59 protein-coding genes, 1 tRNA gene and 1 other RNA gene (2 of these 61 cut by a window edge) are annotated in these 57671 nt (G+C 38.4%); 16 read left to right on the top strand and 45 right to left on the bottom strand.

What is annotated here, in order from left to right:
• Window positions 1-572, bottom strand: partial view of a reverse transcriptase-like protein gene (locus P4V41_RS19835; RefSeq protein ID WP_328086850.1) — the 5' portion only. The gene continues 97 nt to the left of window position 1, outside the view; 572 of the gene's 669 nt are visible here — the first part of the coding sequence; it begins with the start codon at window positions 570-572; the stop codon falls past the left edge of the window.
• Between the two features lie 70 nt (window positions 573-642).
• On the opposite strand from P4V41_RS19835, the gene P4V41_RS19830 reads away from it, so the two are divergent.
• Together P4V41_RS19830 and P4V41_RS19825 are read left to right on the top strand one after the other, a co-directional pair.
• On the top strand, window positions 643-1050 hold the full coding sequence (locus tag P4V41_RS19830; RefSeq protein WP_328086849.1) for a reverse transcriptase-like protein: 408 nt from the start codon (window positions 643-645) through the stop codon (window positions 1048-1050).
• Window positions 1043-1972, top strand: a complete 930-nt coding sequence (locus tag P4V41_RS19825) for a DMT family transporter (RefSeq protein ID WP_328086848.1) — start codon at window positions 1043-1045, stop codon at window positions 1970-1972. Before P4V41_RS19830 ends, P4V41_RS19825 begins: the two co-directional genes overlap by 8 nt.
• Here P4V41_RS19825 and P4V41_RS19820 read toward each other — a convergent pair.
• From P4V41_RS19820 to P4V41_RS19810, 3 genes are all read right to left on the bottom strand, one after another.
• The gene (locus tag P4V41_RS19820) at window positions 1969-2856 is read right to left on the bottom strand and encodes a 5'-3' exonuclease (RefSeq protein WP_328086847.1); all 888 of its coding nucleotides are present in this window, start codon (window positions 2854-2856) and stop codon (window positions 1969-1971) included. The genes P4V41_RS19825 and P4V41_RS19820 overlap by 4 nt on opposite strands.
• A gap of 82 nt (window positions 2857-2938) precedes the next feature.
• Window positions 2939-3123, bottom strand: a non-coding RNA gene (gene ssrS / locus P4V41_RS19815) — 6S RNA.
• A 30-nt stretch (window positions 3124-3153) separates the two neighbouring features.
• Window positions 3154-3294 carry a hypothetical protein gene (locus P4V41_RS19810; protein ID WP_186320522.1) on the bottom strand — a complete coding sequence of 47 codons (141 nt, stop codon included), beginning with the start codon at window positions 3292-3294 and terminating at the stop codon, window positions 3154-3156.
• Window positions 3295-3402: 108 nt separating this feature from the next.
• On the opposite strand from P4V41_RS19810, the gene P4V41_RS19805 reads away from it, so the two are divergent.
• The gene (locus P4V41_RS19805; RefSeq protein ID WP_328086846.1) at window positions 3403-3654 is read left to right on the top strand and encodes a DNA alkylation repair protein; all 252 of its coding nucleotides are present in this window, start codon (window positions 3403-3405) and stop codon (window positions 3652-3654) included.
• Between the two features lie 44 nt (window positions 3655-3698).
• Here P4V41_RS19805 and P4V41_RS19800 read toward each other — a convergent pair whose 3' ends face one another.
• From P4V41_RS19800 to P4V41_RS19735, 14 genes are all read right to left on the bottom strand, one after another.
• On the bottom strand, window positions 3699-5129 hold the full coding sequence (locus tag P4V41_RS19800) for a hypothetical protein (protein ID WP_328086845.1): 1431 nt from the start codon (window positions 5127-5129) through the stop codon (window positions 3699-3701).
• A 35-nt stretch (window positions 5130-5164) separates the two neighbouring features.
• Window positions 5165-6619 (bottom strand): hypothetical protein, encoded by a 1455-nt coding sequence (locus P4V41_RS19795; RefSeq protein ID WP_328086844.1) that lies wholly within the window; start codon window positions 6617-6619, stop codon window positions 5165-5167.
• A 140-nt stretch (window positions 6620-6759) separates the two neighbouring features.
• Window positions 6760-8067 (bottom strand): 4-aminobutyrate--2-oxoglutarate transaminase, encoded by a 1308-nt coding sequence (gene gabT / locus P4V41_RS19790; protein WP_328086843.1) that lies wholly within the window; start codon window positions 8065-8067, stop codon window positions 6760-6762.
• On the bottom strand, window positions 8064-9326 hold the full coding sequence (locus P4V41_RS19785; RefSeq protein ID WP_328086842.1) for a peptidase: 1263 nt from the start codon (window positions 9324-9326) through the stop codon (window positions 8064-8066). The genes gabT and P4V41_RS19785 overlap by 4 nt, the downstream gene beginning before the upstream one ends.
• Window positions 9327-9345: 19 nt before the next feature.
• Window positions 9346-10008, bottom strand: coding sequence for a 3-oxoacid CoA-transferase subunit B (locus P4V41_RS19780; RefSeq protein ID WP_328086841.1), 663 nt, complete (start codon window positions 10006-10008; stop codon window positions 9346-9348).
• On the bottom strand, window positions 9951-10682 hold the full coding sequence (locus tag P4V41_RS19775; RefSeq protein WP_328086840.1) for a CoA transferase subunit A: 732 nt from the start codon (window positions 10680-10682) through the stop codon (window positions 9951-9953). The genes P4V41_RS19780 and P4V41_RS19775 overlap by 58 nt, the downstream gene beginning before the upstream one ends.
• Window positions 10683-10696: 14 nt before the next feature.
• The gene (locus P4V41_RS19770; protein ID WP_328086839.1) at window positions 10697-12064 is read right to left on the bottom strand and encodes an aspartate aminotransferase family protein; all 1368 of its coding nucleotides are present in this window, start codon (window positions 12062-12064) and stop codon (window positions 10697-10699) included.
• A gap of 360 nt (window positions 12065-12424) precedes the next feature.
• Window positions 12425-12697, bottom strand: coding sequence for a YokU family protein (locus tag P4V41_RS19765; RefSeq protein WP_328086838.1), 273 nt, complete (start codon window positions 12695-12697; stop codon window positions 12425-12427).
• A gap of 13 nt (window positions 12698-12710) precedes the next feature.
• Window positions 12711-14138 carry a lysine 2,3-aminomutase gene (gene ablA, locus P4V41_RS19760; protein WP_328086837.1) on the bottom strand — a complete coding sequence of 476 codons (1428 nt, stop codon included), beginning with the start codon at window positions 14136-14138 and terminating at the stop codon, window positions 12711-12713.
• A 168-nt stretch (window positions 14139-14306) separates the two neighbouring features.
• Window positions 14307-15713, bottom strand: coding sequence for a sigma-54 interaction domain-containing protein (locus P4V41_RS19755; RefSeq protein ID WP_419181338.1), 1407 nt, complete (start codon window positions 15711-15713; stop codon window positions 14307-14309).
• A 47-nt stretch (window positions 15714-15760) separates the two neighbouring features.
• A complete protein-coding gene (gene ablB / locus P4V41_RS19750; protein ID WP_328086836.1) occupies window positions 15761-16615 on the bottom strand; it encodes a putative beta-lysine N-acetyltransferase in 855 nt (284 codons plus the stop codon).
• A 113-nt stretch (window positions 16616-16728) separates the two neighbouring features.
• Window positions 16729-17325, bottom strand: a complete 597-nt coding sequence (locus P4V41_RS19745) for a trimeric intracellular cation channel family protein (RefSeq protein ID WP_328086835.1) — start codon at window positions 17323-17325, stop codon at window positions 16729-16731.
• 71 nt (window positions 17326-17396) lie between these two features.
• On the bottom strand, window positions 17397-18227 hold the full coding sequence (locus tag P4V41_RS19740) for a PHP domain-containing protein (protein WP_328086834.1): 831 nt from the start codon (window positions 18225-18227) through the stop codon (window positions 17397-17399).
• 44 nt (window positions 18228-18271) lie between these two features.
• Entirely contained in the window at window positions 18272-19111 is an 840-nt protein-coding gene (locus P4V41_RS19735) for a sulfurtransferase (protein WP_328086833.1), read from the bottom strand.
• A 93-nt stretch (window positions 19112-19204) separates the two neighbouring features.
• Here P4V41_RS19735 and zwf point away from each other — a divergent pair, with 93 nt between their 5' ends.
• Together zwf and P4V41_RS19725 are read left to right on the top strand one after the other, a co-directional pair.
• The gene (gene zwf, locus P4V41_RS19730) at window positions 19205-20707 is read left to right on the top strand and encodes a glucose-6-phosphate dehydrogenase (RefSeq protein WP_328086832.1); all 1503 of its coding nucleotides are present in this window, start codon (window positions 19205-19207) and stop codon (window positions 20705-20707) included.
• A 3-nt stretch (window positions 20708-20710) separates the two neighbouring features.
• On the top strand, window positions 20711-21322 hold the full coding sequence (locus P4V41_RS19725) for a cyclase family protein (protein WP_328086831.1): 612 nt from the start codon (window positions 20711-20713) through the stop codon (window positions 21320-21322).
• A gap of 56 nt (window positions 21323-21378) precedes the next feature.
• Here the strand turns inward: P4V41_RS19725 and P4V41_RS19720 are convergent, their stop codons facing one another.
• Window positions 21379-22638, bottom strand: coding sequence for an MFS transporter (locus P4V41_RS19720; protein ID WP_328086830.1), 1260 nt, complete (start codon window positions 22636-22638; stop codon window positions 21379-21381).
• Between the two features lie 161 nt (window positions 22639-22799).
• Between P4V41_RS19720 and P4V41_RS19715 the strand changes: the two genes are divergently transcribed.
• Both P4V41_RS19715 and P4V41_RS19710 read left to right on the top strand, forming a co-directional pair.
• Window positions 22800-23957: an aminotransferase A gene (locus P4V41_RS19715; protein WP_328086829.1), complete on the top strand. Its 1158-nt coding sequence runs from the start codon at window positions 22800-22802 to the stop codon at window positions 23955-23957.
• 129 nt (window positions 23958-24086) lie between these two features.
• Window positions 24087-25541, top strand: a complete 1455-nt coding sequence (locus P4V41_RS19710; protein ID WP_328086828.1) for a UDP-N-acetylmuramoyl-L-alanyl-D-glutamate--2,6-diaminopimelate ligase — start codon at window positions 24087-24089, stop codon at window positions 25539-25541.
• Between the two features lie 57 nt (window positions 25542-25598).
• On the opposite strand, the gene P4V41_RS19705 is transcribed toward P4V41_RS19710, so the two are convergent.
• The 4 genes from P4V41_RS19705 to P4V41_RS19690 all read right to left on the bottom strand — a co-directional run bounded on the left by P4V41_RS19705 (window position 25599) and on the right by P4V41_RS19690 (window position 32019).
• The gene (locus P4V41_RS19705) at window positions 25599-29120 is read right to left on the bottom strand and encodes a dynamin family protein (RefSeq protein ID WP_328086827.1); all 3522 of its coding nucleotides are present in this window, start codon (window positions 29118-29120) and stop codon (window positions 25599-25601) included.
• Window positions 29121-29220: 100 nt separating this feature from the next.
• On the bottom strand, window positions 29221-29769 hold the full coding sequence (locus P4V41_RS19700) for a GNAT family N-acetyltransferase (RefSeq protein ID WP_328086826.1): 549 nt from the start codon (window positions 29767-29769) through the stop codon (window positions 29221-29223).
• Window positions 29770-29831: 62 nt separating this feature from the next.
• Complete coding sequence (locus P4V41_RS19695) at window positions 29832-30332, bottom strand: metallophosphoesterase family protein (protein ID WP_328086825.1); 501 nt, start codon at window positions 30330-30332, stop codon at window positions 29832-29834.
• A gap of 148 nt (window positions 30333-30480) precedes the next feature.
• Window positions 30481-32019 carry a DEAD/DEAH box helicase gene (locus P4V41_RS19690; protein WP_328086824.1) on the bottom strand — a complete coding sequence of 513 codons (1539 nt, stop codon included), beginning with the start codon at window positions 32017-32019 and terminating at the stop codon, window positions 30481-30483.
• A 471-nt stretch (window positions 32020-32490) separates the two neighbouring features.
• Here P4V41_RS19690 and P4V41_RS19685 point away from each other — a divergent pair, with 471 nt between their 5' ends.
• Window positions 32491-33903 (top strand): Na+/H+ antiporter NhaC family protein, encoded by a 1413-nt coding sequence (locus tag P4V41_RS19685; RefSeq protein WP_197191097.1) that lies wholly within the window; start codon window positions 32491-32493, stop codon window positions 33901-33903.
• Between the two features lie 10 nt (window positions 33904-33913).
• On the opposite strand, the gene P4V41_RS19680 is transcribed toward P4V41_RS19685, so the two are convergent.
• Window positions 33914-34540, bottom strand: a complete 627-nt coding sequence (locus tag P4V41_RS19680) for a uracil-DNA glycosylase family protein (protein WP_328086823.1) — start codon at window positions 34538-34540, stop codon at window positions 33914-33916.
• 99 nt (window positions 34541-34639) lie between these two features.
• On the opposite strand from P4V41_RS19680, the gene P4V41_RS19675 reads away from it, so the two are divergent.
• Window positions 34640-34933, top strand: coding sequence for a hypothetical protein (locus P4V41_RS19675; RefSeq protein ID WP_328086822.1), 294 nt, complete (start codon window positions 34640-34642; stop codon window positions 34931-34933).
• Between the two features lies 1 nt (window position 34934).
• Here P4V41_RS19675 and P4V41_RS19670 read toward each other — a convergent pair whose 3' ends face one another.
• The 5 genes from P4V41_RS19670 to P4V41_RS19650 all read right to left on the bottom strand — a co-directional run bounded on the left by P4V41_RS19670 (window position 34935) and on the right by P4V41_RS19650 (window position 36803).
• Complete coding sequence (locus tag P4V41_RS19670) at window positions 34935-35231, bottom strand: hypothetical protein (protein WP_137789564.1); 297 nt, start codon at window positions 35229-35231, stop codon at window positions 34935-34937.
• Window positions 35231-35653, bottom strand: coding sequence for a thioesterase family protein (locus P4V41_RS19665; protein WP_328086821.1), 423 nt, complete (start codon window positions 35651-35653; stop codon window positions 35231-35233). Before P4V41_RS19665 ends, P4V41_RS19670 begins: the two co-directional genes overlap by 1 nt.
• 86 nt (window positions 35654-35739) lie before the next feature.
• Window positions 35740-35976 carry a small acid-soluble spore protein Tlp gene (tlp, locus tag P4V41_RS19660; RefSeq protein ID WP_328086820.1) on the bottom strand — a complete coding sequence of 79 codons (237 nt, stop codon included), beginning with the start codon at window positions 35974-35976 and terminating at the stop codon, window positions 35740-35742.
• 66 nt (window positions 35977-36042) lie between these two features.
• The gene (locus P4V41_RS19655) at window positions 36043-36552 is read right to left on the bottom strand and encodes a hypothetical protein (protein WP_328086819.1); all 510 of its coding nucleotides are present in this window, start codon (window positions 36550-36552) and stop codon (window positions 36043-36045) included.
• A 107-nt stretch (window positions 36553-36659) separates the two neighbouring features.
• Window positions 36660-36803 carry an acid-soluble spore protein N gene (locus P4V41_RS19650; protein WP_066241162.1) on the bottom strand — a complete coding sequence of 48 codons (144 nt, stop codon included), beginning with the start codon at window positions 36801-36803 and terminating at the stop codon, window positions 36660-36662.
• A gap of 149 nt (window positions 36804-36952) precedes the next feature.
• Between P4V41_RS19650 and P4V41_RS19645 the strand changes: the two genes are divergently transcribed.
• The gene (locus P4V41_RS19645; protein ID WP_328086861.1) at window positions 36953-37081 is read left to right on the top strand and encodes an FbpB family small basic protein; all 129 of its coding nucleotides are present in this window, start codon (window positions 36953-36955) and stop codon (window positions 37079-37081) included.
• A gap of 41 nt (window positions 37082-37122) precedes the next feature.
• On the opposite strand, the gene acnA is transcribed toward P4V41_RS19645, so the two are convergent.
• Window positions 37123-39849, bottom strand: coding sequence for an aconitate hydratase AcnA (acnA, locus tag P4V41_RS19640; RefSeq protein ID WP_328086818.1), 2727 nt, complete (start codon window positions 39847-39849; stop codon window positions 37123-37125).
• Window positions 39850-40133: 284 nt separating this feature from the next.
• On the opposite strand from acnA, the gene P4V41_RS19635 reads away from it, so the two are divergent.
• Both P4V41_RS19635 and sspO read left to right on the top strand, forming a co-directional pair.
• Window positions 40134-40322 (top strand): DUF378 domain-containing protein, encoded by a 189-nt coding sequence (locus P4V41_RS19635; protein ID WP_198767125.1) that lies wholly within the window; start codon window positions 40134-40136, stop codon window positions 40320-40322.
• 82 nt (window positions 40323-40404) lie between these two features.
• A complete protein-coding gene (sspO, locus tag P4V41_RS19630; RefSeq protein ID WP_137789569.1) occupies window positions 40405-40575 on the top strand; it encodes a small acid-soluble spore protein O in 171 nt (56 codons plus the stop codon).
• On the opposite strand, the gene P4V41_RS19625 is transcribed toward sspO, so the two are convergent.
• The gene (locus P4V41_RS19625; RefSeq protein ID WP_328086817.1) at window positions 40572-40829 is read right to left on the bottom strand and encodes a hypothetical protein; all 258 of its coding nucleotides are present in this window, start codon (window positions 40827-40829) and stop codon (window positions 40572-40574) included. The genes sspO and P4V41_RS19625 overlap by 4 nt on opposite strands.
• A gap of 293 nt (window positions 40830-41122) precedes the next feature.
• Between P4V41_RS19625 and P4V41_RS19620 the strand changes: the two genes are divergently transcribed.
• Window positions 41123-41263 (top strand): small acid-soluble spore protein P, encoded by a 141-nt coding sequence (locus tag P4V41_RS19620; RefSeq protein ID WP_137789571.1) that lies wholly within the window; start codon window positions 41123-41125, stop codon window positions 41261-41263.
• Window positions 41264-41310: 47 nt separating this feature from the next.
• Here the strand turns inward: P4V41_RS19620 and selA are convergent, their stop codons facing one another.
• Together selA and P4V41_RS19610 are read right to left on the bottom strand one after the other, a co-directional pair.
• Window positions 41311-42690 carry an L-seryl-tRNA(Sec) selenium transferase gene (selA, locus tag P4V41_RS19615; RefSeq protein WP_328086816.1) on the bottom strand — a complete coding sequence of 460 codons (1380 nt, stop codon included), beginning with the start codon at window positions 42688-42690 and terminating at the stop codon, window positions 41311-41313.
• A 52-nt stretch (window positions 42691-42742) separates the two neighbouring features.
• On the bottom strand, window positions 42743-42979 hold the full coding sequence (locus tag P4V41_RS19610; RefSeq protein ID WP_328086815.1) for an Rdx family protein: 237 nt from the start codon (window positions 42977-42979) through the stop codon (window positions 42743-42745).
• Window positions 42980-43073: 94 nt separating this feature from the next.
• Between P4V41_RS19610 and selD the strand changes: the two genes are divergently transcribed.
• Window positions 43074-44129 (top strand): selenide, water dikinase SelD, encoded by a 1056-nt coding sequence (gene selD / locus P4V41_RS19605; RefSeq protein WP_328086814.1) that lies wholly within the window; start codon window positions 43074-43076, stop codon window positions 44127-44129.
• A 35-nt stretch (window positions 44130-44164) separates the two neighbouring features.
• On the opposite strand, the gene phnC is transcribed toward selD, so the two are convergent.
• From phnC to selB, 5 genes are read right to left on the bottom strand one after another with little or no spacing between them, the layout of a single operon-like run.
• Window positions 44165-44905, bottom strand: a complete 741-nt coding sequence (phnC, locus tag P4V41_RS19600; protein ID WP_328086813.1) for a phosphonate ABC transporter ATP-binding protein — start codon at window positions 44903-44905, stop codon at window positions 44165-44167.
• A gap of 8 nt (window positions 44906-44913) precedes the next feature.
• Complete coding sequence (gene phnE, locus P4V41_RS19595) at window positions 44914-45672, bottom strand: phosphonate ABC transporter, permease protein PhnE (RefSeq protein ID WP_328086812.1); 759 nt, start codon at window positions 45670-45672, stop codon at window positions 44914-44916.
• Between the two features lie 9 nt (window positions 45673-45681).
• Entirely contained in the window at window positions 45682-46575 is an 894-nt protein-coding gene (phnD, locus tag P4V41_RS19590) for a phosphate/phosphite/phosphonate ABC transporter substrate-binding protein (RefSeq protein ID WP_328086811.1), read from the bottom strand.
• Between the two features lie 16 nt (window positions 46576-46591).
• Window positions 46592-47587: a glycosyltransferase gene (locus tag P4V41_RS19585; RefSeq protein WP_328086810.1), complete on the bottom strand. Its 996-nt coding sequence runs from the start codon at window positions 47585-47587 to the stop codon at window positions 46592-46594.
• Window positions 47588-47590: 3 nt separating this feature from the next.
• The gene (gene selB, locus P4V41_RS19580) at window positions 47591-49480 is read right to left on the bottom strand and encodes a selenocysteine-specific translation elongation factor (RefSeq protein WP_328086809.1); all 1890 of its coding nucleotides are present in this window, start codon (window positions 49478-49480) and stop codon (window positions 47591-47593) included.
• A 401-nt stretch (window positions 49481-49881) separates the two neighbouring features.
• Between selB and P4V41_RS19575 the strand changes: the two genes are divergently transcribed.
• Window positions 49882-49978, top strand: a tRNA-Sec gene (locus P4V41_RS19575).
• 29 nt (window positions 49979-50007) lie between these two features.
• A complete protein-coding gene (locus P4V41_RS19570; RefSeq protein ID WP_328086808.1) occupies window positions 50008-50433 on the top strand; it encodes a DUF2621 domain-containing protein in 426 nt (141 codons plus the stop codon).
• Between the two features lie 45 nt (window positions 50434-50478).
• On the opposite strand, the gene P4V41_RS19565 is transcribed toward P4V41_RS19570, so the two are convergent.
• From P4V41_RS19565 to mnmH, 7 genes are all read right to left on the bottom strand, one after another.
• Window positions 50479-50943 carry a cytochrome c biogenesis protein CcdC gene (locus P4V41_RS19565; protein WP_328086807.1) on the bottom strand — a complete coding sequence of 155 codons (465 nt, stop codon included), beginning with the start codon at window positions 50941-50943 and terminating at the stop codon, window positions 50479-50481.
• Window positions 50944-50945: 2 nt separating this feature from the next.
• Entirely contained in the window at window positions 50946-51404 is a 459-nt protein-coding gene (locus P4V41_RS19560; RefSeq protein WP_328086860.1) for a Na(+)/H(+) antiporter subunit B, read from the bottom strand.
• 25 nt (window positions 51405-51429) lie between these two features.
• Window positions 51430-52140: a cytochrome c biogenesis CcdA family protein gene (locus P4V41_RS19555; RefSeq protein ID WP_328086806.1), complete on the bottom strand. Its 711-nt coding sequence runs from the start codon at window positions 52138-52140 to the stop codon at window positions 51430-51432.
• 105 nt (window positions 52141-52245) lie between these two features.
• Window positions 52246-53091, bottom strand: coding sequence for a M15 family metallopeptidase (locus P4V41_RS19550; protein ID WP_328086805.1), 846 nt, complete (start codon window positions 53089-53091; stop codon window positions 52246-52248).
• Window positions 53092-53336: 245 nt separating this feature from the next.
• A complete protein-coding gene (locus P4V41_RS19545) occupies window positions 53337-55139 on the bottom strand; it encodes an ABC transporter ATP-binding protein (RefSeq protein WP_419181337.1) in 1803 nt (600 codons plus the stop codon).
• The gene (locus P4V41_RS19540) at window positions 55136-56887 is read right to left on the bottom strand and encodes an ABC transporter transmembrane domain-containing protein (RefSeq protein WP_328086804.1); all 1752 of its coding nucleotides are present in this window, start codon (window positions 56885-56887) and stop codon (window positions 55136-55138) included. Before P4V41_RS19540 ends, P4V41_RS19545 begins: the two co-directional genes overlap by 4 nt.
• A gap of 128 nt (window positions 56888-57015) precedes the next feature.
• Window positions 57016-57671, bottom strand: partial view of a tRNA 2-selenouridine(34) synthase MnmH gene (mnmH, locus tag P4V41_RS19535; protein ID WP_328086803.1) — the 3' portion only. It continues 391 nt past the right edge of the window; the window shows 656 of its 1047 coding nt (coding positions 392-1047); its start codon lies off the right edge, out of view; it ends in the stop codon at window positions 57016-57018.

Genomic DNA, 57671 nt, shown 5'->3' with positions numbered 1-57671 from the left:
ACCCATTCATAAACAGGTTCGATCTGAAGTTTCTTAAATAGTGTTTCGATTTTGTCTGCCCAGTTCTGGAGGTTCATTTCATAACAAGGCCATTCACCTTTTAGCTGCTCGATAACAACCTTTGAATCTCCTTGAATTCTAACCTCTTCATATTGGACGCCAAGTTCTTCAAGTTCTTTTACAGCGATCCATAAAGCGGCATACTCTGATTCATTATTCGATTCAATATTGGTTAGACTTGCGTTCTTTTTAATACGATAGGTTATACCGTTTTGAGAGAAATGAATAATAATACCTTGACCACTTGTTCCCGTCTCTGACTTGAAACCTCCATCAAAATAAATGGAAATATCTTTTGGTTCTTCTTTTTTCACTTGTGTTAATTTAGTCAGTTCTTTCTTCGTCCACGTTACACCTTTTGTATCGATAAAGACTATTTCTGATAATCTTCCAGTCTTCTCCATATCAGTTGCCGTAAAAAGTGCTTCTGTTAACGACATAGGATCAGAAACAAATCGAACCTTAAATGGTGATTTTGGGTGCTTATACATATACTCTATTGAGAAGTTCATAGTAATCTCCTTTTTGTTTTTGATAAAGTCCTTTATAATACGAATATATTCATATAGAGGAGAGACAGAATTGATAGAAGTATACATCGATGGTGCAAGTGCAGGTGATCCTGGACTTTCAGGAGCTGGCGTATATGTGAAAGTTGGAAACGGAACTACGCATTCGTATCGTTTTCCGATCGGCACGATGAGTAACCATGAAGCGGAATTTAGAGCACTTATTCATGGGTTGGAATTATGTATTGAAAATAATTGGAATATCGTATCGTTCCGTACAGATTCACAAGCTGTTGAAAGCGCTGTGGATAAAAGATATGCCAAAGATAAGCGATACACAAAACTTTTAGAAGAAGCTCTTCATCTTTCCGAGCAACTTGATCTATTTTTCATTAAGTGGATTCCTTCAAAACAGAATAAGATTGCAGATGAACTTGCACGACAAGCGATTCAATTAAACAAGAGACCTTCTGATGCTTAAGAAGACTTGGTTTGCTGACTTCAATTTACTTCTTGTAGCCTTGATCTGGGGTTCAACTTTCGTAATCGTCCAAAAAGCAATCGCGTTTTTAGAACCTTATTCATTTAACAGCGTGCGTTTTTCCATTGCCGCTATAACATTATTGCTAATTATCTTCTTGTTTAATCGTTCGTCACTCAGTCATTTTACAGACAGAAGTATATGGATCAGCGGTATCACACTTGGCTTTTGGCTATTTTTAGGGTACGGATTTCAGACCGTCGGATTGTTATATACCACGTCTTCGAAAGCTGGGTTTATAACAGGATTAAGTGTTGTCTTGGTACCTTTGTTCAGCTATTTATTGTTAAAAAACAAACTGAATTGGCAAGTAGGGATTAGCTCTCTATTAGCTGTACTCGGTTTATATTTATTAACGATCCACAAAAGCCTCTCGTTGAACACTGGCGATGGTTATGTACTATTATGTGCTATTTCATTTGCTCTTCATATCGTGTTCACAGGAAAGTTTGCTTCATCATACAACGCTATTTGTCTAACTATTATCCAACTTGTGACCGTTGCTGTATTTAGTTTTATAACTGCAATCATGATAGAAGATTGGCAGCAGATGTTCTCAGCACGGTTGGTTCTGCAGACGGAAGTGTTCAGTGCTCTACTAATCACCTCATTCTTTGCAACTGCTCTAGCTTTTTTGGCTCAAACACACTTTCAATCGTTTACAACGCCTGCTAGAGTCGCTTTGATTTTTGCGATGGAACCTGTTTTTGCGGCACTCACTGCTTACATTATGCTCCACGAACGACTTGGTTCAAAATCATTATTTGGTTGCGGGTTGATTTTACTTGGTATGATTTTATCTGAAATACGGTTCAATAAGAATTTCATAAAACGCAAACAAAAAGAGTGGGATCTTACTTAACCCACTCTTATTTGAATCTCTAATTCTTCTAAAGCGCTTCGGACAATCTGCTTGTTTAAAATATATCGACATTCTTCTAGATCTCTGTCAATCACATCAGGAACATCTGTAAAAATCGTACATAGATCTTTACTTAGAACAGCCATCTCCCGTCCTGCTTCAAGTTTTTTCAAATACCTTTTGTATCTAGGATCTAGATTCTCAAAATTTTCATAGATGGATTCTACTGCACCATATTGCTGTATGAGCGGAAGTGCGGCTTTATCACCAACTCCCGCTACTCCAGGAATATTATCACTCTTATCACCTAATAGTGCTTTCACATCAATCCACTGAGCAGGCGTAATTCCATACTCTTCCTGAAAGTGATCTAACGTATACTTTAACTCGTCTCTTTTTACTGTAATAAGCTGTGAAGTCTTCTCACAAAGAAGCTGCAAAAGATCTCGGTCGTTGCTGTAGATGATACACTCTCCGTCGCGTTCATTTCGCCAGCGATGTGCGAGTGTTCCGATAATATCATCCGCTTCATATCTAGGAATCGTAAGTTGTGTAATTCCGATGTTATCAAAAAGTTGAACGAGCGTCTCAAATTGCTGGATAAGCGGTTCAGGCAACTCGTTTCTTGTACCCTTGTAATCAGCAAATTTTTCTCTTCTGAGTGTTTCATCACGTTTAACATCCCAAGCAACTACAATATGAGATGGCTCATGATCACGAACGAGCATAAGCAGTTTCTGAATGGTTACTCGAATCGCATTCGTAAACTGACCCTTAGAATTTCTAGGCAGATCATGCATTTCTTTTCCATAAGCTGTTGCAAAATAACATCTGCTCAGCAGATTAAATCCATCGATTAAAAGTAATACTTCTTTCTTTTCCATCTTCTTTTTATCCCCCGGTAGTAATATGTTATGAAAAAAGCGCATTTTACATGTGATGTAAAATGCGCTTGTTGTCGTTTAAGTAAAATCCGCTCTGCCGTGACTTTATATGCCTTTGGAACCTGATCTCTCAGGTGGGTATCCGCAGCTGCCGTTACAGCCTTCCAAGTCGAATGCAAGGCTTGACTGTCTGACAGATCATATTGGATTCCCATCATTAGCACATAGGTTAAAGACATGGAAAAGCCACGAACATCGCAGAATTTTATTATACTACCAGTTTCTTAAGATGTAAAATCATTTTGTTTTCTTGCCGTGATGCATCTTTTCAACTTCCATCTCTGCATATGATGCAAATTCAGTTTGGTTTTCTGCACCATTTTCTTTCACGTTGTTATTGCGTTGTGCATTAGCGTTAGCTTTTTTCTGTTTACCCATAATATATCCCTCCTTTTTCTTACTATGGCTAAAGTAATTAAAAATATAACTTACATAATTTTTCCTAGAAGGGGTTAACTTAAGATTAAAAAGGAGGGTTTCTTAAAAATGGCAAATCCTTATTTATGTCCAAACTGCAAGACGAACAGAACGCGTTTTAACGTGATCGAACAAAATCCTGTAGGTGTTAAGCTAGATCCATCCACTGGAGATGTTGTTCAGCAATATGAAGACGGTGAGTTAGATATGTTTCATCTTCCGTACAAGGGATCAGAACGATTGATTCAGTGCGGCGCATGTGGAATTGTAGGAGAAGAAGAGATGTATATTAAACGTGCTCAAAGTAATCCAAGAGCATAGAAAAAAGACTGCCGTTCAATATTTCGGCAGTCTTTTTTCTAGTTCTAATTTACTGATGGAAGTTTTAAAGGAACCACCACTTTTTCCTTAAGAGGGTATACTTGTGTTAATTTTGAGAATGTAATGGTGATGTTATCCTTTGGCAGTCCTTCATGAAAAAATAATAAAAAACCAGACTGTTCACTGTCGTATGTTTGCATCACATCGAAATTTTGTAGAGTTTCTCCTGATGAATTCTTAATCGTGACGAGATTATTCATAAAACGTTCTTCGTTTTGGGTCCTATTCTCATTATAGTTGGGTTGAAAATAAAGATATTCGTCGTGTCCTACATTCTCTACTTTGCTTTCTATAGAAAACCGAATTCCTTTTTCGTTATTGGAAACATCATTTTCAATTCCTCTGTAAACCACTTTAAAATCAGTGTCGTCAGCGATCACTTCATTTTTCTTAATATCTTTTTCAGGATTGCTTGCAAACTGCTCTAGATCTTGTTTAGATACCGAAAATGCGTACGATTTATCCGTTCTATGAATAGAGTGTGTAAACGACAACTTCAAAGGATCTGATTTGTTCATATTAAGAAGTTCATCTAGAGCTGAATACGTTTCCATATAGTAATCTGAATCCTCATTTTCTGTGATATCTGTATGTAACGTGTAATTACTCTGTCCATTTTCAATGGTTCCAAATAGAGAAACAAGATTCTTATCAATCTTTGAATTCAACTTGATTCTAGATCCCATTTGATAGACTTCGAACTTCTCTAAATGAATCTTTTTATCATTGAAAAGCACTAAGGATTTGTCAATCGTCGCTGTAGCAAGAACAGGCGGTGCTTCAAAAACATTATGAGGCTTAACTGTAAAAGTTAAGTTATCGATTTTCGTCTTTCCTTTGTTCGAAGTGAATGTTGGGTTAAGTAGCTTAACTTTTTCACTGCTAAAGACTTCTTTCCACGCTTCATCCGTTTCAATGTTATCGTATTGGATATGTATCATCATGGACCGGTATAATTTATGTTTGTGGACAACACCACCGATGGACCCTTCTCCTTCATAGATATCTATAGGAAAATGAAAAGTTTTTCCCTTCTTAGATGTAATCTCTACCTGATTGAACGACATTCGAGGAATATCCCCCTCTACTTTATCTCGTTCTACAAGGTCTACACTATAAAGAATGTACAGCTGCTGCCCGAAATTATATGTTCTCTCGACTTGAAACTTTCGCTGATTATTTGCTAACGGTATAGAAATCTGACTGTTTTTTAATAACTTAAAGCGATCAGCAAACTTAAGATCGCTGAATTTTGATTTCTCCATATCCATTAATTCTTCCCAGTCTTTCATCAAAACAAAATTTTCATCGTTAACTTTCCACGTCGGCTCAGCGCTTTTTTCAAATTGCGTGTATATTACAAATCCAACTAACAACAAAATTCCAATGATAATCTTATTTCGCTTTGTGCCCAAAGTAACATAACTCCTTTACCACATTCATCGTTTGATCAGTTCATGATCTTGATGTTCTTATACTTAATGTCCACCGGTTTTTTAAGTGGCTTTATATAAGAGAGATTTGATAAAGTGATCGTCAAGTCACTCTGAGGAATTAAGATTGGTTTCATCTCACCTTTTTCCATCTCTTCTTTGTTATAAAACGTTATATAGTAGGTGGCTTTATTTTCTTCTTCTGAACTATGTACTTCAAAGTTATTGATTCTCGTTTTCTTCTCATCTGAGATTGAGATGATATTGTTTTTATACACCCTTTCATAATCGTCAGGTACGGCTTTATCATTATAATAATGTTCAGGATCCAATCCCAGAAGGTTTAGTTGTTGATTAGAGTCCGTTATTATGCTCAACTTAATTCTGGGGCTCCCTTCAAACATAGTCATCCCTTCATAGCGAATTATCGTATCACGCATATTAAAAATTTCTTGGTTCTTTACAACTGGCTGATCTGTATTCGATAAAAACGTTTGGATATCATTTTTTGGAATTGTCCATGAGAAAGAACGAGAATCTTTATGCACAGAATTAGTAAACGTTATATTATTTTCTTTTACCTTATTAACATCGCCATACATATCAAAAAGGGGAATATAATATCCTTTTTGATTCGTACCTAAAATCCCATATGTCAAAGGTTGGTCTTGTAATTTATTGTCTTTGCTAGCAAATCCGATTAAACTATCATCATTAGGGATTTCTATGCTAAGTCTTTGTTCATAAAGTAGGGCATCAATGGATTTGATTTTTACTTTTTTGTTATCTCCATATGTAAACGTTTGATCGATCGGCTCACTTTTCAATACTTTTGTATATGGATCTTCTGAAGGCACCTTCAACGCAATATCCTCAATCGAGTCTACCCCATTGTTTTTAGAAGAGATCGTAAGGTCCTTTAGCCGAACGACATTAGCTTTTGATACAATTGACCAATCGTTCTCTGAAGAATCGAACATACTGGGCATCAACATCATGGAACGGTATAAACGATGCTTATAAACAAATCCTTCGTCCCTTGTACCTGGCTGACCCATCTCTTCACCAGCCTTGAGGACGAGCTCCTTACCTTCTTTTGTTTGAAACAGCATGTTTTTAACAGAGAGCCGCGGAATATGATACTCATCCTTATCTCTCTCTTTTACATCCACACTGTATACTAGATACATGCGACCATGCATGTTCCAAATCTTTTCGATCTTTAACGTTCGATACGATTCTTTTAGCGTCACTGTCTTACTTACGTCTTTAAGAAAACCGTATTTATCTATCATCTCTAATTCATTGAACTTGATGTATTCTCTTTTCATTCCATCTTTGAATGAGTTCACGACCGAAAATTGTTCCTTATTTACTGTCCAAGTTGGTTCAGCACTTTTTTCGTACTGTGTATAAACAACGAATCCTCCAATTAAGACAGAACCAATCATCAATTTTTTTATGATTTGCAAATCGTACAGCCCCTTTAGTATCTATACCATCATATTAGCATAATTTTCCGAATCTTCATTCTGTTAATATCCATTAATTTGAAAAAAGCTTGAAATAATAAAGTAACCTCGTCTAAAAAAGACGAGGTTACAATCCGTATTTATGACGATACCATTTCACTTACTTTCGCGAGCTGTTTCTCAATCACGTTCAAACCTTTAAGAAGCTGTTCATCAGAGATTACGAGTGGAGAGAGAATACGGATAACGTTACTGTAAAGGCCAGCCCCCATAATGGCGACACCATTTTGGTTACAAAGTGCAATGATTTTTTTAGCTCGATCAGGATCTGGTGTTTTCGTATCTTTATCTTTCACGATCTCGAGCGCACACATGGCTCCTATACCTCTGACATCACCGATAAATTCGTATTGATCTCTCCATTTTGAAAAGGTATTGGTGATTATTTCACCAATCTGATTTGCTCTTGTTAACAACCCTTCTTCTTCAATCATTGAGATGACCTCAATTGCCGCAACACAACCTAACGGACTTCCTCCATAGGTACCTCCGATCTCACCTGGCGCTGGTGCATCCATGATTTCTGCTCTGCCTGTTACAGCTGAGATTGGCAGGCCGGCCGCTATCGATTTTGACAGGGTCATGAGATCTGGAACAACTTCAAAATGTTCCATCGCAAACATTTTTCCTGTACGGCCAAAGCCAGTCTGTATCTCATCAGCGATTAACAGGATATTGTATTTATCACAAATCTCGCGAAGACCTTTAACGAACGTTTTAGAAGGGATAACGAATCCTCCCTCACCTTGAACGGGTTCAAAGATGATCGCTGCAATTTCCTCAGGTGGAACCTCTCCTAAGAAGAAGTCTTCAAATTTCTTCAAGATCGCTTTATCGGTTTCCTCAACATTACGATCCTCTCGGTAATAATAAGGATATGGCATCTTATACGTTTCTGGCGCAAATGGTCCAAACTCAAACTTGTATGGTTTTACTTTGCTTGTTAAAGACATAGCGAGCAACGTCCTGCCGTGAAATCCTCTTTCAAATGAGATGATGGCTTTTCTGCCGGTAAATTTTCTAGCGATTTTAACCGCGTTTTCTACAGCTTCTGCACCACTGTTCAAAAAGAACGTTTTTTTATGATGGTCTCCTGGTGTGATTTCGTTTAGTTTTTCTGCTAGCTGAACGTAAGGTTCGTACATCATCACGTGAAAACATGGATGGATGTATTTTTCTATTTGTTTTTTTAATGCATTCACTACTCTAGGCGGACAATGACCAACGTTTAACGTTCCGATCGCACCAGCAAAATCAATATATTCGTTTCCGTCAACATCAACCATCGTACTTCCACTAGCATGATCCACAAAATTTAAGACCGTATTAAAAGGGCCTCTTGGGACGTTTAATTCTTTTCTTTTTAATAACTCTTCTGATTTCTTCATCCATTCTCGCCTCCACACCAGTCATAGATCGTTAAAGCTATTATTTCAGCAGCTTTCATGATCTTTGTAATTTCAATATATTCGTTCGGATAATGTGCGACCCCTGTAACTCCTGGACCGAATACGATTGCCGGAGTATCGCCGACATGAGATAACAAGCCACCATCCGTTCCCCATGGAGACGCTTCGATGATGGGTTGATTTCCAACTACATCTTCAAAATTCTTGGAGAGTATGTTCATGAGTGGATGTTGAGTTTCAATCAATCCTGGCAGCCACTGTGCCCCAAACCATTCTACAGAGATCTTATGCTCTTCTAGCCACGGATCAGAAAGATTGGATAGATAGCTCTGAAGTTCGTTTTTTACTTCTTCCAATGTTTCATTAGGAGCAACGCCAATCCTTCCTTCAACTTCAACTGTATCTGGAACGGATGATGGCCAGTTACCTCCTGAGATCTTCCCTACATTGATCGGGACGGGAATAGGAATATCCTTGTATAGAGGATCTGTCACTCTATCATTTCTGATGATTTCCAATTGTTTAATAGCATCTAGTACGACTACCGCTTTTTCGATAGCACTAACTCCTTCATAACGAGTTCCGCCGTGTGCCGCTTTTCCTTTTATGGTTAGCCGGAACCACATAGAACCTTGCTGAGCAGGAAAGATCTTCATATTCGTAGGTTCAGGAATAATAGCCGCATCTGCTTTGTACCCACGTAGAACCGCAGCGAGTGTTCCTGCTCCTCCGCTCTCTTCTTCTATTACACTATGAAAGAATAAATCGCCTTGTAATTGAACACCAGTTTCCTTAAGTGCTTGAATGGCTAGTAATAGGGAGAGGTTTCCACCTTTCATATCTGTTGATCCTCTGCCGTAAAGTTTCCCATCTATTATTTTTCCACTATAAGGATGGTCGTTCCATTGGTTGGGATCACCTGCTGGGACGACATCAACATGACCGTTTAGAACGAGTGAACGGCCGGTTCCTTTTCCCCGCCATATCCCAACAACATTAGGACTTGTACTGAAATCTGTCCGGCTCGCACAAAAATTAGGATGTTTCGCTAACTCTTCACCATCCGGATACCACATATCAACCTCGAGTCCAATTTCCTCGAGTTTTTTGGCTATCAATTTTTGTACGCCTGTTTCATTTCCAGTCGTGCTCGCTTCTTGAACCGTTTTTTGTAAAAAATGAACGGCGTTTTCTTGCTCGTTCATCAACCAGTTTGAGAGTTTTTCTTTAACTAACATGTTTTACCTCCCTTACTTTTCATTGGAAAACAGAAATATGTTCATCTACAACGATAGAAGCACCTGTTGTTTGAATAACATCCTCTACCGTATAAGGACTCATGATCTCACGAAGGAATAGCTTTCCACCTTCACAATGAAAAACTGCTTTTTCTGTAATTATCATGTCTGCGCCTTCCTTTACAGTAAGAGGAAGAGAACAGTTTCTCACAATCTTAGGATTTCCGTACTTATCGGTGTGGTTCATTAAAATGATAACTTTCTTTGCTTTTTGGGCAAGATCGATCGCTCCACCCATTCCAGGAACCCGCTTTCCTGGTACGATCCAATTAGCTATATCACCACGTTCACTCACTTCTAGTGCTCCGAGTATCGTTACATCAAGCAATCCTTTTCTAATGATTCCAAACGCAGTAGCGCTATCAAAATAAGAGGCGCCTGGCTGAATGGAAACTGGATATCCACCTGCATTGGATAAATTACCATCCTCGCTGCCAGCTTGTGGTGACCCACCCATACCTAAAATACCGTTCTCCGTGTGCAGCATAATATGTAGGTCGTCTTCAATATAATCTGCAACGAGAGTGGGAATACCGATGCCAAGATTAACGATCATTCCATTACTTATTTCGAGGGCTGCCCTTCTTGCGATCCTGTGCCTTGTTTCAACTCCCAGACCCATTTCCAGTCCACTCCTTTACTCTGAATAATATGGTCAATAAAGACACCTGGCGTAACGATCTCTTCCGGGTCAAGAGAGCCTACCGGCACGATCTCTTCTACTTCTGCGATCGTTATCTGTCCTGCAGTAGCCACGAGTGGATTCGTATTTCTAGCACTCTTATCATAGATAAGGTTTCCATACCGATCTGCTTTTTTAGCATATACGATCGCCACATCAGCCGTTAGAGCGGGTTCGATCATATATTCTTTGTTTTTCACGATGACTTTCTCTTTGTTCGCTTCAACAACCGTTCCTAGACCAACATCGACTAATATACCGCCAAGCCCCATACCACCAGCTCGTATTTTTTCAGCGAGAGTGCCCTGCGGAACAAATTCCACTTCTAACATACCTTCTTGCATTTGTTTACCCGCTTCAGGATTTGAGCCTATATGAGAGGCGATTAATCTCTTCACCCTTTTTTCCGTGATCAGCTTACCGGGTCCAATCCAAGGGAAACCCGTATCATTACTAATAAGAAAAATATCGTTAATATTCTTTTCTAGTATCAGATTAACAAGTGTTGGAGGAGCACCTACTCCTCCAAAACCGCCGACCATCAGTGACATGCCATTATGAAAATAGGCAGAAGCACTTTCAAGTGTAATTTGTTTATCTACACCTTTGGCCATTCACAACACCTCTTTCAACTGGTCGCTTCAGTAATATATAAACCTTCTGTAATAAGCTCTTTGGTCAGTTCACCGATGGATAGATCTAGGATATCCATAATATCTGTGATCTGTTCCTTCGTAACGTTCAATGGTGGGGAGATTAAGATAGAGTCTCCTGAAAACCCAGTTACTCCCCCTACTGCCGGGTAAACGAGGAGTCCGTTGTCAAAACAGATGGATAACAACCGGTCTGTAACTTTTGAAGTGATCTCAAAAGGTTCTCTTGTGATCGGATCCTTAACAAATTCCATGCCACATAATAAACCCTTGCCTCTTACATCACCAATTAACGGATACTTCCACTGAAGACGCTGCAGATGATTCATCAGATACTGGCCCATAGCTTCGGCATTTTCCTGGAGTTTATTTCTTTCCATGTAATCGATAACAGCAAGGCAAACCGCAGCTGATTGTGGATTTGCGCTAAACGTGTGTCCGCTCATAATAACTTTGCTTCCCGATTCGATGACGTTCATAATCCGATCTGACACGATGGTTGCCGCCATCGGTGTATAGCCTGCACTCATGCCTTTACCTATCGCAATAATGTCAGGAGTTACATTCCAATGATCCATTGCGAACATTTTTCCTGTACGGCCCATACCTGTCATCACTTCATCTGCTATAAATAAAATATTATATTTATCACAGATCTCTCTTACCTTTCCAAAGTATTCGTCTGGTGGTACTATAGCTCCTCCTGAAGCACCGATGATAGGTTCTGCTATAAATGCAGCGATTTGATCTGGCCCTATCGCTTGAATAGAAGCCTCTAAGTCATCTGCACACTTTACACCGCAACCAGGGTATGTCTCTTTTAATGGGCACTGATAACAATAAGGTGGGTGAGCAGCAGGAAAATCTTCAAGTAATGAGGTGAACCGTTGTCGCCTTAACTTATGACCGGACATTGACAATGCGCCTAATGTGATTCCATGATAACTGGTCCATCGGGAAATGACTTTTGTTTTCGTCATGTTTCCTTGTTCTTGAAAATACTGAATAGCAACCTTAAGTGCTGTCTCGGTTGCTTCTGATCCACTATTTACAAAGAACACCGAATTTAAATCTCCTGGAGCATAATGTGCTATTTTTTCTGCTAGATGCTCAGCTGCATCACTCGTAAACTGCGAACGGTACACGAATGATACATGATTTGCTTGATTCCACATCGCTTCTGCAACTTCATGAACACCGTGACCGATATTACATGTGATCGCACCTGACGACCCATCAATATATTGTTTACCATTTTTATCGTATAAATAGATTCCTTTACCATGACTGATAACAGCATATTCGCTTCCTAGAACCGGTTTGATGAGATGTGATTTTCTCATAAAAAAGGCTCCTTCCTCATGAAGGTTAAAAGGAAATATCTTTATTTATAGCTATTTTCACTGTCTCTCTCAGAAAGTTTAGCAAGCAGCTTTTAAATATTAATTTTATTGAGAACGCTCTTTTCTAAAAGATTGTTGCTTTTAACTCCTTGTCACCTTTGACAGTTGATTGGAGTGGAAGGTGCGAGACTCCTACGGGACAGGCGGGCAGGTGAGACACTTAAATGTGAAACATTCGAATGTGGCTCACCGCCTGCTCCGTGGAAAGCGAGCAGCCTGAAACGGAAAGCAACACTTCCAATAGCAACAAAGTTTGCGAAAACAACCATATAAAAAAGATATTTCCTTACTCTACTGATGTTACAACTTAAAATAATTTTTCTTTAAAAACCTCGGTATGCTCATTAATTCTGTATAGGAAATAGTAGAATCTATCTTCTTTGTATCTATTAACATGAGTTGATCTTCAATCTCATCTACAATATGATCTTCTTGATACTCCATACCGCAAGAAGAACAGGATACAGAAGGGATTACTGTTATTTGAACCGCTCTTGAACCATCCGGCAGTTCCCAATACCCTGTCAATCCTGCCTGCTCTGCTTCTTCACTCTCACACCATAAGCACTTCATGTGATCCTCCTCTCTATGCATTTCTTTGTTCTTCAGGAGTCGCTGAAATTCCTTCGTCTTTTGTTTGCTCAAACTTATATTTTTTCTCTTTCAATTCATCACGTTTATCACGTTTGTCTTTTAATGAACTATGCTCAGGATTCGTATCATAATCTTCTCTTCTTTCAAGGCGTTTTAATCCTTTTGGTACAAGGTTGAACGCTTCATCGCTCATGAGTGCTGAAACACCGATCGCTGGTTTGATATGATCTGTTCCCATCACTTCATTGAAATAAGCATCCGCTCTACCAGCTTGATAGTTTTGAGGCTCGGGATAAGAAGTAATAACTCCCTCAAAGTTACGAAGCACTACCTTTTCTGGTGATTGAGATATAAGATAATTTGGCTGTACAGCTATCTTCCCTCCGCCTCCAGGTGCATCTACCACAAACGTTGGAACAGCATAACCAGACGTATGACCGCGTAAACCTTCAATAATCTCCAAACCTTTTGAAACAGGTGCCCGGAAATGTCCGATACCCTCAGATAGATCACATTGGTAGATATAATATGGTCTTACTCTAATTTTCACTAAATCATGCATCAGCTTTTTCATAATTGGGACACTATCATTGATTCCTGCAAGAATAACAGATTGATTACCTACCGGAACCCCGGCATTCGCTAGCATCTCACACGCTTTTTTAGATTCTTCTGTAATCTCGATCGAAGTGTTGAAATGCGTGTTCAACCAAACTGGGTGATATTTTTTTAAAATATTGCATAGGTTTTCTGTAATTCTTTGCGGGAAAACGACTGGAGCACGTGTTCCAATCCGAATGATCTCAAGATGAGGTATCTCTCTTAAGTTCTTTAATATATATTCTAAGATGTTGTCATTAATTAATAACCCGTCACCGCCTGAGATCAAACAATCCCTAACTTGTGGATTGTTTCGAATATAATTAATGGCTGCATCCAATTGTTTCTTTGGTACACCCATACCGATCTGCCCAGAAAAACGTCTTCTCGTACAATAACGGCAATACATGGAGCACTGATTCGTTACAAGAAAAAGAACACGATCTGGATAGCGATGCGTTAGCCCTGGAACAGGAGAATCTTCATCTTCGTGTAAAGGGTCTTCTAAGTCGTATTTCGTTTTTAAGATTTCCTTACCAATCGGAACGGACTGCATGCGAATCGGACATCTAGGATCATCTTGATCCATGAGCCATGCATAATAAGGTGTAATGTTTAACGGTATCGTCATCGTGGAAATTTTAACGCCTTCTTCTTCTTCAGGTGTCAAGTTAATGATGCTTTTAAGATCCTTTAAATTTCTGATGGTGTTAGTAAGCTGCCACAGCCAATCATTCCATTGCTCTTCTGTGACATCTTTCCATAATTCAAATTCACTCCAATGTTTCTTTGGTTTGAACAATCCATTCACTACAGGCATTCTAATGACCTCCTTTATTTCTACACTGTTTATTCATGCAAGAAACGTGCCAAATTGCAGAAATTTCAGAATATAACGATTTATACTATAGTTTATGCATGCTTCATACAATGTGGGCCTTAAATGGATAGGAATAAAACAAAAATGAACTGCCGAAAATCCGGCAGTTCATTTTTGTTTTATTTTATATTGCAGGGTTTGCCTAGGTACTCCTAAAATTTTTGCAGCTTGAAGAATATTACCAGAAGTATGTTGCAATGCCATCTCAATGATTTGTTTTTCATAAACTCCTAGTGCCTGTCTCAATGAAGGTATGTTTGATAATTCTTTTTTAACTGTAGGTCCATTCTCATCATAATTTGTTATATGTTTTGGAAGTAAGGAAGAATCAATCAAAGAATAATCTTCTGCAAAATTCATACAGTGCTCGATCGCATGCTTGAGTTCTCGGACATTGCCTGGCCAGGAATAATGGTGTATGAACGATTCAGCTTCTGAAGTAAATCCTCGTACCTTTTTTCCAAATGTATGATTAAAATAGTCTACAAAATGTTTAACTAAAAATGCAATATCCCTTTTTCTTTCCCTCAGCGGTGGTAGTTCAAAATAAACTACATTTAATCGATAAAAAAGATCTCTTCGCAACTTTCCTGTTTCCATACACACATCTGGCCGTTCGTTTAAAGCAGAAATGATCCTAACATCAACACTTCTTGAAACATGACTTCCTATGCGTTCTACAACACCTTCTTGAACGACTCTTAATAGTTTCGCTTGCAGTTCAACAGGCATCGAATTAAGTTCATCTAAAAAAAGTGTGCCTCCATCTGCTAATTCGAACACTCCTGGCCGATCGATGGCACCAGTAAAACTGCCTTTTGTTGTTCCGAATAATATCCCTTCAAGTAGTGGTCCCGGAATCGCGGCACAGTTTTGAACGACGAACGGATTTGAAGCACGTCTAGAAGAATTGTGTATCGCTTGAACAAACATCTCTTTACCTGTTCCCGTTTCTCCATATAACATGATAGGCGAGTTGGTTTGAGAAGCTTGGTTACATTGGCATTTAATCTCTTTTAGTTCGGAATCATCCGTGATAATATCAGTGAAGTGATAAGCAGCAAAAGGTTGTTCCTTATTTGTTTTTTTCTTAACTTTCATCTTTTTTTGCAGATCGATCAATTGTTCAGAAAGAACTTTAATTTTTGAAAAATCCTTCGCTACTTCTACAGCCCCGATCAGTTCTTCATTCAACCAAATTGGCAGCGTAGAATTCACCGTGTCGATCTGTTTACCTTTGCGATTCGTGTAGGATTGATGTTCATTATAGATGGGTTTACCTGTTTCAATTACCTTCAAAAGCGTGCTTGTTTCCTTTGTTAGAGAGGGAAACGCATCAAGTACATGATGATGATGAACTTCATCTGTTGTTAATCCATCTAATGATGCCGCCACTGAATTATAAAAAATCGTAATTCCATCTGCATCCACAACATGGATTCCTTCATCAATCGCCTTTAAAATGGCATTTAGCGTTTCTGCTGTTTCTAATGATTTAGATATCAAAAAGATCACCACCTAGAGTGCTTAATTTTTGTCACCTTATGCCTAAATTTCGGCACTCATCTCGATAAATCCTTTACCCAAATGTTCATATCCTCGTATTTGTCAAAAATCTTACAGTTGTTTGCTAGTCTCCCTTTATATTGATAACCTTTTTGATGAAAGACAGCATTCATTCCAAAGGAAAGCGCTCTAGCAATTGAATAGGAACAATAGATATTTCTTTGAAACAACTCTTTTTCAAGCTGATCGATCAGATGCTTCATAAGACCAAACTTACGGTGCTCTGGAATTGTCGCACAATCCGTGATCTCGGCGTTATTATAAGTTGCATTAACGTCGGCAGAGGCTGCACTAACGATTCTTTCTTCATGCTCAATGACACAGAATAGAGTCCCTGATTCAATCATCTTCCGCACATATTCCGCATCGTTCATAGGTGTCGGATACAATTGAAATACGTCACCATAAAGAACTGCAAGCGACTTTGCATCCTTAATGTCAGCCATCCTTAACAAATAATTGCTCTGTAAAGGGAGATTTTTTGACCCTGTTGGTATCTTTATGACATCGCTTAAAATGCGATCTTCGTCCATCCAGTACTCACTGTTTCTTCTTTCATTTTTAAAATATTTGCACATTGCGAATGCTGACCCACCATTAAAGTACCCTTTAAACTCTCCTTCGTTCACATAGCCAAGCTCTTGCCAACAAGAGAGGTCATCTACTTTAGATTTTATTATGATTTTGTGAAAACTATTTTTCTTCGCTTCTTCTTCTAGCCATTCTGCAAAGAGAGTTACGTTACCTCGATAATCATCTGCTCTTAAGCGTTCGCTGTAATAATCAAAACATGTATCTGCTATAAAGTGAGTCTTATTGATTTTTTTATTTTCGTAATATGTAGTCTGCATGGTTTCGCCTCCTATAACTTCCTGTTTCCTAATTTCCATAATATATGCTTAAAATCCTGCACAAAAACCACCCTCTATTTAGGGTGGTTAAGTTCAAAGGCTGTTAAATTAAATCACAAAGCTCTATGTGGAAGTCTCCAATTAAGTTTTAGTGACAACATTCTAAACACAACTAAAGAAACAAAAAGGATCATATATTCCACTGTACTGTTCACTATGTTAAGGCCAACGACTAAACCACCTAATAAAGCCCATACTGCATAGATCTCTTCACGCAATACCACTGGCTTTCGACCAGCTAACACGTCACGGATCATTCCACCGCCAATACCTGTTAAGATTGCAGCAACGATAACTGCACTTATAGGATGATTCATGCTTGAAGCAGCGATCGCACCTTGAATCGCAAATGCTGAAAGGCCGATGGCATCAAAAAAGTGAAGGCTCCTCTTCGAAAATTGAATCATGCCCTCTGGCATAAAGAATACGATCCCCATTGATGCAAGTGCTGATTTTAAAAGGAGTCCTTGCTCCCAAATCGTATCTACAGGGAGACCGATCAACACATTACGCAATATTCCTCCGCCAAATGCCGTGACGAGCCCTAAAATAAAGACACCTAAAATATCATAATCTTCTTCCATTGCAACTAATGCACCTGAAATGGCAAATGCAATCGTTCCAATGATGTTTAATAAATCCCAAGTCAAACCCTTTCTTCCTCTCCAATCAATATGCTCCGTATTGAATCTTATAAGGTTCTAGGCATACTTGGCAAGCATTATTTACTTAAACTTCTCAAAACATCTATCGTGCTGATGGGGACAGAGCAGCTTCCAAGATCTCCATGAAAAACTTCTCCGTTACGGAATCCATGAAAATCACTACCTGCCGTTTTTATTAAGGAGTGTTCATCTGCTAATTCTTCATAAAAAGCCACCTGATTCCTCGAATGGTCAGGGTGATTATACTCAAGTCCAATCAAACCATTCTCACTTAAGATTGAGATGAGTTCATCTACTCCATAAATGCCCGGATGAGCTAGTACAGGTACTCCCTTGGCTTTCTTGATCAATTGAATCGCTTCTATTGGAGAGATTCGTTCTGTTGAAGCGTAAGCAGCTTTTCCTTTACCTAAATATTTTTCAAAAGCTTCAGGTAGTGAATTTACGATTCCTTTTTCCATTAAAATCTCTGCAATGTGCCCTCTTCCTACATTTCCTTTGCCATGTCTTTTCGCTTCTAACTCAGATTCCATTACAGGGATTCCAAGGTGGTTCAAATTTTCAAGGATCATCTTATTTCTTTTATCTCTGACTGAAGTAAGGCTACTTAATGCATTTAAAAAGATTTCATCTTCATAATCTATAAAATAGCCTAAAACATGGATATCTTGACCTTTGTATAAAGTACTTATCTCGATACCTGGAATACAAGAAAAACCTTCATGCTTTTTAGCTTCTAGCATCGCTTCATGAATCCCATTGACTGTATCATGATCTGTGATCGCAATCGCGCCTAGACCTTTTTCAACCGCTCGCCTAATGTTCTGAGCAGGAGTAAAGGTACCGTCAGATGCTGTGGTATGGGTATGTAAATCGCACTGTTTCATATTTTTGTCTCCTAACAACGTCTTAAATTACGGTACATGAAATTTTATTTAGAAGCTTCGTTTATAATTGGGTTTTCATCATAACTAATCCAATCACTCCAGCTGCCAGCATAAAGGGCTTTATTCATGATTCCTGCTTCATCCATCGCTAGTATATTGACACAGGCTGTTACACCAGAACCGCAATATACAACAACAGTTTTCTTTTCATTCATTGCACTATACTTCATTTCAAGTTCTTGTGGGCTTTTCCATCTACCTGGCTGTTTTATATGACTTTCCCAAGGTATGTTTATGGCACTTGGTATATGTCCTGCCTTATGGTCGATAGGCTCAATCTCTCCTTTATATCGTTTGGGCTCTCTTGCATCTATGATAAGAGTATTCTTATTGTTCATTTCACGTAATACGTCATCTTTCTTCATTAACATTTCATCTCTTACTTTTGGAGTAAAATGGGCAGGAGTTTGAATAGGCATTTTTCTTGAGATGACATATCCTTTTTCTTTATAGTGTGTATAGCCGCTTTGCATGACATAAACGTTATCATGTCCCAAGTATTTCAAGATCCACCAAAGTCTTGCAGCCATACTGCCTGATTGATCATCATAGGCGACGACAATTTTTTCTTGGTCAATACCGCAACGGCTAAAAAATTGTGATAGTATGTTTACGGAAGGTAATGGATGACGACCACCATGGGTTGAAACTGTGCTTGAGAGATGTTGCTCAAGATCAGCATAAATGGCACCTTCGATGTGATCGTTCTTATACAGTTCATATCCCTTCGAGGGTTCAGCTAGTGAGAATCTGCAATCAAAGATCACGATATCAGCACTGTTCACTTTTTGGTTCACCCATTCAGGACTTACGAAATTCGACATATTTGACCTCCTGTTTATGAAGTAGTTCGTTATTTTAACTGCATCTAGGGAAAGCTGTAACTATTAGAAAAGATAGAAAGAAGTGACGTACAGATGATACATAGTATTCCTAACGCATCCATCGTTTTGTTTGGAGCGACTGGTGACCTAGCTCACAGAAAACTCTTCCCCGCTCTTTATCAATTGTATCAAAAGGGACATATGAAAGAGAACTTTTCTGTTGTAGGTGTTTCAAGAAAAGAATTCTCTCACGAAGAGTTTCAAAATGAAGTTATATCTGCTATTCATGAACATTCAAAAGGTGCAGATCAACAAATCGTAGAAAAGTTTGCTTCTCATTTCTATTATCTAAAGATGGATGTAACGAGTGAAGCGAGCTATCATGAGCTTGAAGAACTATTGAACGTACTTGATAGAGATTATCAAACAAACGGAAATCGCCTGTATTATCTTGCGATGGCTCCAAGGTTCTTCGGAACGATCCCTACCTTCTTAAAATCAGAAGGAATCACGAACACAGAGGGCTGGCAAAGAATCGTAATCGAAAAACCATTCGGTAACGACTTGCCTTCCGCAACAAAATTAAACGAAGAAATTCAACAAAGTTTTAATGAAAATGATATTTATCGCATCGACCACTATCTTGGAAAAGAGATGGTTCAGAACATACAAGTAATCCGCTTTGGTAATGCCATCTTTGAATCTATCTGGAACAATAAGTATATTGACTCCGTACAGATTACATCGAGTGAAACACTAGGTGTTGAAGATCGAGCAGCATATTATGAAAAATCGGGTGCCCTTCTTGATATGGTACAAAATCATATGCTTCAGATGGTCATGATGGTTGCAATGGAACCTCCTGGTGAATTGAAACCTGAACATATTAGGGATGAGAAAGTTAAAGTTCTTCGATCGCTCCGCTTCTTTAATGAAGAAGAAGTGAAGAAGAATGTCATCCGCGGACAATATTCAGAAGGAACGATGAACGGAAACCAAGTACCTGGGTATTTGAAGGAAGATAATGTTGACCCACAATCTAAAACTGAAACATTTGTAGCAGCTAAGCTATTCATTGATAATTTCCGTTGGACAGGCGTCCCGTTCTATATTCGAACAGGTAAGCGCATGGCTGTAAAATCTACAGAGATCGTCATTCAATTTAAACAAGGTCCGATGGCACTTTATCATGCCAACACAGAAAATTATCAACCTAACTTGTTAAGAATTCATGTTCAACCAGATGAAGGTGTTAGCCTTACACTTAATGCTAAACCAAAAGGTGATACTCCTGATCTCTTACCGATCGATATGACTTACAACAATAATAATACAGCAGAAATGAATTCACCTGAAGCATACGAAAAGCTTCTACACGATTGTCTTCTTGGTAATTCCACTTATTTCACACGCTGGGATGAAGTTGCACTTAGCTGGGATTTTATTGACCGTATCACAAAATCTTGGACAGACGGAACAGGAGCTCCAATTACGAATTATCCATCAGGCAGCATGGGTCCCGTTGAAGCAGAAGAACTTTTGAAAGCTGACGGACATTCCTGGTGGGAACCTACAAAAGTTAGAGAGGAATGTTAGTACATGAAAATATATGATGTATCATTACCGATTTTTGAAGGAATGCCAGTCTATAAAAACAAGCCTGAAAAACAACCAGAGTTCAACACATCACAAAATGGACATGTAACCGAAACACGCATTTCAATGGATGTTCATACAGGAACACATGTTGATGCTCCTCTACACATGGTTCCTGGCGGTGATACGATCGAAACCCTTCCAATTGAAAAACTTGTTCGAAAAGCTAAAGTCATCGATCTTACAAGTTCTTCAGGTTACATTTCGGCTCTAGATCTCGCTGATAAAGATATTCAAAAAGATGATTTTGTCCTATTCAAAACAAAAAATTCATGGGACACAGAATTCAACTTTGAATTTATCTACGTTAACAGCGAGGCAGCTAAAGTATTGGCTGAAATCGGTGTAGCAGGTGTTGGAATCGATGCTTTAGGTGTAGAGAGAGCACAAGAAAATCACCCTACTCATAAACAGCTTTTCCAAAATAACATCATTATTATAGAAGGACTTCAGTTAAAGGACGTTCCTGAAGGTGAATATATAATGGTGGCTGCTCCTCTTAAAATAAGAGGTCTCGATGCCTCACCTGCAAGGATCGTTCTTATAGAACAATAATAAAACAAGGGCTTGCATAGAAATCTAATGCATAGCCCTTGTTTTTTATGACTTATTTATTCTAAAGCTGGCTTTAATTTATGCGTCGGTTTAGGATCTTTCTTTTCCTCGTCTCCCCCACCCTTTTTCTTTTCAGGCTTAATTGCAAAAAATGCAGCTATCGCTCCAACAACACTAACACCAGCGGAAGTGTAGAAAACGATCTCATGTGACTGTTTCATCAATATTGCATAGATGGGTGGTCCGAGCGCTACACCAACAAACCTCATTGAGCTATAGATGGAAGTGATCGTTCCTCTTGCCTCTTTTTCAATTCCTTCTGTAATAAGCGCATCCAAACTCGGCAGTGCAGCACCAATCCCTATACCTGCTACAAATAGAGCACTTAAAAGAAAATAAACGTTCTCTGTAAACGTGATTAAAAAGACTGACCCGCCTAACAGGGCCATTGAGATAAACGTGCACCACTTCATGATAATTTTATTTTGTTTGATTTTTTTTCCTGCAATAAAAGATGAGATCGACAGTGCTAATAATGGAACAGCGATGACTAAACCTTTCATAACTCCTTTTACACCATACTTCTCTTCTAAAATGGTCGATAGATAAAACAAGATTCCGAACAGTACAAACATAATAATGCCACCGATTAAAAAAATCGCGAACAGCCATCTTCCTTCGTTATGAAATATTTGCTTTACGTTTTTTAAATATTCTTTAAAAGGTTGTTGCTCTTGCTCCTTTTTTGGAACTTTGACTAAGAACATGACCAACAGAATTGAAAGAACACAAAAAACAGGGATAAGCCAAAATGGTAAGAACCAAACGATTGTTGCAAGAAATGCCCCAAGGATAGGACTTAATACTTTTCCGATCGTATTGGATGTTTCGATCAATCCTAAACCAGAACTGACTTCCTTTTCATCTTTAAACATATCCCCTACTAATGGCAGGACAACCGGTGCAGCACCTGAAGAGCCAACACCTTGAAAGAACCTTCCGATAAGTATAAAAGTAAACGCATGATCGGATTGCCATGCAGCCCAACCACAGATTAATCCCCCGATTCCGGCAATAAAAAGACTAGGGATGATAATTTTTTTTCGCCCAAAACGGTCAGATAGATATCCAGCGATCGGAATCAACAGGATGGCAACGATCGAATACACCGTAATGATTAAAGAAACTTGAAAAGAGCTGATGTTGAGTTCTTTTCCGATCTCAGGCAAAACGGGTATCAGCATAGAATTCCCCAAAGTCATTACAAGGGGAATGGATGCGAGTGCAAGTAAGTCCCACTTTTTCTTTGCTTCCATATTTTCCTCCAAAACCGTACTATTACATCTTTAGTATTGTAAAAAGTCATAAAACCATACAAGAAAATCCACCCATTGACTCTAGAAAGCAAATAAAGCTACACTAATGGCAACGTTAAATTTGTCAATTGGTGCTATATGTAGAAAGGAAGTTACTTTTTGTGGAACATTTATTAAACAGCAGAGCTAAAGACATTCAAATCTCAGGTATACGTAAATTCTTTAATGTAGTTTCTCAATTCCCTAATGCGATCTCATTAACATTAGGACAACCTGACTTTCCAACTCCTATGCATGTTAAAGAAGCTGCTATAAGAGCGATACATAATAATCAAACGGTATATTCTCATAACGCAGGATACATAGAACTTAGAGAAGCAGCATCTACTTTCCTACAAGAAAAATATGCTCTTACTTATGACCCAGCGTCTGAAATCATTGTAACGGCCGGGGCAAGTGAAGCCATTGATATCACATTGCGAACCATATTGAGCGAGGGCGATGATGTGCTTCTTCCTGCTCCTATCTATCCTGGATATGAACCCGTAATTACTCTTTGCGGTGCGAATACTATCTATATTGATACAACTCAAACAGGATTTAAGGTGACACCCGAACTAATCGAAAAACATATTACAAAAAGGACAAAAGCTATCATCATCCCTTCTCCTTCTAACCCAACAGGTGTTGTTTTGGAGGATTATGAATTACAGGCTCTTGCTCAATACTTCTCAAACAAAGAAATTTTTGTAGTATCTGATGAGATCTATAGTGAATTGAAATACGAGGGTGTACATCGATCGATCGCGAACTATGAAGGCATGCGTGAAAAAACGTTTGTGATCAACGGACTTTCAAAATCACACAGCATGACCGGTTGGAGAATTGGGTTGCTTTTCGGGCCAAGCAATCTCATGCAGCATGTTTTGAAGGTTCATCAATATAATGTCACTTGTGCTTCGACCATCTCTCAGGCAGCTGCTATAGAGGCATTAACGGTCGGCAAAAATGATGCTTTCGATATGCGTAACGCTTATAAAGAACGGTTAGATTATTGTTACGAACGACTACACAAAATGGGATTTACGTTTGAAAAACCGAACGGAGCATTTTATCTCTTTATTTCCATAAAAAAATATGGACTCTCTTCTTATGAGTTTGCGCTAAAACTTTTACAAGAACAAGAAGTTGCTGTTGTACCTGGTGATGCATTTACAGTTATCGGAGAAGGGTATATTCGCATCTCCTATGCATCTTCGATGGAACAGTTAAAAAAAGGCATGGATGGCATAGAAAACCTTATAAATTCCCTTACGTAAACTGCCCTCAAAATGGGCAGTTTTTTCGAATAAGTTAACATAAACATATTACGGTTAATTTAAGATTTCTGAATAAGAACTTGAATTAGTAAAAAAACTAAAATTAATTTATTCAAAGGATGCGTTTTTGTGAAGTTAAAAGCTTTATTAAGCCACTTGTCTATTTCAACTACGATTGAGGATGATCCTGAGATCAAAGGAATTACATCACACTCTAAAAAAGTAAAGCCAGGATACTTATTTTTTGCTATTTCTGGTGTACAAGCTGATGGCCATCAGTACATAAAAGAGGCGTTTGATCATGGTGCAGCTGCTGTAATTGGAGAATATGATGAGAACATTGGTTCCGGTCTATATCTATACGCTCATGATACGAAACGTCTATTAAGTTTGGCCGCTTCTTATTTTTATGAAGAGCCTTATAAAAAGCATAAGATGACAGGCATTACCGGTACGAACGGTAAAACAACTACATCCTTTTTATTACAGCACATCCTTACCAGTCACGGAATGACTTCTGCTCTGTTTGGTACGGTATATCATTATATCAATTCCGAAATTGTGAAGAGTTCACATACTACACCAGATCCTGTTACACTGCAGAAGATGCTCTTAAGAAGCAATGATGATGTAGTTGTTATGGAAGTTAGCTCTCATGGACTTGAACAGAATCGGATTGATGGGATAACCTATGATCAAGCGATCTTTCTAAATTTAACTCATGATCATCTTGATTATCATGGAACGATGGAATCATATTTTCTTTGCAAATCTAAATTATTTTCATACTTAAAAAATAAAGGAACTGCGATAATCTGCAGTGAAGGTGAGTATGGCCAGAGACTACGGAAAGAACTGCGTTCAAAAAACGACCTACAGATTTGGACGTACGGCAAACGAAAGTCTGATGATTTTTATATCGAAGACGTTGGAATAGATTCATTTAATCTTGTGCATGAAACGCTTCAAGTGACCGTTTCATTACCTTTACCTGGAGAATATAACGCCTTGAACACAACAGCTGCGATTGCTGCTGCATTGGATTATGGGATACCAATAACGAACTCCATTGAATATCTAAAAAGTTTCGAAGGAATTCCTGGTCGCTTTGAAGAGATCACCCTTCACAATGGAACAGAAGTTATCGTGGATTATGCACATACCCCTGATGGTGTTTCTCAAGTGCTTGAAGCAGCGAGCAAAAAAGCGGGCAACCGCCCCCTTTATCATGTATTTGGATTTAGAGGAAACAGAGATCTAACAAAACGCACTGACATGATAAGCATCTCTTTAGAATACAGTACTAAAACCATCTTAACGGTGGATGATTTAAACGGAATAGATCGTGATCAACTTCTTCAGGAAACAGAGAAAGCGATCCCCAGATCTTCTCATCAGCCTATGATCATTGGTGATCGCACCGATGCTATATTCTTTGCTTTAAAAGAAGCGCAAGCAAACTCAGTAGTGATCATAACGGGTAAAGGACCAGAAAAGTATAAAGAAACATACAATCATCCTTCAAACTCAGATCTTACTTCTGTAGAGCTGTATCAGTCCTTAAATAAACCTACATTGATATAAATTCATAAAAGAACAGCACCCTCATAAAAGAGCGTGCTGTTTATCAATTTATAGCAGTTATTTTTCAAGCCGTTCAAACTGTGATAAAGAATGATTTAATTCTTGAATTCTTGCTTCAAGATCCCCGGGCTTTTTCAACTCTTCAAAATAGTGAACAATTTGATTTACAATGTATGTCTTCGTTTCTTTCTCTGTGTTGACTAACACATCTTCATAGTGCTGTGAAAGCTTTTTATTGGCTTCTATCAACCAATTCTCCACTTCTTTCTCTATTTCATCTACTAGATGATTTTTCAGCTCAATCGAACCACTTTGTTCAAAAAACTGTTTCGAATTCTTAAAATAGGACAACCACTTTTTAAGTTTCACTTCATCCTTATTCTCAAATTCCATAGAGAAGGATGGTGTTTTGAACAGATCACCAATTTCTTTTCTCTCCTGCAAACTCACACCTTCTTGATCTGCTTTAGAGATCATATGGGCTACTTTATCCTTCATGTCTTTTTGTATCCACTGATCTAATCGTAATGAGCATGCCTTAAATTCTTGATGTAAATCATGTGAGATCTTTGCGTAAAGTTCATCAATACATGAAGTTAAAGCATCCTTAGAACTTTGAACAGCCGCAGGATGAATCGTCTCTTTATAAAAGTCATGATAGCGGATCAATACCCGCTGTTTTATATAATAGAGAAGTTCTTTTTGTTCTTGAATAAATTGTTTTTTTGATATACTAATATAATCCTTACTAAAATCAATTAGCGTGTTTTCCCTCTTTTGAAGACTCTCTAAATACTCGTCTTCTTTCTCCATTCTTGTAACCGTTTCTTTGATCATATTTTCAATAACAGAGCTTGCGTGTGTAACGGAAGATCTTGCACTCTTAATCATTGCGTTTTCTAACTCATGTTCGATGTAATGAGTTAGACTTGAAGAAAATGCATCAAAACCGCTTTCTGCACGCTTACTAGCTATAAGCTCGTTTTTACTAGAAACTGGGAACAATCTTGGATTTCTGATTCCGAAAGTAAGAAGGTTGCTCTTCACATGATGTACAACATCGTTTTTATCTTCTTCTGTTTCTGCTAGATCGGCAGCATTGATCGCAACGAACATCTTATCTGATGAGAAAGTATCTTTGATTCTTCCTAACTGAATCAAAAATTCTCGATCTGCATATGAAAACGCATGGTTAAAGTAAGTAAGATATATGATGATATCTGCATGCTTCATATATTCAAACGCCACTTCAGTATGGCGAGAATGAATAGAGTTCGCTCCTGGTGTATCAACAAGCACAAGACCTTTTTCTGTTAATGGACAGCTGTAAAAGATCGTGATTTTTTTAATGAAACAAGCCCTTGTTTCGTTTGCTGCATACTCTCCAATCTCAGAAATTTCTTTATTTAGTATCTTTCCTAAATGAACCTTCGCCCAATCGTAGCCTGCTTTGTATGAAGTGAGCTTCTTATCTGATGAATTCAGTAAATCGCTCAATTCCTGATCTGTTGTTTTTAATACGGTGTTAAGCTCTTCCTTTAATTCTTCTTCATTCTTCATCTCGATCGTGATCGAACCGTGGTGATGATCACGATCTGGATACCGTATCTCATTAATGGCAGCTGTTGTAGGGTTTGGTGAGGAAGGAAGAATACTTTCACCAAATAAAGCGTTCGCAAACGATGATTTTCCAGCTGAAAACGCACCAAAGAGAACCATCGTAAACGATCGTTTTTCTAGTCTCTCTTGAAGTTCTTCCATCTCAACTGCTAAGTGAGAGAGCCCTCTAAGCGGCTTTAGTATAGATGAGGCTATAGACAGCTTTTCTGTTTCTTTCAAAAGAGAATCTGAGCTTGAATGTAACGTTACGTTAGGATCCTCTTCATATTGATCATTCAAGTTTTCAATAGGTTTTTTACTATACTTCTCCTTAAATGTCTCTATTGATAAAGGCTGATATTCAGCAAGCAACTTTCTTTCAAATTCATCTACAGATCGATCCGTAGATGAATTTCTGTACAGTAATTCTTTAAGTTGATGTTTTTGCTCATCCCAATTTTCTGCGATTTCTTTCTCTTTTTGTAACGATTCCATCTCTTTAACTAGCGTGTTCAACTTTTCCTTTATCTTTGATAACTCAAGATCAACCTTTAAGTTTAAGACTGTTCTAATCGAATGTATACAATCTGTAATCCCATGACGCGCTATTCTTTTGATTTCGTTTGATAGGTTGTTGCAATAGTTTAGTAGACCTTGCCCTTGAGAAGAAAGACCCGGTGTAACAAATGAGTATAACATCTCTTTATCAGCGTTTACCGCTTCCCAATCTCTTAGGTTATGGTCCACCTCTTTTTGAAGAGAGCTTATATAATTTTGTGCATGCCAGTTTATATGTGCATCGATGGACTTCTGCAGATTTTCTAATAAAGCATGTGCTCGATCATTCCGTTCTTGTTCTGTTTTTTGCTTTGAAAAGAAAATTCCTACTTTAAAATCATTCTTTGCCGATTCAATAAACATGCCTGCTCGTTCTCTCGTCTCATATGGCATTAATTGTGCAGAATCTAAAATGTTAACAAGTTGCTCCTTAACATTTTCTTCTTTTTCGATAATTTCCTGTTTTTTCTTAGATAACAGGTTCGATAAATCTTCTTGTTCTTGAGAAAGAGAAGCTAATCTTTGGCTAACCACATCAAGGGTTACGAGTCCTTCTTCTGTGCTTTCTACAAACTCATGTACAAAATGTCGAAGCTGGTTATTCACTTGCTTTAGAAGAAGAGCATCTTTGTTATGTTCAATTCTTTTTATATAAGCCGTAAGAGCAGTTAAGTCATTATGTGGTAGATTTTGCTTTTTAACGCTCGTGAAAAAAATGTGCTCTTTAGGAATACCGAGAGATTGAAAAGATTCGAAAACGTTCTCTTTAAAAGATGAAAACTTTAACTCTTCTTCACGATGCTTATCTATCTGGTTAACGATTAAACGGACATCTTTCCCTCTATGAATCAGTGAAGAGATGAACTCGATGTTCGTCTCAGAGAGTATATGATTATAATCCATAACATAAAAGATCAGATCCGCTAAGTAGACAACGTTTTCTGTGGCTTTCTTATGAAGAGGATCGGTAGAATCAATTCCTGGTGTGTCGTAATAAGCTATATTCTCTGAATTCTCTTCTTCATTTCCGTAATAGATCTCTATTGTCTCGACTAGTTCGGCATCTTTACATAATTCTTTTATCTCATTTACGTCATAAGGATGGTGAAATGTAACCACTTCTTTACTTTTGAGCTGAACAACCGCCTTTTCCTCTCCCTTAACCATTTTGACGACGTTTGCACTTGTAGGAATTGGAGAGGATGGAAGAATTCCTGTTTGAGAAAGTGCATTGATCAAGCTTGATTTTCCTGCAGAAAAATGGCCGCAAAAAGCTATAGCAAACTCTTCCTTCGCTACTTTAAGGAATAGTTTGCTTAATTGGTTTTCTTCTTTTCGATTGTTCATTTTTTGAAATGTTTCATATAAACCGATCAATCTTTGTTTTTCAGTTATCAATAATTCTTTTTCAGTTGACTTCATCGTATCCACCTGTCTTCAATACTATATCACTATCCACTTTACCATATATATGATAGCGATTTCACCATTGATTATCTATTATATTGGAATCCGATTGAGTTTAATTTTGAGTAGACCTAAAAAAGTACGCCATAAAGTATTCATCTTCATACTTACCTTCAATGATAGCTTGATCTTTTTGTTTTCCCTCTATAATAAAGCCCGCATTCTCATAAACCTTTACTGCCTTTTCGTTTCCGGAAAAAACAGTTAGCCATATCTTATGCAGATCATTATTCTCTCCCCATCTTAATGTATGAGCAAGTAGTTCTTTCCCTATACCTAGACCTTGTGCCTCGGGATGGATCCAAGTTCTAAAAACACCGGTGTGCCTTTTCATTTGAAGTTCCCCTTTTAAAACTCGGGCTATACCAACTACTTTTCCGTTTCTTTCTACAGCTGTGTACAAATTACCCTTACGCTTTACATCATTAATAAACTCAACCTCTTCTTCGACTGAATGAGCCTCCTCTTTTTGAAGATATCTACCTGCTTTTACAATCGCCTCTACGTGCAGAGTGATATCTGCTGCATCTTTTTCTTCTACGGGTCTTAATGTGATCTCTTCACCATTCTTTGCTGTAAAGAAGAAGTTGTCCCCATTTGACATGATTTTTATTCCTCCAAGTGTTGTGATTGTATTATTATGTCTTCTTTACAGGTTGTCATTCATCAGGAAAAATAATGATGAGTGAGTATAATGGTTGATTGATCAATCTCAGCAATACCAAACGAGAATTGTTTCTGCCTTCTTTTATCTGTTGGCGAACCGGGATTAAAAAGTATACTATCACCTTTTTCTTCATGAAAAGGAATGTGGGAATGACCGAAAATAATCAGATCAGCTCCATCTCTTTCACATTCCCTGTATGCACGTTCAGGTGTGGATCTTCCCTTACCAAGATGACCATGAACCACTGCAATCTTCACATTCTCAATATCTACAAGTACTTTATCAGGAAGAGTACTACTCCAGCTATCCTGATCTACGTTACCTCGCACTCCATAAACAGGTGCAAACGTTTTTAGTTCTTCGTAAACAGACTTCGCCGTCCAGTCTCCTGCATGAAATATGTAATCGATAGACTTCCTTAAAACTTCTAGAATAGGCTCAGGTAGCACCATTCCTTTTTTCGGCATGTGTGTATCAGAAATGATTAATATTTTTTTCAATCCTATTATTCTCCCTTCATTATGAGCTGTTAGTTTGAAATCAGTGTTTTTTGCTATTGAAATAGAAACATTATATTTTTAATTTAATCATAGCTTTGGTCCAATACAAAAAAAGCAAGGGAAAACTTCTCCCTTGCTTCCTAAAGTCTTATCTGTTTTTGAAATCTTCACGAACACGTTTTTGTGAACGATATGATTGATCACGGCTGCCGCTGCTACTGCGGTTTCCACCATCGCGAGAACCACTGCGCTCGCCTTTAGAGTATCCAGAACGGCGATTATCTCTTCCGCCTCCACCCTCTCTTTTATGGCCTCCTCCAGAACGTCTACGATCAGAGAAACGATTATTAGGACGTCTCTTTTTAACTGAAAGTGGCGGCTCATCTGTAAGATTGATCGGAGTCATATCAGGTTCTTTTGTAAGAAGCTTAAGCGCTGCAGCTAAAAGTGTAACAGAATCGTTCTCTTCTAGTAACTCAACTGCTGTTTGCTTATAACCGTTAAAGTTATCTTGCTCAACAACTTCCATCAGCTTTTCAAGCGTGATTTGCTGTTGTCCTTCCATTGCTTCAGATACAGAAGGAATCGCACGTTTTACCATTTTACGCTTTGTAATCTTTTCGATCGTGTATAGGTGATCGATTTCACGAGGCGTGATAAATGTTAATGCATAACCTGTTTTTCCTGCACGGCCAGTACGTCCAATACGGTGAACATAGCTTTCTGGATCTTGAGGAATATCGAAGTTATAAACGTGAGATACACCAGAGATGTCCAGCCCACGAGCAGCTACGTCAGTTGCAACAAGAACTTCGATCGTGTTGTTTTTAAACGCACGTAACACTTTGTCACGTTTTGCTTGCGGAAGGTCACCGTGAATCCCTTCAGCGGAATAACCGCGTTTGCTTAAAGCTTCAGATAATTCATCTACACGACGCTTCGTACGTCCGAAAACGATCGCAAGCTCTGGAGAGTGAATATCCATGAAACGGCATAGCGCATCAAACTTTTGACGTTCTTTTACTTCAACATATTCTTGCTCAATGTTCTTAACTGTCATTTCAGAAGCTTTTACTTTAATAAGTAGAACATCCTTCATGAATTTAGCAGCCAAGTTTTGAATCTGCTTAGGCATTGTTGCAGAGAAAAGCATCGTGTGACGTTCTGAAGGAACGTTTTCTAAAATCTTTTCAATGTCTTCAACGAATCCCATGTTAAGCATTTCATCCGCTTCATCAAGCACAACTGTATGAACGCTATCAAGCTTCAATGTTTTTCTATTGATGTGGTCTTGCACACGTCCTGGTGTACCTACTACGATGTGTGGACCATTTTTTAATGCTTTAATTTGTCGAACAATGGATTGTCCACCATAAATCGGCAATGTTTTAATCCCTTTAAATTGACCGATTTTGTTGAGTTCTTCTGCTACTTGAACAGCTAACTCACGAGTTGGAGCTAATACGATTCCTTGAACGAATCGTGATCTAGTATCCATTTTTTCGATTAGCGGTATACCAAACGCAGCTGTCTTACCAGTCCCTGTTTGTGCCTGGCCAATAAGGTCAGTCCCCTTAAGTGCTGTTGGAATGGTATCACGCTGAATCGGTGTTGCTTCCTCAAATCCCATATTATTAATGGATTGAAGCAACTCAGGACTTAGTCCTAGTTCTTGAAATGTTGTCAATGTTCTATCTCCTTTTCTGTGACGAAAAAGGTTTTACGATAACCTCGTGGATCCGGCATGGTTTGTAATGTTAAGCTGCCGGCCAATTTGTTTTTTCAAAATACATCATGATTTGCACATAAAATAGCATTTCCTTATAACATATTGATGGGAAATGCTTAGCCATGTGAATATGCGTAAAAATTAAACGTTAATAGTTACAAGGCTATCCGTAATTCAAACTTGTTCCGTCCATATATATTCCGTTGTTAAACTTATCACGTAAACCTAATAAATGCAACTCTTTACATTTAGAAGTGGTGTTTAAAGTTTATCACCCCACTCTTTAAACATGTGATGTTTCACTTCGACGCTATTATTCTAACCAATGGGGTTTTAGATGAAACGTCTTTTCTTTTGTTAATAAAGAATAAATTTTAAAAAGCATCACACGCTAACAGTATTATCTCTTGTATGAAAGAAGGACCTCTCATGGATCAAAATTGGGTTTCTGTTATTCCGTTCTTAGTGGTAATCCCTATAGCTATCAAGACTAAACAAGTTCTCCCAGGTTTGATCGCTGGTCTTTTGACCGGCTCATACCTTCTCCACCCTACTCTTGTGGGTGGTTTAGAGAAGATGGTCCAATTTCTAGTCAAAGGGCTTGTAGACCCTAAAAACATAAAAATATTAGTGTTTTTGTATGCTTTTTCCGGACTCATTTCCATGATTAAACTTTCTGGTGGAATCAAAGGCTTTGTAGAAGAAGCTTCTAACAGGATCGAAACAAAAAAAGGAGCTTTGTTGCTTACTTATGTGTCTACGATCGGCACTTTTGCTGCTCCAAGTTTTCGTTTCGTCACGATTGCTCCTATCATGAGAGCTCTTTTAAAAAAGGTAAAGATGTCTACCCAAGAGCTCGGCTTTGTCATTGAAACAACAGCAACTCCCATCATTGTGTTGATACCAATCGCTACCGCTTTTGTTGGATATATGACTTCTATTGTAGATATCTCGTTGAAAAACGAAAACATTAACGCAGATCCATACTCTCTTTTTATACAAAGCATCCCGTTTAATTTTTTCTCTTTTGTCATGATCATCGTAGGGGTATACCTCAGCTTCTTTCACCATTCAAAATCTACAGAAGAAACAGATCCGAAAGATGTTGGAGAAAGTGAAGAGGACGACTGGCATAGTTGTGATCCTGCCGTTAATAGAGAACTTCCGAACAAACCATTGAACTTACTCATTCCGCTCATCTTAGTTGTCTTCCTTACTCTATTGTTAACGTGGTGGGATGGTTACAAAAAAACGAAAGGTAGTTTTTTTGAGGCTTTCATTTCAGCAGATGTTATGGATGCAATGCTGATCGCTCTGTTGTTTACAACAATATTCACGTTTCTTTTTCTACGATTTCAGAAAATGAAAACGGGTGATCTGTTGAATGGATTTATTTTCGGTGGCAACGAATTAATGAGTGTTATCGTGCTGTTAGCTGTTGTTTGGGGCTTATCGTCTGTTACTGAAGAACTTGGTTTCTCTGCTTTTGTAACACGATACGCAGGATGGATCCCTGGATCAGTCATCGTCCCATTGCTGTTTATCTTCGGTTGTGCCGTCTCCTATTTTATCGGATCTGCATGGGGTACGTGGGGAATATTAATGCCTCTAGGTGTATCAATGGCAGGAGTGGCAGATGTTTCTCTGCCGCTTGTGATTGGAGCGGTCTTTGCAAGTGGGACATTCGGAGCATTCGCTTCACCGTTAAGTGATGATACGAATACGATTGCCCGTATTTTAAACCTATCAGTTATCACCTATGCACGATACAAGTTAAAACCTGCACTAATTGCTGCTGGCATAACAGCTGTACTATACGGAGCAACTGTATTCTTCATTTGAACCTCCTGATTTAGGAGGTTCTTTTTTTTACTTCTTGTCTTACTTTATCTATCACTTCTTGATAGCGATCTCGAGACCATGAATGATAAGAAGGATGTGGTACACCTTCTATAATGGTTAACCTGTCTTTATTAGACAGTTTGTTAACGTATTTTTCTGCAAATCTTCCGCATGGAACGATGACCGTGTTTTCTTTAAGCAGTGAGGTTAACCTACTTTCGAATTGGTTTAATAGCAATCGATCAAATGTAGCTCTCGCTTCGTCTTTATATACTTTTACCGAACTCGTTCTTACTGCTTCAGCAACTTTAATCTCATCTCTATATCTGTTGACAAAAGTATGATCGGGAAATGCAGCACCTTGCAAAGGAAACGGACAAACATTTACGATTCCAAATACCGTCTTCTTTTTTTCGTCTATGTACTGTTTTAACACCTTTCCCATCGGAGGACAATCTTCGACTGCAAATAATTCTTTTGCCATCGATCTGCCTGAGAGACCGGCCAAAGGTACTCCAAATTTGATTTCCTCTTTATGAGGCGATTCTAAAATAAATATTATATTCGTATGTTCAGAAATTAAATCTTGAACACGATATCGTTCTGATGCTTCTTCAAAAAATGAATGAATGTCCACCAAATCTGCCTCCTTCAATCGTAAATAATTGTGCTTTCTTTATTCGTATGCCACAATATCATCATTACTTTAAAGACATTCTTAAGGAGTGAATATACTTTGAAAATCATTATAAATGAAGATACTGCAAATCATGTGATCAATGACCTACAAGCATCCTCGGACGATTCTATCCGTTTTTTCGTTCGCCTTGGAGGATGCAGCACGGTTCAAGACGGCTTTTCATTAGGACTTACAAAGGATACACCAAAACATCCTGCTGCTGAAATCGTTGTAGAGAATCATAAATTCTTCATCGAGCAAGAAGATGAATGGTTCTTTGACGGAAACGATCTTACGGTTTCCATTACGGATGGAGAAATTAAATACGATTTTAACGAGAACAAAAATTAGACTATATGAACTTTTGAAGTTCCTGAATTCTTCCTTCTCTTTTCATGATCTCTACTTGCTTATCCCCGATAAGGTCAAAATGGGGGTAAGCATCTCGTTCATGAATCCACTCTTCCTTTAAACCGTATGTTCTTCCCCACTCAGATAATCTTTTCCGATCGTTACAACCTACTTTGGTTACACTCTTTGCTGTTGGAAATCGTGAATCATACCAAAAATGGGTGAGAAATGCGATGTTACCCATCTCTACTTCATCTTTCCATCTTTTTAAGTCAGCACGCTTTATTCCGAAAGCCATTATTCTGCTGAGCTCATTTCTACGTAGGCTTCATGCCAATCAGGAAAATATTTTTTAATCGAGATCGGTCTAAAATTTTCTTTTTTTACACAAACATGAGTGGATTCCCCAGTAACACATAACTCATTTTGATCATTAAAGATTTCATAATAATAAACAACCTTGATTCCTGAATATTCTTTGACTGCAGTCTTAATATGGGCTACCTGTCCATATGTTAGTGGTTTTTTATAAGAAGCTTGAATGTCTGTTACAGGAGAAAGGATTCCTTCTCTTTCCATGTCGGCATATTTAAACCCTAAATGTTCGATCAGCTTTGTTCGTCCAATTTCAAACCAAACTAGATAGTTCGCATGATATACGACACCCATCTGATCTGTTTCTGCATATCTAACATCTACACTACTCTCAACAAATTTCATATATGAACTGTTTCCCTTCTTGTTGTCTTTTCTTAACACTTTATTAGAAAATGAAAAAAAAGACCAGCAATATGCCGGTCCTTCTCTTATTGAAGGTCGTTGCCTTCTCTATAAGCTTTTTCTTCTTGAATCTCGTTTTGAAACTGCTCGATGGATTCTTGTCTATGTTGATTCTTTTCTTTGATCTGCTCTTTTTGGCTAGCTGTTAGTTCCGTGTTAGCCGCAGTCTCGTTAGCTTCTGAAATGTTCTGTTCTGTGTTTTGAACCATTTGCTCTAAACGTTCTACATTGTTGCTACGATCGTCTCGGTTTGGTTTATTCATGATGATTCTCCTTTACAAAAAGTTAGTACCATCATAGTTTGTACAAATAACCGAGTGAAATATTCTTTAATTTTTTTGCAATAAAATGGGACTCATGTTTTGAACGCTGGATTGACAGAGATCAGTTAAATATTCCCAATATTCAACTACACTGTCATCTTCTAAGTTTTTCATAGTAATCTCAAGCCATGCTAATTCTTCAGCTAGCCTGATTGATGAACCTATCCAATATTTTTTGTTTTTTACAGTGATCTGGAATGGTTCTTCAAATCGAAACGGAAGATAAAACCCTTCCGTATTCGGATGCAAGATAATATGTTGATAAACGGTTCCTTTTGTAAGCTTAGCATAGAACAAGAATACTCCATCGTTCTTTGCTGCTGCTTTTTTTAACTTTTCAAGCGTTTCAACATTCCCTAGTTCCATCGTTGTTATCTCTTTATCCCAGTTCAACTCTTCACGAAAAGGAACAAGATGTCCTAATCGTTGCATTTCAATTTCCAATTTACGATATAAGTAATCCTGATCATCCTTGTTGTGTGATACAGGTAATGGTTTGACAGATGCCGTAATCAAACGTACCCCTCCTAATTCTTTCACTACATACACTTTTTCGACAAAATTCTCTGTATATGGGAGTCAAAAGAAAAAATAAGGAGAGGTATTTTTTACAAAGTAACGTGTTATTTTCCTTTTGGTGGTACATAATCAGCATGATCATGCGATTTGTTAGCCATCTTTTTTCCATTGTTACTGTTGCTTTCACGTGGTTGAGTGCCGATATGGTTTGGAACGAAATCTTCAGGAAAGCGTTTTGGATTACTCAAAGGTCCTACCTCCTTTCCTTTCTTTTTACTTTTCCATTAATCAAAATCATCTATTCATATGTTAAGTAGCAATTGTTTTTTAAAGTCTGATTATTTCGATTTTAATTTGGATATACTTGTAATATCCCAATGAAGAGGTGCAAGTAATGATGAGGAAAAATAGAAAAATGAATTTTAGAGAACTCGTGAAAGAGAACAAACGACAATTGTTGAAAGATGAATCCTATATTGAACAGCTTGAGATCAAACTCGAAGAAAAACATATGAAAAAAGCATAAAAAAATCCTTTGCCTAAACAAAATGGCAAAGGATTTTTTTATTAGTTTTGAGTTTGAGAAGAGTGTGCAAGTTTGTTACGAAGTACCATTGGAAGGATACCACCGTGACGGTAATACTCAATTTCAACTTCGCTATCAAAACGAGCTACAACTTCAAATGTTTTTTCTGTTCCATCTTCAAAAAGAGCTGAAACCTTAACAAGATCACGCGGTTTAACCGTTTCATCAACTGAAACCGTGAATGACTCTTTTCCAGTAAGTCCAAACGTCTCAGCACTCTCACCATCTTTAAATTGAAGAGGAAGTACTCCCATCAACACTAGATTTGAACGGTGAATACGTTCGAAGCTTTCAGCAAGAACAGTTTGAATACCAAGCAATGTAGTACCTTTTGCTGCCCAGTCACGAGATGATCCCATACCGTAATCTTTACCTGCGATTACCATAAGACCCGTACCGTTCTCTTTGTATTTCATCGCAGCATCATAAATGCTCATTACTTCGTTAGTCGGCCAGAAAGTTGTCCAACCCCCTTCAGTACCAGGAGCAACAGCGTTACGGATACGAATATTTGCAAATGTACCACGCATCATCACTTCATGGTTACCACGACGAGAACCGTAAGAGTTAAAGTCACGTGGCTCAACACCGTTTTGAATCAAGTATCTTCCTGCAGGAGTATCTTTACCGATCGCACCAGCTGGAGAAATGTGATCTGTTGTAACAGAATCTCCAAATTTAGCGATAAGCTTAAGATCTTTAAGAGGTTGGATCTCTTTAAGTTCTGCAGATAGCTCTTCAAAGAACGGAGGGTTTTGAATGTATGTTGATGATGTATCAAAACCATATAATTGATCAGCTGAAGTCTTCAGTTCGTTCCAGCGTTCGTTCTCATCAAATACACGCTCGTACTCCTTCTTGAACAATTCTGGAGTAACTGCTTTCTTCATCGCTTCATTAATCTCTTCAGTTGAAGGCCAGATATCTTTAAAGTAAACTTCGTTGCCATCTTTGTCTGTTCCGAAAGAATCAGATTGAAGGTTGAAATCTACAGTACCAGCTAGCGCATATGCTACTACTAACGGTGGAGAAGCTAAGTAGTTGGCTTTTACAAGCGGGTGGATACGTCCTTCAAAATTTCTGTTACCCGAAAGTACAGAAGTAACAGTTAGATCGTTTTTAGAGATCGCATTTTCAACTTCAAGCGCCAAAGGACCTGAGTTACCGATACATGTTGTACAACCGTAACCAACTAGGTTGAACCCTAATTGATCCATATAGCTCATTAAACCTGCCTCTTCTAAATAACGCGTAACAACTTTAGATCCCGGTGCTAATGACGTTTTTACATAGCCAGGAACTTTTAAGCCTTTTTCAATCGCTTTCTTAGCAACTAATCCAGCACCTAACATTACGTACGGGTTAGACGTATTCGTACAACTTGTGATTGCAGCAATCGCAACAGCACCTGTCTTCATCGTAGAAGTTTCGTTGTTCGGATGCTTAACCGTTACTTCTTTGTTGATTTCATCAGCTGTTAGACCGAACCCTGCATTTCCTTGTGGAGCTACAAGCGCTTTATTAAAGCTGTCTTTCATTTGAGATAGTGGAATCAAATCTTGTGGACGTTTTGGCCCAGACAAGTTTGGTTCGATTTCAGAAAGATTGATTTCAACAACATCTGTAAATTCAGGATCAGCATCTCCTGCTGTGTAGAACAAACCGTTTGCTTTGCAATACGCTTCTACAAGCTGAATTTGGTCTTCTGTTCTACCTGTCAGACGAAGATAGTTTAATGCTTCTTCGTCAACTGGGAAGAAGCCGCAAGTTGCGCCATATTCAGGTGCCATGTTTGAAACGGTAGCACGGTCTGCAAGAGGCATATCCGCTAGTCCTGGACCGAAGAACTCTACGAACTTTCCTACTACCTTCTTTTCACGCAATACTTGCGTTACTTTAAGTGCAAGGTCAGTTGCAGTTGTTCCGTTTGGAAGCGTTCCAGTTAATTTAACACCGATTACTTCTGGAACTGGGAAGTAAGACGGCTGACCTAACATGCCCGCTTCTGCTTCAATTCCACCAACACCCCATCCTAATACTCCTAGACCATTGATCATTGTTGTATGAGAATCAGTACCTACTAATGAATCAGGGAAAGCAATTGTTTCTCCTTCAGATTCGCTCGTAAGAACTACAGGCGCCAAGTACTCTAAGTTTACTTGGTGTACGATACCAGTTGCAGGTGGTACTGCACGGTAGTTGTCAAACGCTGATTGAGCCCAGCTCAAAAGTTTGTAACGCTCTTCATTTCGAGCGAATTCAAGGTTCATGTTAAAAGCAAGTGAATCTTCAGTACCTGCTTTATCAACCTGTACAGAGTGATCAACTACAAGATCAACAGGGATTTCAGGGTTGATCTGAGAAGGGTCTCCACCCATATCCTTCATGGCTTTACGAAGAGAAGCTAAGTCAACGACAGCTGGTACTCCTGTGAAGTCCTGAAGAATAACACGTGAAGGCTTAAAAGGAACATCGATATCTTTTAGTTCACTTGTTCCCCACTTTGCAAGATTTTCAACGTGTTCTTTGTTAATTACTTTTCCATCAAATTGTCTTAATACAGATTCCAATAATACTTTTACAGAGTAGGGTAATTTTGATACGTTACCAATTCCCGCTTCTTCTAACGCTCCTAAACGGTAATAGCTAAATTCCTTACCGTTAACATCAAAAGTAGAACGGGCATTAAATACATCATTTCTTTTCATGTTCCACTCTCTCCCTTCACTAACAATCATACACGATTATGAGAAAAATTGTCGAAAAAATGTGTTCAATTCACTAGTATAATCACACAAAATCTTTTTTTCCCTCTATTATCATACGTAAAACCCTTTCATAAGTAAAATAGTTAATGGTTATCAATCGACATAAGTTTTTCTTATGATATGAAAATCACCATCATTCACATGCTCGCATATAGTAAATTACGTAATACTTCTTTTTGTTTTCCGCTTAAGTACCACTCTTCAATAGATCGGAGGGAAACAGGATGGAATGGTTAAAAAAACTTGCCGCTTTACTTGTGCTGATCGGAGCATTAAACTGGGGAGCAATCGGTCTTTTTGATTTAAACGTTGTTACAGAAGTTTTTGGAAGCGCTACCACAGTAACGAAAGTTCTATACAGTTTGATCGGACTCTCTGGCGTCTGGCTGCTGCTCAGTAAATATAAATCATGAACGTAAAGAGGCACTCCTTTTTTTGGAGTGCTTCTTCTTTTTGATATTGCACAAACTAATTATTACGGAGGTGACAAATAAAATGGGAAGAAATAAAGCAAATCACTCGCGTCCTGGAATGAACGCAGCAAAAGCTCAAGGTAAAGGTGCTGGATATGATACAGAATTCGGTAATGAATCGTTATCCTTACCTAACGAAAAGCTAAGTGAAGCTGAGCGTCAGAACAATAAGAAAACGAAGAAACGTCATTAAGGTTTTGGAAATTGCTTCTGAAGCTGTTGAAGCTCATTTAGAAAGCTCTCTAACTGTGGCTGTTGGTGTTCTGAGGCCGTTTCAAGTGCATTCTGTATTTGTTGACAAGCCTTTTCATTTTCTGTCATAAAATGAGCATGGAAAACTCCATATTCACTGTTTGAAGCATCCAATGTTTTGGAGATATCCATCGCATGGTGATAACCTTGCTCAGCAGCTTGATATGCTTGTTGCTTGTTTTTATGATAGGGCATAATTACCATCCTTTGTTTTGATATACCTTTAACGTTCCAATTTTATCTATAATTATTCAATAAATTGGTTTCTATTGCTGGGCAATTGCACAGATGTAGTTGATTTACGTTCCAGGTGCTCGCTTTCCGGGGGGGCGTGCGGTGAGCCACCTCGGCGCTATGCGCCCTTAATTGTCTCACCTGTCCCGCTGATCCCCCAGGAGTCTCACACCTTGCACTACAATCAACTAGGCAATGAAGCCTTTCTAAAAACTATCTATACAAAAGTGAAAAGAAAGATAGGAGGCTTATTTATGGGAGAGCATAATACGTTTAAAGATATTCGAAAGAACGCTCCAAAAGGGGAAAACCCTGGACAACCAGCTCCTATGAGTGGTTCTAAAAAAGTAAAACAACGTAACCATACGGGACAAAACTCTGGAGAAGGCCGTTAATACAAAAAAACAACAGGGACTGACAAATTATCTGTCAGTCCCTATTCTTAGTCGATAGAACGTATCGCTTCTTCAACTGTGATAAGCTCTTCTTCGGAAATCGTTCTGAGATCCAATAGGACTTCTTCACCTTTGATTCTTACGATAATAGGGGTTTTATATTTCCTAAAAGCTCTTGCTAAGTAATTTTCTCCTTTTGAGTGTTTAAGCCCTAGACAATATGTAGGCAACTTCACATCCGGCATCGTTCCTCCCCCTACTTGTGAGAACTCTTCAAGAATTCTGACGGTTAACGAAGGATGATCTTCAACTTTTCTTTTTAAGTGCCATACTACCTTTCTGATCTCTTCAGGAGTTTTTAAAATATCTCTAACTGTAGGAATCGTTGTGTATTCTTCATTCAAATAAGCTTGCAACGTTTCGTTTAATGCGGCGATCGTAAATTTATCCACCCTTAAAACACGGGCTAGCTGATGTTTCTTTAATATGTCGATAATCTTCTTTTTCCCTGCAATAATTCCAGCTTGCGGGCCTCCCAGAAGTTTATCTCCACTAAAAGAGACAACGTCAATTCCTTTATTGATAACAGAGGAGATTAGTGGTTCATCCCCGATTCCAACGGACTGAAAAGGATAGAGAGCTCCACTTCCCAGATCTTCATAAATAATTAGATCTGGGTGATTTCTCTTCAACTGCATTAACTCGCTAGAAGAAACGTCCTTTGTGAACCCGATCACTTTAAAATTACTAGTGTGAACCTTCATGATCATACCTGTTTGATCGTTTAACGTTCGTTTGTAATCAATAAAATGTGTTTTATTGGTAGTACCTACTTCCCTTAGTTTTGCACCACTTTCTTCCATTATAGATGAAACACGAAATGAACCTCCAATCTCAACAAGTTCACCTCTTGAAACAATGACTTCTTTATTTTTAGCTAGTGCTTTAAGGACTAAATAAACGGCAGCTGCATTATTGTTCACGACCATTGCCGCTTCTGCACCAGTCACTTGTTTAATTAGATTCTCTGTCAGATCATGTCTCGAGCCTCTTTTTCCTTCCTCCAAGTTATATTCTAAATTTGAATACATCCTTGCTGTTTCACTCATCCGCGCTACGCTTTTTTCACTAAGTCTAGAGCGACCAAGATTGGTATGTATTACAACTCCACTAGCATTAATCAGTGAACGGATCTGATCTGTAGGATGAGTTAGATTAGACTTTGCTGAATTCTTCACAAGTACTCTGACATCAGTTTTCAAGTGAATAGTATGGTGGTTGTTGAGAATATTTTCCCGCCAAAATTTAATCGCATCTTGAACAGCTCGTGTAATTTCCTTTTCCGGTTTGCTATTCACTTCAGAACTGATATCTTTCACTACCTCATGCACGGCAGGAAGCTGCCTTAACAAATCAGATTTTGACAAAATGAAGCTCCTCCTTAAGGTCACAACGATCCCCTTAAGGAGGGCATCGTTTTTACGCCTTGAATTTTTCTAAGTGTTGAATGATCAGATCATGATCCGGAAATTCTCCGGTCTCTTTTTTTGAATAAATCTTATTGCCATCTACAGATACTTCAAAAACTCCGCCAGAACTTGGAATTAGTTCAAGCGATGAAATTTTAGAACGAAAATGGTTAAACAGGTCTTCCGCGAGACTCGCGGCTTTTGGTGCAAAGTTTCACATCATGCAGAATTCAATAGATACTTTCATACATACATCCTCCTTTTTTAAGACTATTTTAGTATATCCTTAGGCAATTCACAAAAATAATGTTTATACTAACAAAAGGAGGTGTCGTTTCATTATGACAAGTGAAGATAAAGTAAAGCTCACTCACCTTTCCTCAAAAGGTGGTTGAGGCTGTAAAATTGGTCCAGAAGACCTGGCGCAAGTTTTGCGTCATCTACCAAAACGGGAATATGATCCTAACCTTTTAGTTGGTTTAGATACTTCAGACGATGCAGGAGTCTATAAGTTAACCGATGACCTTGCTATGATCCAGACTGTCGACTTTTTTACACCTATTGTAGATGATCCATATATGTTCGGCCAAATCGCCGCTGCTAATTCACTAAGTGATGTTTATGCGATGGGAGGATACCCAACAACAGTAATGAATATTGTAGGCTTCCCGATCAATACTCTTGGTCACGATGTGCTCGCTGAGATTTTAAAAGGAGCAGCTGACAAAGTGAAGGAGTCCGGTGCAGTTCTTGTTGGAGGACACTCGATCGATGATTCTGAACCTAAGTTTGGTCTGTCAGTCACAGGACTTGTCCATCCTTCTAAAATTCACAAAAATGTGGGAGCAAGACCAGGGGATGTTCTTGTGTTAACGAAACCAATCGGTGTCGGTATTCAAACCACTGCTATTAAAAAAGACAAGCTTTCAGAAAATCAGCTTCAGTTAGTCAGCACAACGATGGCCACACTTAATAAAACAGCAGCAGAATGCTTGGAAGGTCTATCTCCAAACGCTGTAACAGATGTAACCGGTTTCGGTCTTCTCGGTCATGCGACAGAGATGGCAAAAGGGACAGGAGATATTACCATCGAGATTGATTATCACAGTGTACCGCTTTTACCTGGCACCACAGAGCTTGCGCAAGAAGGAATCGTGCCTGGTGGTACTAAAGCTAATCATCGCTGGATAAAAGATGATGTGCTCTATGGCAATGAACTTTATGAGTGGCAGCAATGGATTTTATGTGATGCTGTAACTTCTGGCGGTTTACTTGTAAGTCTACCTGAAGAAAAAGCCGCAGAATACGTTAAGAGACTTCACACTAAAGGCATAAATGACGCTAGCATCGTCGGTCGTGTACTTGCATTTTCTGAAAAACCAATCAAAGCCAATTAAACACAAAAAACTCCGATGTCGGAGTTTTTTTGTGTTTAAAGATGGTTATAGATCTCAGCGTACACGGTTTCATCAAAATCTTCAGGTGCACCGTCAAAGACTAGCTTTCCGTTTTTCAGTGCAATAATTCTTGTGGCGAATTTTTTTGCAAGAACTACATCATGCACGTTAATGATTGAAACGAGATTTCGTTTCACATGTGTTTCTTTTAAAAGTTGAAAAATCCTTTCAGCAGTTCCAGGATCCAAACTTGCGACAGGTTCGTCTCCCAAAAATACTTTAGGGTTCTGCACGAGTGCTCGTGCGATCGCAACCCTTTGTTTTTGTCCACCGCTTAACTTCTCAACTCTTCTTGTTGGTTCAACCGTTAGCTCAACCTGTTCAATAGCTTCTAGAGCTTGCATTCGATCAGTCGGTTTAAACAAACCTAACAGATTTTCATAAGATTTTTTGTATCCAAACAGACCTGTTAAGATGTTCTGAACGACACTCATCCTTGGTATTAAGTTGAAATGCTGAAAGATCATCCCCGTTTTTCGACGAACTTCTAACGTCTCTTTATGAGTCATCTCATTCAACGTTTTATCTCCCCATTTTACATAACCACAAGATACTGGCTGCAGACCGTTAATACACCTTATAAACGTAGATTTCCCTGCACCGCTTCTACCTAGTACACAAACGAACTCTCCTTTTTGGAAAGTAATATTCACATCTTTTAAAGCAGGTTCTTTAGCGCCAGGATATGTGACAGATACATTCTCAAATTCAATCATGTTATCACCTAAATAACCTTTTCACGAATTTTCCCACCAATATAATCCACCATGATAACCATGATCATGATGAGTAGAACGTCAACAGAGACTAGCTGATATTGAAACGTTTTAAAATGAATAAACAACTGTTGTCCGATTCCCCCGCCACCAATAAGACCTAAGATGAGCGAAGTACGTATAGCTACTTCAAATCGATAGAAAAATTGAGATAGTACATTTGGCCATATTTGTGGAAGTACTGCAAATAGATTTCCGATCCACTTACTTGCCCCAACTGCTGACATCGCTTCAATCGGACCTTTATCTGCCGCCTCGATCAGTTCTGAAATCAGCTTACCTAACACCCCGATGTTATGCAAAACGATGGCGATAACAGCAGGAAACGGACCAAGTCCGAGCGTTGTTAAAAGAATTAAGCCGAACACAAATTCAGGTACTGATCGTAAGAAACTCAGTAAGAAACGTGTTATCGTATAGACGAAACGATTTCTACTTGTATTTCTAGCAGCGATAAAACTTATCGGAAGCGCGATGATTAAGCCGAAAAAACTCCCCAAAAATGCAATAGCGATCGTTAACAAACTTTCTTGAAACAGAAACGGCAGACTTTCTGTGTTCATCGGAAACCATTTCGACAGAAAGTCACCCATATTCTGAAAATCTCTAAACTTCGAAAGATCAAACTCCGTTAACTTCATGCTTCCTATCACGAGTATAATTAAGCATAATACGATTAGTAATTGGTCCCTCTTAAACCAAACCATGGTTCCCCTCTATTCTTGAATGGTACCCTCTTTAATTGCTGCTTGTCGGATACTCTCGTAATCCTTGTTGTCTGCCTTCGTAAACCCAGTTGCACCAAAGGCATCTAAAATCTCTTTATCTTTAATATCTAAAAAGATCTTCTGAAGTTTCTTCATCGTTTTCTCATCTGTACTTTTAGATACAGCCCAAGGATATTGGAACAATTTCTCTGACTTCCAGATTACTTTAAACTGATCTCCGTCAATCGCTCCTTCTTCAATCAACTTATCATAGATGGCGCTGTCAATCGCACCAACATCCACTTGTTTGTTTTGAACAGCAAGAGCGGTCGCATCATGAGAACCAGTAAACCTAACATTGTTAAAATCACTATCAGATTCACTTCTGTAGATGCCTTCATCTTTTAGTTTGATACTAGGAATCAATGATCCTGAAGTGGAAGATGGATCACCAAAAGCAAACTTTACATTCTTAGCATCAGATACCATGTCCTCAAAATTTTCATACTTACTGTCTTTATGTGTAATCAAATAAGAGTAGTAGAACGGTTCACCTTTGATCAATTGTGTTACGATCGCTTTAGCCCCACTTTCTTCATGTGCAACAACGTATGTAAGAGGTCCGAAATATGCCATGTCGATCTTATCATAGTTCATCGCTTCAACTACACCGTTGTAATCCGGATAAGAGGTAATCTTGACTTCTCTTTCCATTTTCTCGCTAAGCACTTTCTGAAGTTTATCAAGTGCTCCCTTCAATTCACCCTCCGTTTGGGCTGGAATTACACCAATCGTAAACACTTCACCATTATTCAATTTTGTATTCTTTTTATCACCGTTATTCGTTCCGCAAGCTGATAAGAATAGAATCATAGTCAGCAACAATAAACTAATTTTTTTCATTATACTCTCTCCTTTTTTATTTCTCTTTATATAATTTCAAATAAGAGTCAATCTCTTTCTTAATAGTGTGGTTCTCTATTATGGTTTGATACCCATGATCACTTAGTTGCTTATACGTTTCTTGATCAGAAATGACATTTTTTATAGAATGATATAATTCTTCTTGAGACTGAAACAACAATCCGTTCATTCCGTGCTGTATGATGCTAGCATTTCCTGGGTTTTCCCTTGCGATTACAGGCTTTCTGAAACTCATCGCTTCTAATAATGCTGTCGGCTGCCCTTCTGAGATCGAAGTATTTAGGACAACATCTCCCCATTCATAAAGCTTCTTCATTTGACCTAGCTCTACTTCAGGCAAATAATATAGCCACTCATACTTGTTTTCTGCCTCTTTCACTCGTTCGAATTCTTCCTCATTCAAGTTTGCTCCTACTATTAAAAAGCGGAGTTCTAAGAAATCATTAGACAACCTAATCAAGCTTTCCAATGCAAAAAGAACATCTTTAACTGGGCGAATGCCAGCTGGCAGTAACAATTTTGGGTAGCCTTCCGGTAGAGTGAACGCTTCTATCGTATGGTCATTAGGTAAATAAATACTTTGTGGGATTACATGTACGGATTGATCTGTTAATCCATAATCTTTTACGAGCATTTGTTTAGCTTCTTGTGTAAAAACAGTGATTGCTTTCGCTTCACGCAACAATGGAAGATACCTTTCTTCGTCTTCAGTTAACGAGTGGTTGAGATCCGTTCCTCCTGAGGTAACGATATAAGGTTTATCCAACTTAATCTCATTTTTTTCAGCCCATTGAACGAATCTAGAAAAATGAAGGATGTGATACAAATCCGCTTTCACCATTCGTTCAAGAAGAGTAAAATTAAGACTTAATTCTTCATATGGAAAAAATGAAAACTCAACTTTATCAGATAATCCATGTTCTAATCGTTTAGCCGTGGTAGAATTACCACGGTTTTGTTTATAATATGGTGTAAAAAAGACAACTCTCACATTTTACACCCATTTCCTAACATTTGATTCTCGTATCGTATATCCTTCAGCGTCCATACCTTCCAATATTGGTATTAAAAACTTTCTTGACGTATGAAGGATCGTTTTAGCATCTTGCACGGTAAAGGATGAATCTGTATGGATTCTCAAGTTTTCAACCGCCGAATCAAACGCCTTTCTACTCAACAAGATCTCATCAAAAAGCATGACCACTTGATTTGTTTTCAATAAATAATACTTAAATTCATGATATAGAGCTTCTGGAAGTTGCTGAGCGTTGTAGATGTTCTGGAGGTCATCAGGCTCAAGCTGCGCTTCTACCAATATGGTCAGAACATTCGCCATCCTTTTAGCCCATTTTTCTGGATAATGTGGTTTGAAATGCGATAAATGAACAAATTGGTCCGTGATTGTAACGGTTGAATCTGCTACACATCTTTCAAGAAGCGAATTAACTATCTTAGGATTTACTTCACTTTGGAATGATTGAACGATTTCTGCCTTTGGTATGCCTTGCCTTAAACTATACTCACTATGGAAGTTTTGAAGTTTGTTCATGATGTTAAATTTAATATGCTGTACCGTAGAATCAGACACCAAATAATCTTGTATTTGTTCAATAGAACCCTCACTTAATAGTTCACCCAACGTGTGTTGAAGAATTTCCTCTTCCATTCCAATAGATCTCTTAAGTTCTCGTTCTGACATCGATCCTACTTTATTCAGCAACTGTTGGACCCGCTCAACAGGTGTTCCTTCATGTTTACTCTTTAATCGCTCGATCGTCTCCGTTCCAAATCTATAAACAGATCCGTTCGGGTCGATAACTTCTCCTCCTCCGATCGTTTCCTCAGGAGAGGGTCGCCTTATGATGAAACGATCACCTCGTTTTGTCACGATCTCTTGATCTAATCGAACTTGACAATATATTTGATCTTCATTGTTATCAAGCTCATTTCGGTCAAAAAGGACGAGTTTTCCCATCACTTCAGACGTCCCGCTATAAAACTTAACAAGAGAGCGCTGCTTCAACTTCCCTTTCCACCCTTCACCCGTTGATAATACGAGATCGATAGTGTCCGTTGTCGAATAAACATTCGGCTCTACTAAAACATGCCCTCTTTTCCAATCGGCTTTAGAACCTCCTGAAAGGTTCAGAGCTGCTCTTTGTCCGGCTCTAGCAGCATGAACATCTTGCTTATGCACTTGAAGTTTACGAATCTTCACTTTATCATTCCCAGGCTGAACAATAAGTTCATCACCTTCCTGCACCTCACCTTCATATACCGTTCCTCTTACAACAGTACCTTGTCCTTTTACGGTAAAGATGTGATCGATCGGCATGCGAAAAGTGCCTTGTGATGATTTAACAGGTGTGTCTTTTAAGAGGTTTGTGATTTCACTTTTTAATTCCTCTATTCCAGCTGAAGAAACACTGTCTACAAAATGCATTGGAAAATGTTCAAAAACCGATGAGTTTGTAAGTTCCAATATGTCTTCTTCAACTAACAACCTCATCTCGTCATCAATCAAATCTGACTTCGTAACAACGATTATTCCTTTTTCAATGCCCAAGAATGACAGAATTTCAAAGTGTTCTCTCGTTTGAGGCATCACGCCTTCATCTCCGGCGATTACAAGGAGCACAAGATCAATTCCTGCTACACCAGCAATCATTTGACGGATCAGCTTTTCATGGCCAGGTACATCCACTATCGATGTATGCAGATCATTTGTTAATGGAAAAGGTGCAAACCCTGGTTCAATCGTAATCTTGCGAGCTTTTTCTTCTTTGAGCGTATCTGTGTCTATCCCACTTAGAGCTTTTGTTAGCGTCGTTTTTCCATGATCGATGTGTCCTGCCATACCAATCGTATAATATTTAATCGTCATAAGTTTAACCACCTATATGTACATACTCTCCTACACTTTATGAAATGGAGATGTAAAAAACAAGGATAACGCATTTTTCATTGTTGAAATATAGCGAAATCCGCCTGTCCAACATTATTTCCCAGCTTGCTATAAACGAATGTATATTTATTCATAACTGTATACCCACAGGTTATCCACAGAACAAGTTATTCACACTTGTCCACAGGGTGAACTGTTATAGTTGATAAAATAAACTGTTATAGTGTTAAGCTGTTATAGTAGAACATCTTCTCTGTTACAGTCGTGCTATGCCGCCGTTCGACAAATCTGTTCTCCCCTATCTTATGGAAAAAGGCACAAGTCTTGTTCTATTGGGGTAAAATGCTGTATAATGCAATAGCGAGCAAGAGATTTTTCTTGGGGCCAGATGTGTAGCTGGTGCTTACCTGGGTCTTCAAAACTTTTTGGGAGGCGCGTGCCGTCTCCGGTGGGTTCGATTCCCACATGGTCCCGCCAAAAAAAATTATACATATGAGGTGGACGCATTGTCTGGATGGTTCATCACTTTTATCGTGTTATGGTCCGTTTTTTTATTTACTATGTTTGCAATCGGCGGATATTTTATGTTTCGCAAATTCTTAAAACGACTTCCTAAAGAAGATGGAAAATCAATTTTAGATTGGCAAGAACATTACATCAACCAAACCATTCATCTATGGACGGATGATCAGAAAAAGCTTCTAAATGAATTGGTAGCTCCGGTACCTGAGCTCTTTAGGGATGTAGCTAAAGAAAAGATCGCTGGCAAGATCGGTGAATTAGCATTACAAGAAAAAGCAAGTTCTATGTCACAAGACTTAATCATTCGCGGCTATATTATCGCGACTCCAAAAAGAGATCACAAATGGCTGATTAAGACTTTAAAAAAGAAAAACATCGATATCAAACCTTATCGTTCTTTACTCGCATAAAGAACCCCCTGAATCCTTTGATTCAGGGGGTTTTCTTCTTATAAATTATAAAGCGATCTCATTTTTCTTTTTATTAAACAAAACGAGCATCGCAAGTCGCCATGGTAAGATCATTCCAAACGCAACGATAAAGAATAATGAACTTGTTTCAAAAATTGAGATTGTAGAACCAATATACCATTTTAATGCTAAACGGATGGCAAACAATCCGATAATGATAAAGATAAACGCTTTCGATCGAACCAAGTATACATGATTACCTTTAATCTCGAATTTACTTGTCATGATAAGAAATATCGAGAACATGATACCAACTAAGAACGCCTCCCCCGCTTCCGTCCACGTGATATGAAAAGCGGGAATCACGAACTGAAGAAAGCCTGTGCTCATCGCTAACGGAGGTATGATGATCTTTTTTGTGGTAACCGGTTCTCTCGTTTCTTTCATTCGAAAATTAAAAACAATCACTGCCATAATGATGGCAAAGCATGTACTCGCAATAAAAAACACGGTTAGTTCCCTTCCCCTACTTCTTTCTGGATCTTATCTTCTGCAATTGAGAGGATAATGGTCATCGTAACTCCGATTACAGTCAAATATACACCTAAGTCAAAAAGCATCGCTGTAGCAAGCTCGGTTTTCCCTAAAAGCGGGAGTTGAAAATAGCCAAAACTGTGACTTAAAAATGGAACGCCGAGCACGAACGAACCAGCTCCGGTAAGAATGGCGATTAATAAGCCAACTGCTATCATGTACGTAAAGTTTATCGGCAATATTCTATGTACAGGTTGTAATCCGTAAGAAACATAGAGAAGAAGAAACGCTCCCGCTCCCATCAATCCGCCGATAAATCCTCCACCTGGTGCATTATGCCCTGAAAAAAGCATGTTTATTGAAAAAGCTAGAATAACAAATACAATGATATTTGTTGTTGTTTTTAAGATAAGGTCATTCGATCGTGAATGCATGATGTATTATCCCCTTTCCATATTACTCTTAAAAACCTTTGAATCCTCCAAACACACGGTTTGTTAGAAATGACGTTAATTGTGTCAGCCAATCAAAGTATAGCAGGATTCCCATGAAGACCATAAGAGTCCCCCCTACCACCATAAACTGACGGTTGAACTTTTTTATTACCTTTAGTTTATCCAAAAAGAAGCTTAAAACAAAGAAAGGAACAGCAAATCCTAAAACATATGCGACCATATACGTCATAGACGCTGCCGGATTTGATACCCCAAGCGCAATAACACCTGCTAGAATCGGACCCATACAAGGTGTCCAACCTGCTGCAAAACCAATACCGATCAAAACGGAACCCAGATAACCAGTAGGACGAGATTGAAATCTTACTTTCTTATCCTTCATTAAAAATGTAGGAGTTATGAATCCCATCACCACTAGACCAAAAAAGATAATTACAATAGCTCCTATTTGCCTTAACAGTGTTTGATATTGTACGAATAGATCACCGATCATCGTAGTTGAAAGACCAAGGAAAAGAAATATGATCGAAAAACCTATCAAGAAAAATGTAGTATGTAGAAGCGCTGTTTTTCTAAGCATGGCGTTTTCTTCTTTAAGTTCTTGAACTGAGATCCCCGTTATGTAAGATAGAAAAGCAGGATACAAAGGTAAACAGCAAGGTGAAATAAAGGAGAGCAAGCCAGCTCCAAAAGCAAGCAGAATATTAAGATCGGTCATTTTTTAGTTAGCCCCTTTTTTACAGTTCTCTCTCTATCTTAAAGGGAATATACATTTTGTTCAAACATAAAGAAAGACAGCTTAGAAAAAAGCTGTCAGAGATGTTTACGGTTTTTGTAAATATTCTTCGAGCGTGATGCCCTGCTCGTGAATTTTTTTAGCATGCTCTACCCCAACATATCGAAGATGCCAAGGTTCATACTGATATCCAGTAATATCTTCTTTCCCTTTAAGATATCTGATGATAAATCCATACTTATGCGCATTTTCTGCTAGCCATTTTCCTTCTTTTGTCTCACCAAACGCTTCTACAAGTTCAAAGTTCACTTCTTGTGATGTAACGTCCATTGATAATCCAGTCTGATGCTCACTCTGACCTGGCTTGGAGCTCGTTTTGTTCGCAACATCTTCCCCTTTTTGCTCAGCGTTAAAGGCGAAGATGGACACTTGCGTATCATAAGAGCGATACCCGGATTGTGCGAGCAGCTCGAGACCGTCTTCTTCAGCAGCCTTAAACAATACTTCCAAAGAAAGAGCGGCCTCTTTTCTTAGTTTTTTCTTTGGCAAGTCCTCTTTAAATGGAAACGGAACATTTGGTGTAATTAAGTCTTTCGGTTCATAATCACCTGGTAAGTTTCTTTCCTTGTTCGCAACGATTAATAGATCATCTAGATTCTGCACAACTGCTCTACCGTCGCCGGAAACCGAAACCGTTTCTTCTAACCACGGCAGATCAGTTCCTGCTGATGGTTGTTCATCATTATTTTCTGTTTTGTTTTCATCATTTGGTTTTAGTTTAGTTTGTTCATTTGATATCTGTTTTTCGTTCTTTTCTGAATTTTCTTCATTAAAGGCAGCATTCCATTTCTTTTCTGCCCAATCAACTGGCTTACATGCCGAAAGGGCAAACATGCTGCCGATCAACATTGATGGTAAAACATATTTCTTCAAAGCATTCTCATCCTTTTATTCAGTTTGTCTGTACGTGTATGCTATCTTATAATAGGATAATTTGCAAATAAGTCAATCACTTAAAACAGAAGTTCATTTTTTTGAAAAATTAAAGTAAAAAATTTGTAGCTCTTAGATGTAGTTGTTTTCCGTTACAAGCAACAATCTTTTAGAGGTCATCTTAAAAATTAAAACAGCTCTTTTTAAAAAAGAGCTGTCACTAAATACATAAACCATTTAGTTAGTTAACCCACATCGTTCATAGAATCTTTTCCATGCTGCAATAGGAACATCTTATGATACAAACCTCGCTGCCTTAATAGTTCTTGATGAGTCCCTCTTTCGACGATTTCTCCTTTATGCAACACGAGAATGAGTTCTGCATCTTGGATCGTTGATAACCTGTGTGCAATTGCAATTGTCGTTCTGCCGCTGCGCATTTTACGAAGAGCTTCTTGAATCTCTTCTTCCGTCTCTGTATCAATGTTAGCCGTCGCTTCGTCGAGTATCAAGATCGTTGGAGAAAAAGCCATCGTGCGCGCAAAAGAGATCAGCTGCCTCTGACCACTAGAAAATGTGGCCCCTCTTTCTCCTAACTCTGTTTGATAACCCTCTGGCAATCTTTCAATAAACGGTGATGCTTGAACAAAACTCGTCGCATTCTTTACATCCTCGTCTGTAATCGTCTGGTTATACAATCTTACGTTTTGCATAATATCTCCTACAAATAAGAAGGGATCTTGCAAAACGAGTCCCATCTTGTTTCTTAACTCTTTGTTTTCAAAGTTAGATAATGGAACGTCATCGATCAAGATCTCACCTTTATTCACTTCATAAAAACGCATGAGCAAATTGATGATCGAGCTCTTACCACTTCCGGTATGACCAACAAGAGCCACTGTTTGACCAGGCTCTGCTGTGAAAGAGATATCTCTAAGAACTTCCTGCTCTCCATCATAAGAGAAGGAAACAGCTTTAAATTCAATCTTACCACTCGAGATCACAGGATTCTTATTCCCTTTATTAATCGGTGCAAACTCTTCTTCATCCACGACTGTAAACACTCGGCCTGCAGAGACGATAGCTTGCTGAAAAATAGAAAGGCGCATCATCATCATGTTGACCGGCTCAAAAAAGCGATCCAGATAATTAATAAAAGCATAGATCACTCCAATCTCAACAGGAGAATTGAAGGACTTGATGCCAAAAAAGGAAAGAATCATCAACAAAGCAAGCATATAAACAAGATCAACGGCGGGTCTTAGCAACAAACCGTTGTATTTTATATTTCTAATCTGTGCGTCAGTATGTTCTTGATTGATTTTTGCAAACTCTTTTCTGAGCCTCTTCTGCTGATTGAAAACTTGCACGATTGACATCCCTTGAAGAGATTCATTCAGTTTAGCGTTTAGCTGGCTCAGTTTCTCTCTCATGTCATAAAACGACCTTGAACTATATTTACGGTACAGCCACATGATTAAAACGATGAACGGTAAAATACCTATACAGAATAAGGCAAGTTTCACATTCAGATAGAACATGAATCCAAAGATACCAAATAAAAATACAATATTTTGAACAAACGTCGAAAGTACGCTTACATAAAGATCCTTAACGGCCTCAGTGTCGTTCGTAATTCGCGATACTAAGCTGCCAACTGGTGTACGGTCAAAGAATTTTAAACCTAATGAATGAACCTTAGTGAACACTTGGATTCGTAGTGTTTGAATAATGTCTAGAGCTACAGATTGGAACAGAACAAATTGAAAGTAATTTACAACAGCTGAGATTACGATTAATGCAATGTAACCTGAAGCGAGTATCACCAAAGCTCTTTGTTCAAAATTTCGAGGTGTGACAAAATCGTCGATGAACGTTTTAACAAGAATAGGACCCGTTAGTTCAGCGGCAGTTGCGACTAATAACAAAATGAAGGCGAATGCCAAACGCTTTTTATGTGGTTTTGTATAAGACATGAGTCTTTTAAAAACAGACCACTGCTTCATTTGTTGCAATTCATCTAATGTCGGTTCTTGTTCTTCACTCATTTGATGACACCTCCCTCTGAGATCAGCGTTTCCAAAGCTTGCTTTTCATACGTTTCTTTGTACCATCCATCTTCGTTCAACAAGCTGAAATGAGTACCTCGTTGTACGATAGTTCCATTTTCCAAAACGATGATTAAATCGCAATGAGCGATCGATGAGAGTCGGTGTGCTGTTATAATTGTCGTTTGGTTTTGGCGTTTGGTCTTTAATTGCTGAAGGATAGATTCTTCTGTTTTTGCATCTACGGCAGAAAGTGAGTCATCTAGTATTAAAATCTCCGGGTTTTTGATCAATGCTCTCGCAATAGAAATCCTTTGTTTTTGTCCCCCTGAAAGCGTGACTCCCCTCTCACCTACTACTGTTTCATAACCGTATTTAAATTGCGTTATATCTTTATGAATAGAGGCAAGTTCGGCGGCTTCTTTTATTTCGGAAAAAGGCGATTCAACCTTAGAGAATGCAATGTTTTCCGCTATAGTAGCTGAAAACAAAAAATGATCCTGAGGTACATAACCGATAGCTTTTCTTAAAGCATGCAGTTTATAATCACAAATATCGTGATCATCTATAATAATGTCTTTTGATTTTAATTGAAATTCACGTAGCAATAACTTGCATAGCGTTGTCTTACCACTACCGGTCTTTCCGACAACGCCAAGAGTCTGACCACGTTTTAAAGTAAAATGGATATCACTTAAAACGGGAGCGTTCAGAATGTAAGAAAATTGTTCTAATTGAAATGAGATATCTCCCATCGGACTTGTATCAATTGAACCATCGTCCTTGATCTCTTCTTTTACAGCAAGCAATGTTTCTACACGATCATAAGAAGCTCTTCCACGCTCTACAATATTAAACAACCAGCCAAATGCAAGCATCGGCCATATTAACAATCCGAGATAACTCGTAAAAGAAACGAGTTCTCCTATTGTTAGTTCGTTGCGCGTTACAAGAATTGATCCATAGCTGACTGCTAGAAAAAAGGAGAAACCAATGATCAGAGATATAGTAGGATCGAACAAAGAATCGATACGTGCAACAGCCATGTTTTTCTTTACTGCATCTCTAGAGAGATCCGAAAAGTTGTCAATATCATCTCTTTCTTGACCAAAAGCTTTAATTACCCTCGTTCCAGAAATACTTTCTTGCACTTTATCGTTCAGCGTTGAAAATGCTTCTTGTGCACTGTGAAATCTTTTGTGCAGCATCGTACCATATTTGTTTGTTGCCCATGCCATAACTGGCAAGGGGAGAAGACTGACAAGTGTAAGTTTCCAACTGATCGTAGTAGCCATTGCGATCAACGTGAAACCGCCCATCATCAAGGAATCTACTAAAGTCAAAACCCCATCCCCTGCAGTTTGTTGAATGGCTTGCAGATCGTTTGTAGAATGAGCCATCAAGTCTCCTACACGTCTCTTATGGTAGAATTCTTGTGATTTTTTTGTAAAATGTTCGTACAGTCTATTTCTTAATAACATAGCCAGTTTAACGGCTGAACCGAATATCAAGATTCTCCAGATATAACGAAGAACATAGATGCCAATCGCAATACCGATTAGAACAGCAGCATATCTCCATAATATCTCTTCGGTTATCGTACCTTCCTCAATATGATCGACAATAAGCCCAACCACTTTTGGAGGAACCAATAACCCTAAAGAGACGAATGCAAGCATCACGATTCCACCTAAATACCGCCACTTTTCTTGTTTAAAAAACCACATCAATTGCAGAAATACCCTCAACGCCCGTTCCCCCTTGGTTCTATATCAAAACAATTATAGTTTACCAATATATGAAAATTCAGAAAAGGAAAAAGTTTCACGAAAAAAGACCCCCTTAGTGACAGGTCTTCTTATCATGGTGAAAATTGTTAACTAGATAGATGATCTAATTGGTTCTTAACTTGTGAATAGATGTCACTATAGGAATGACTAGTCAGTGTAATGCACTCGCTGTCATACTGCTTTTGAGCGTAGTCGTATTTTGGGTCGTAATAGTTTTCAAGTAAGAGGGAAACTACTTTTTCATAGTTTAACGAAATAAGGTTTTCTTGCATATCCATCATGATTGATGATGGTATTCTTTTTGAAAGCTTATTGACTGCTTCCACGATCTCATCTTTATGCAGAACCGGTTCGTACACATTACAGATATATTGAACTCGCAGGTGAAAAGGTAAATCCACATGAATGCGAACACCACTGTACTTTCCTTCTAAAAGAAAATTGGGCACGACTACTCTTCCAATTCGTTTACTCTCTGATTCTATAATAATTGATGAAGAATTCTCCAACAGCTTAAGCCTTTCATAAAGTCTTGATTCAAATTCCTTTTGAGAAGCAGGGTGTTCTCCGATATTTCCAAAGATCGAGCCTTTATGCCCTGCCATTTCTTCAAGGTTCAGCACAGGATATCCTTCTTCTTCTAGCTGTTTTAATAGCTTCGTTTTCATCGTACCGGTATGACCTTCAAGAACGATGATTTTTCTTGGTTCAGCTCCCATTTCTCTAAAGAACGATTCAATCT

It is taken from the genome of Fictibacillus nanhaiensis, assembly GCF_036213205.1.
Lineage (GTDB): Bacteria > Bacillota > Bacilli > Bacillales > Fictibacillaceae > Fictibacillus > Fictibacillus nanhaiensis_E.
This window is presented reverse-complemented; position numbering and strand designations above follow the sequence as displayed.

Coding starts and splice junctions, on each gene's coding strand:
- P4V41_RS19825 (WP_328086848.1), top strand. CDS start 1,043: ATGCTTAAGAAGACTTGGTTTGCTGACTTCAATTTACTTCTTGTAGCC.
- P4V41_RS19820 (WP_328086847.1), bottom strand. CDS start 2,856: ATGGAAAAGAAAGAAGTATTACTTTTAATCGATGGATTTAATCTGCTG.
- P4V41_RS19810 (WP_186320522.1), bottom strand. CDS start 3,294: ATGGGTAAACAGAAAAAAGCTAACGCTAATGCACAACGCAATAACAAC.
- P4V41_RS19805 (WP_328086846.1), top strand. CDS start 3,403: ATGGCAAATCCTTATTTATGTCCAAACTGCAAGACGAACAGAACGCGT.
- gabT (WP_328086843.1), bottom strand. CDS start 8,067: ATGAAGAAATCAGAAGAGTTATTAAAAAGAAAAGAATTAAACGTCCCA.
- P4V41_RS19785 (WP_328086842.1), bottom strand. CDS start 9,326: ATGTTAGTTAAAGAAAAACTCTCAAACTGGTTGATGAACGAGCAAGAA.
- P4V41_RS19780 (WP_328086841.1), bottom strand. CDS start 10,008: ATGGGTCTGGGAGTTGAAACAAGGCACAGGATCGCAAGAAGGGCAGCC.
- P4V41_RS19775 (WP_328086840.1), bottom strand. CDS start 10,682: ATGGCCAAAGGTGTAGATAAACAAATTACACTTGAAAGTGCTTCTGCC.
- P4V41_RS19770 (WP_328086839.1), bottom strand. CDS start 12,064: ATGAGAAAATCACATCTCATCAAACCGGTTCTAGGAAGCGAATATGCT.
- P4V41_RS19765 (WP_328086838.1), bottom strand. CDS start 12,697: ATGAAGTGCTTATGGTGTGAGAGTGAAGAAGCAGAGCAGGCAGGATTG.
- ablA (WP_328086837.1), bottom strand. CDS start 14,138: ATGCCTGTAGTGAATGGATTGTTCAAACCAAAGAAACATTGGAGTGAA.
- ablB (WP_328086836.1), bottom strand. CDS start 16,615: ATGCAGACTACATATTACGAAAATAAAAAAATCAATAAGACTCACTTT.
- P4V41_RS19740 (WP_328086834.1), bottom strand. CDS start 18,227: ATGAAACAGTGCGATTTACATACCCATACCACAGCATCTGACGGTACC.
- P4V41_RS19735 (WP_328086833.1), bottom strand. CDS start 19,111: ATGTCGAATTTCGTAAGTCCTGAATGGGTGAACCAAAAAGTGAACAGT.
- zwf (WP_328086832.1), top strand. CDS start 19,205: ATGATACATAGTATTCCTAACGCATCCATCGTTTTGTTTGGAGCGACT.
- P4V41_RS19725 (WP_328086831.1), top strand. CDS start 20,711: ATGAAAATATATGATGTATCATTACCGATTTTTGAAGGAATGCCAGTC.
- P4V41_RS19720 (WP_328086830.1), bottom strand. CDS start 22,638: ATGGAAGCAAAGAAAAAGTGGGACTTACTTGCACTCGCATCCATTCCC.
- P4V41_RS19705 (WP_328086827.1), bottom strand. CDS start 29,120: ATGAAGTCAACTGAAAAAGAATTATTGATAACTGAAAAACAAAGATTG.
- P4V41_RS19700 (WP_328086826.1), bottom strand. CDS start 29,769: ATGTCAAATGGGGACAACTTCTTCTTTACAGCAAAGAATGGTGAAGAG.
- P4V41_RS19685 (WP_197191097.1), top strand. CDS start 32,491: ATGGATCAAAATTGGGTTTCTGTTATTCCGTTCTTAGTGGTAATCCCT.
- P4V41_RS19670 (WP_137789564.1), bottom strand. CDS start 35,231: ATGGCTTTCGGAATAAAGCGTGCTGACTTAAAAAGATGGAAAGATGAA.
- P4V41_RS19665 (WP_328086821.1), bottom strand. CDS start 35,653: ATGAAATTTGTTGAGAGTAGTGTAGATGTTAGATATGCAGAAACAGAT.
- tlp (WP_328086820.1), bottom strand. CDS start 35,976: ATGAATAAACCAAACCGAGACGATCGTAGCAACAATGTAGAACGTTTA.
- P4V41_RS19645 (WP_328086861.1), top strand. CDS start 36,953: ATGAGGAAAAATAGAAAAATGAATTTTAGAGAACTCGTGAAAGAGAAC.
- acnA (WP_328086818.1), bottom strand. CDS start 39,849: ATGAAAAGAAATGATGTATTTAATGCCCGTTCTACTTTTGATGTTAAC.
- P4V41_RS19635 (WP_198767125.1), top strand. CDS start 40,134: ATGGAATGGTTAAAAAAACTTGCCGCTTTACTTGTGCTGATCGGAGCA.
- sspO (WP_137789569.1), top strand. CDS start 40,405: ATGGGAAGAAATAAAGCAAATCACTCGCGTCCTGGAATGAACGCAGCA.
- P4V41_RS19625 (WP_328086817.1), bottom strand. CDS start 40,829: ATGCCCTATCATAAAAACAAGCAACAAGCATATCAAGCTGCTGAGCAA.
- P4V41_RS19620 (WP_137789571.1), top strand. CDS start 41,123: ATGGGAGAGCATAATACGTTTAAAGATATTCGAAAGAACGCTCCAAAA.
- phnC (WP_328086813.1), bottom strand. CDS start 44,905: ATGATTGAATTTGAGAATGTATCTGTCACATATCCTGGCGCTAAAGAA.
- phnE (WP_328086812.1), bottom strand. CDS start 45,672: ATGGTTTGGTTTAAGAGGGACCAATTACTAATCGTATTATGCTTAATT.
- phnD (WP_328086811.1), bottom strand. CDS start 46,575: ATGAAAAAAATTAGTTTATTGTTGCTGACTATGATTCTATTCTTATCA.
- selB (WP_328086809.1), bottom strand. CDS start 49,480: ATGACGATTAAATATTATACGATTGGTATGGCAGGACACATCGATCAT.
- P4V41_RS19555 (WP_328086806.1), bottom strand. CDS start 52,140: ATGACCGATCTTAATATTCTGCTTGCTTTTGGAGCTGGCTTGCTCTCC.
- P4V41_RS19545 (WP_419181337.1), bottom strand. CDS start 55,139: ATGAGTGAAGAACAAGAACCGACATTAGATGAATTGCAACAAATGAAG.